The organism is Streptomyces sp. NPDC058086, assembly GCF_042885015.1.
Classification (GTDB): Bacteria; Actinomycetota; Actinomycetes; order Streptomycetales; family Streptomycetaceae; genus Streptomyces.
In genome coordinates this window covers 56,655-108,384 of the sequence record NZ_JBHVST010000031.1, presented here as the reverse complement: position 1 = coordinate 108,384, position 51,730 = coordinate 56,655, and the positions used below count along the sequence as shown (strand labels likewise).

Annotated in this window: 39 protein-coding genes and 5 pseudogenes (1 of these 44 running past the window's edge); 23 read left to right on the top strand and 21 right to left on the bottom strand. The window is 70.6% G+C overall.

Annotation, left to right across the window (positions count from 1 at the left end; genetic code table 11):
- Window positions 1-985: 985 nt before the first annotated feature.
- The 8 genes and pseudogenes from ACFVWD_RS24580 to ACFVWD_RS24545 all read left to right on the top strand — a co-directional run bounded on the left by ACFVWD_RS24580 (window position 986) and on the right by ACFVWD_RS24545 (window position 11,793).
- Window positions 986-3,484 carry a DUF4132 domain-containing protein gene (locus tag ACFVWD_RS24580; RefSeq protein ID WP_389598979.1) on the top strand — a complete coding sequence of 833 codons (2,499 nt, stop codon included), beginning with the start codon at window positions 986-988 and terminating at the stop codon, window positions 3,482-3,484.
- A complete protein-coding gene (locus tag ACFVWD_RS24575) occupies window positions 3,484-5,829 on the top strand; it encodes a DUF4132 domain-containing protein (protein WP_389598977.1) in 2,346 nt (781 codons plus the stop codon). The genes ACFVWD_RS24580 and ACFVWD_RS24575 overlap by 1 nt, the downstream gene beginning before the upstream one ends.
- Window positions 5,829-6,221, top strand: coding sequence for a hypothetical protein (locus ACFVWD_RS24570; protein ID WP_097286612.1), 393 nt, complete (start codon window positions 5,829-5,831; stop codon window positions 6,219-6,221). The genes ACFVWD_RS24575 and ACFVWD_RS24570 overlap by 1 nt, the downstream gene beginning before the upstream one ends.
- Before the next feature lie 330 nt (window positions 6,222-6,551).
- Window positions 6,552-7,033, top strand: a pseudogene (locus tag ACFVWD_RS24565) (IS630 family transposase); the annotation flags it as partial.
- A 63-nt stretch (window positions 7,034-7,096) separates the two neighbouring features.
- A pseudogene (locus ACFVWD_RS24560) lies at window positions 7,097-7,306 on the top strand (peptide-methionine (R)-S-oxide reductase); the annotation flags it as partial.
- A gap of 1,126 nt (window positions 7,307-8,432) precedes the next feature.
- Window positions 8,433-8,675, top strand: a complete 243-nt coding sequence (locus ACFVWD_RS24555) for a hypothetical protein (protein WP_389598975.1) — start codon at window positions 8,433-8,435, stop codon at window positions 8,673-8,675.
- Window positions 8,672-9,169: a SpoIIE family protein phosphatase gene (locus ACFVWD_RS24550; protein ID WP_389598973.1), complete on the top strand. Its 498-nt coding sequence runs from the start codon at window positions 8,672-8,674 to the stop codon at window positions 9,167-9,169. The genes ACFVWD_RS24555 and ACFVWD_RS24550 overlap by 4 nt, the downstream gene beginning before the upstream one ends.
- Window positions 9,166-11,793 (top strand): SpoIIE family protein phosphatase, encoded by a 2,628-nt coding sequence (locus ACFVWD_RS24545; protein WP_389598972.1) that lies wholly within the window; start codon window positions 9,166-9,168, stop codon window positions 11,791-11,793. Before ACFVWD_RS24550 ends, ACFVWD_RS24545 begins: the two co-directional genes overlap by 4 nt.
- A 477-nt stretch (window positions 11,794-12,270) precedes the next feature.
- On the opposite strand, the gene ACFVWD_RS24540 is transcribed toward ACFVWD_RS24545, so the two are convergent.
- Window positions 12,271-14,151 (bottom strand): SpoIIE family protein phosphatase, encoded by a 1,881-nt coding sequence (locus ACFVWD_RS24540; protein ID WP_389598971.1) that lies wholly within the window; start codon window positions 14,149-14,151, stop codon window positions 12,271-12,273.
- An 87-nt stretch (window positions 14,152-14,238) separates the two neighbouring features.
- On the opposite strand from ACFVWD_RS24540, the gene ACFVWD_RS24535 reads away from it, so the two are divergent.
- The 3 genes and pseudogenes from ACFVWD_RS24535 to ACFVWD_RS24525 form a co-directional block, all read left to right on the top strand.
- Window positions 14,239-18,216 (top strand): HAMP domain-containing protein, encoded by a 3,978-nt coding sequence (locus tag ACFVWD_RS24535; protein ID WP_389598969.1) that lies wholly within the window; start codon window positions 14,239-14,241, stop codon window positions 18,214-18,216.
- On the top strand, window positions 18,213-18,929 hold the full coding sequence (locus ACFVWD_RS24530) for a two-component system response regulator (protein ID WP_097286616.1): 717 nt from the start codon (window positions 18,213-18,215) through the stop codon (window positions 18,927-18,929). Before ACFVWD_RS24535 ends, ACFVWD_RS24530 begins: the two co-directional genes overlap by 4 nt.
- Before the next feature lie 182 nt (window positions 18,930-19,111).
- A pseudogene (locus tag ACFVWD_RS24525) lies at window positions 19,112-19,321 on the top strand (peptide-methionine (R)-S-oxide reductase); the annotation flags it as partial.
- A gap of 341 nt (window positions 19,322-19,662) precedes the next feature.
- Here ACFVWD_RS24525 and ACFVWD_RS24520 read toward each other — a convergent pair.
- Window positions 19,663-19,995, bottom strand: coding sequence for a hypothetical protein (locus ACFVWD_RS24520; RefSeq protein WP_389598968.1), 333 nt, complete (start codon window positions 19,993-19,995; stop codon window positions 19,663-19,665).
- Here ACFVWD_RS24520 and ACFVWD_RS24515 point away from each other — a divergent pair.
- Window positions 19,988-20,311, top strand: coding sequence for a hypothetical protein (locus ACFVWD_RS24515; protein ID WP_389598966.1), 324 nt, complete (start codon window positions 19,988-19,990; stop codon window positions 20,309-20,311). The genes ACFVWD_RS24520 and ACFVWD_RS24515 overlap by 8 nt on opposite strands.
- A gap of 57 nt (window positions 20,312-20,368) precedes the next feature.
- Entirely contained in the window at window positions 20,369-20,584 is a 216-nt protein-coding gene (locus ACFVWD_RS24510; RefSeq protein ID WP_389598965.1) for a hypothetical protein, read from the top strand.
- A 57-nt stretch (window positions 20,585-20,641) separates the two neighbouring features.
- On the opposite strand, the gene ACFVWD_RS24505 is transcribed toward ACFVWD_RS24510, so the two are convergent.
- Window positions 20,642-21,661 (bottom strand): YbhN family protein, encoded by a 1,020-nt coding sequence (locus ACFVWD_RS24505; protein WP_389598964.1) that lies wholly within the window; start codon window positions 21,659-21,661, stop codon window positions 20,642-20,644.
- Window positions 21,662-21,994: 333 nt separating this feature from the next.
- Here ACFVWD_RS24505 and ACFVWD_RS24500 point away from each other — a divergent pair, with 333 nt between their 5' ends.
- Window positions 21,995-22,561, top strand: coding sequence for a cysteine hydrolase family protein (locus tag ACFVWD_RS24500; RefSeq protein WP_389598962.1), 567 nt, complete (start codon window positions 21,995-21,997; stop codon window positions 22,559-22,561).
- A gap of 180 nt (window positions 22,562-22,741) precedes the next feature.
- Here ACFVWD_RS24500 and ACFVWD_RS24495 read toward each other — a convergent pair whose 3' ends face one another.
- Together ACFVWD_RS24495 and ACFVWD_RS24490 are read right to left on the bottom strand one after the other, a co-directional pair.
- The gene (locus tag ACFVWD_RS24495; RefSeq protein ID WP_389598960.1) at window positions 22,742-24,016 is read right to left on the bottom strand and encodes an amidase; all 1,275 of its coding nucleotides are present in this window, start codon (window positions 24,014-24,016) and stop codon (window positions 22,742-22,744) included.
- Between the two features lie 14 nt (window positions 24,017-24,030).
- On the bottom strand, window positions 24,031-24,624 hold the full coding sequence (locus ACFVWD_RS24490; protein ID WP_389598958.1) for a TetR/AcrR family transcriptional regulator: 594 nt from the start codon (window positions 24,622-24,624) through the stop codon (window positions 24,031-24,033).
- A 144-nt stretch (window positions 24,625-24,768) separates the two neighbouring features.
- On the opposite strand from ACFVWD_RS24490, the gene ACFVWD_RS24485 reads away from it, so the two are divergent.
- On the top strand, window positions 24,769-25,521 hold the full coding sequence (locus tag ACFVWD_RS24485) for an NADPH-dependent F420 reductase (protein ID WP_389598956.1): 753 nt from the start codon (window positions 24,769-24,771) through the stop codon (window positions 25,519-25,521).
- A gap of 73 nt (window positions 25,522-25,594) precedes the next feature.
- Here the strand turns inward: ACFVWD_RS24485 and ACFVWD_RS24480 are convergent, their stop codons facing one another.
- The 8 genes from ACFVWD_RS24480 to ACFVWD_RS24445 all read right to left on the bottom strand — a co-directional run bounded on the left by ACFVWD_RS24480 (window position 25,595) and on the right by ACFVWD_RS24445 (window position 33,959).
- A complete protein-coding gene (locus ACFVWD_RS24480; protein ID WP_389598955.1) occupies window positions 25,595-27,733 on the bottom strand; it encodes an ArnT family glycosyltransferase in 2,139 nt (712 codons plus the stop codon).
- A gap of 58 nt (window positions 27,734-27,791) precedes the next feature.
- Window positions 27,792-27,938 (bottom strand): hypothetical protein, encoded by a 147-nt coding sequence (locus ACFVWD_RS24475; RefSeq protein ID WP_389598953.1) that lies wholly within the window; start codon window positions 27,936-27,938, stop codon window positions 27,792-27,794.
- Entirely contained in the window at window positions 27,935-28,873 is a 939-nt protein-coding gene (locus tag ACFVWD_RS24470; protein ID WP_389598952.1) for a dolichyl-phosphate beta-glucosyltransferase, read from the bottom strand. Before ACFVWD_RS24470 ends, ACFVWD_RS24475 begins: the two co-directional genes overlap by 4 nt.
- 140 nt (window positions 28,874-29,013) lie before the next feature.
- Window positions 29,014-29,616 carry an ATP/GTP-binding protein gene (locus ACFVWD_RS24465; RefSeq protein ID WP_389598950.1) on the bottom strand — a complete coding sequence of 201 codons (603 nt, stop codon included), beginning with the start codon at window positions 29,614-29,616 and terminating at the stop codon, window positions 29,014-29,016.
- Complete coding sequence (locus ACFVWD_RS24460) at window positions 29,603-29,959, bottom strand: DUF742 domain-containing protein (protein ID WP_389598949.1); 357 nt, start codon at window positions 29,957-29,959, stop codon at window positions 29,603-29,605. Before ACFVWD_RS24460 ends, ACFVWD_RS24465 begins: the two co-directional genes overlap by 14 nt.
- A gap of 1 nt (window position 29,960) precedes the next feature.
- Window positions 29,961-30,392 (bottom strand): roadblock/LC7 domain-containing protein, encoded by a 432-nt coding sequence (locus ACFVWD_RS24455; protein ID WP_054236774.1) that lies wholly within the window; start codon window positions 30,390-30,392, stop codon window positions 29,961-29,963.
- 11 nt (window positions 30,393-30,403) lie between these two features.
- Window positions 30,404-32,824: a nitrate- and nitrite sensing domain-containing protein gene (locus ACFVWD_RS24450; RefSeq protein ID WP_389598947.1), complete on the bottom strand. Its 2,421-nt coding sequence runs from the start codon at window positions 32,822-32,824 to the stop codon at window positions 30,404-30,406.
- 115 nt (window positions 32,825-32,939) lie between these two features.
- The gene (locus ACFVWD_RS24445) at window positions 32,940-33,959 is read right to left on the bottom strand and encodes a substrate-binding domain-containing protein (RefSeq protein WP_389598945.1); all 1,020 of its coding nucleotides are present in this window, start codon (window positions 33,957-33,959) and stop codon (window positions 32,940-32,942) included.
- A 312-nt stretch (window positions 33,960-34,271) separates the two neighbouring features.
- Here ACFVWD_RS24445 and ACFVWD_RS24440 point away from each other — a divergent pair, with 312 nt between their 5' ends.
- Window positions 34,272-34,736 (top strand): cupin domain-containing protein, encoded by a 465-nt coding sequence (locus ACFVWD_RS24440; protein WP_168496700.1) that lies wholly within the window; start codon window positions 34,272-34,274, stop codon window positions 34,734-34,736.
- 209 nt (window positions 34,737-34,945) lie between these two features.
- Here the strand turns inward: ACFVWD_RS24440 and ACFVWD_RS24435 are convergent, their stop codons facing one another.
- The 4 genes and pseudogenes from ACFVWD_RS24435 to ACFVWD_RS24420 all read right to left on the bottom strand — a co-directional run bounded on the left by ACFVWD_RS24435 (window position 34,946) and on the right by ACFVWD_RS24420 (window position 40,537).
- A complete protein-coding gene (locus tag ACFVWD_RS24435; RefSeq protein ID WP_389598943.1) occupies window positions 34,946-37,336 on the bottom strand; it encodes a SpoIIE family protein phosphatase in 2,391 nt (796 codons plus the stop codon).
- 76 nt (window positions 37,337-37,412) lie between these two features.
- A pseudogene (locus tag ACFVWD_RS24430) lies at window positions 37,413-37,610 on the bottom strand (response regulator transcription factor); the annotation flags it as partial.
- Window positions 37,606-39,486: pseudogene (locus ACFVWD_RS24425) on the bottom strand (MMPL family transporter); the annotation flags it as partial. The pseudogenes ACFVWD_RS24425 and ACFVWD_RS24430, both read right to left, overlap by 5 nt.
- Window positions 39,487-39,595: 109 nt before the next feature.
- The gene (locus tag ACFVWD_RS24420) at window positions 39,596-40,537 is read right to left on the bottom strand and encodes an AraC family transcriptional regulator (protein ID WP_389598942.1); all 942 of its coding nucleotides are present in this window, start codon (window positions 40,535-40,537) and stop codon (window positions 39,596-39,598) included.
- Between the two features lie 188 nt (window positions 40,538-40,725).
- Here ACFVWD_RS24420 and ACFVWD_RS24415 point away from each other — a divergent pair, with 188 nt between their 5' ends.
- The 5 genes from ACFVWD_RS24415 (at window position 40,726) to ACFVWD_RS24395 (ending at window position 45,151) form a co-directional block, all read left to right on the top strand.
- Window positions 40,726-42,390: an ATP-binding protein gene (locus ACFVWD_RS24415; protein WP_389598941.1), complete on the top strand. Its 1,665-nt coding sequence runs from the start codon at window positions 40,726-40,728 to the stop codon at window positions 42,388-42,390.
- Entirely contained in the window at window positions 42,387-42,800 is a 414-nt protein-coding gene (locus tag ACFVWD_RS24410; protein WP_389598939.1) for a roadblock/LC7 domain-containing protein, read from the top strand. The genes ACFVWD_RS24415 and ACFVWD_RS24410 overlap by 4 nt, the downstream gene beginning before the upstream one ends.
- Window positions 42,797-43,156, top strand: coding sequence for a DUF742 domain-containing protein (locus tag ACFVWD_RS24405; RefSeq protein ID WP_101401548.1), 360 nt, complete (start codon window positions 42,797-42,799; stop codon window positions 43,154-43,156). Before ACFVWD_RS24410 ends, ACFVWD_RS24405 begins: the two co-directional genes overlap by 4 nt.
- Entirely contained in the window at window positions 43,134-43,739 is a 606-nt protein-coding gene (locus ACFVWD_RS24400; RefSeq protein WP_384910026.1) for an ATP/GTP-binding protein, read from the top strand. The genes ACFVWD_RS24405 and ACFVWD_RS24400 overlap by 23 nt, the downstream gene beginning before the upstream one ends.
- A 65-nt stretch (window positions 43,740-43,804) precedes the next feature.
- The gene (locus ACFVWD_RS24395) at window positions 43,805-45,151 is read left to right on the top strand and encodes a cytochrome P450 (RefSeq protein WP_389598982.1); all 1,347 of its coding nucleotides are present in this window, start codon (window positions 43,805-43,807) and stop codon (window positions 45,149-45,151) included.
- A 10-nt stretch (window positions 45,152-45,161) separates the two neighbouring features.
- Here the strand turns inward: ACFVWD_RS24395 and ACFVWD_RS24390 are convergent, their stop codons facing one another.
- From ACFVWD_RS24390 to ACFVWD_RS24380, 3 genes are all read right to left on the bottom strand, one after another.
- Entirely contained in the window at window positions 45,162-46,424 is a 1,263-nt protein-coding gene (locus ACFVWD_RS24390) for a cytochrome P450 (protein ID WP_389598938.1), read from the bottom strand.
- A 227-nt stretch (window positions 46,425-46,651) separates the two neighbouring features.
- Complete coding sequence (locus ACFVWD_RS24385) at window positions 46,652-47,071, bottom strand: DUF6114 domain-containing protein (RefSeq protein ID WP_075030989.1); 420 nt, start codon at window positions 47,069-47,071, stop codon at window positions 46,652-46,654.
- On the bottom strand, window positions 47,071-47,727 hold the full coding sequence (locus tag ACFVWD_RS24380; protein ID WP_143657170.1) for a DUF6230 family protein: 657 nt from the start codon (window positions 47,725-47,727) through the stop codon (window positions 47,071-47,073). The genes ACFVWD_RS24385 and ACFVWD_RS24380 overlap by 1 nt, the downstream gene beginning before the upstream one ends.
- 662 nt (window positions 47,728-48,389) lie before the next feature.
- Between ACFVWD_RS24380 and ACFVWD_RS24375 the strand changes: the two genes are divergently transcribed.
- Window positions 48,390-49,040 carry a Tat pathway signal sequence domain protein gene (locus tag ACFVWD_RS24375; RefSeq protein ID WP_389598936.1) on the top strand — a complete coding sequence of 217 codons (651 nt, stop codon included), beginning with the start codon at window positions 48,390-48,392 and terminating at the stop codon, window positions 49,038-49,040.
- A gap of 18 nt (window positions 49,041-49,058) precedes the next feature.
- Here the strand turns inward: ACFVWD_RS24375 and ACFVWD_RS24370 are convergent, their stop codons facing one another.
- Window positions 49,059-50,000: a lytic polysaccharide monooxygenase gene (locus tag ACFVWD_RS24370; RefSeq protein ID WP_389598934.1), complete on the bottom strand. Its 942-nt coding sequence runs from the start codon at window positions 49,998-50,000 to the stop codon at window positions 49,059-49,061.
- A 466-nt stretch (window positions 50,001-50,466) separates the two neighbouring features.
- Between ACFVWD_RS24370 and ACFVWD_RS24365 the strand changes: the two genes are divergently transcribed.
- Window positions 50,467-51,730 carry the 5' portion of a S8 family serine peptidase gene (locus tag ACFVWD_RS24365; RefSeq protein ID WP_389598932.1) on the top strand. 476 nt of this gene lie beyond the right edge of the window, so the window shows 1,264 of its 1,740 coding nt (coding positions 1-1,264); its start codon is at window positions 50,467-50,469; the stop codon falls past the right edge of the window.

Genomic DNA, 51,730 nt, shown 5'->3' with positions numbered 1-51,730 from the left:
GCCCTAGGGCCTGTCCGGCGGATCAGGTCGCAGACGCGGGGCTTGGCACGCCCATCTGCCGCGTTGTCGTCGGTCGCCGACGCTCCGCGTCGACTCCCTCCTCCGCCTTGCAGCTGCACGCACCAAGCCCCGCTCACCGGCGTCGATATTGCACCGCCCGTTTCCTGCGACCTGATCCGCCGGACAGGCCCTAGCCAGGGTCGACCCCGTCGCTGTTTCCGGTGCTGGATCCGAGCGGGATGTCCTGACGTCTCGGCACCTGTTGTCATACCTGGTTGTCCGTACCACTGCCGGATTGTCGCTGGATTCGCCTGACGGAGCGTTAACTGGATTGCAGGGCATCTGGCCGTGAAATCCGTAGCCAGCGGGTCGGTACGGGGCGGTTGGGAACGGCGGGGGTGTGGCGCTGTTTCCCGGAACATGGCTCCCGGACCGCTGTATGGCCTGCTGTGGTGGGGGCTGGCGGACGGGGGATAGGCCAGCCACTCCGAGCCGGTGTTGGCCGCAGGTTCGAGTCCTGGGCGGGAGCCACAAAACATGGCTGGTCGTGTGCGGGGCGCTGATCTGCGGATTTGTGCAACGGTGAGGGTGGAGGGGCGGTCCGGCTGGTGCCGGTCGCCCCGGGGACGGGTCGGTGAAGTGCAGCCGAGCCTTCGTTGGTGCCCTTGTGCAGGTTCGAAACTCTCGGCGCGGAACACGGGACGTGGGAATGAGGGAAGTCACCGGTCGGGGGCGGGCAGTTGGTGATCAAGACGGTCGTCCGGCTGAATCGGTAGCCCGTGATCACGGTCGTGCCAGTGGAGGCTCGTGTCCGGCTTCAGAAATGTGGACGTTGGGCGCCGCGGGACGAGACACGGCTCGGTTCCCGGACGCTGTGCATGGACCGCCTCCGGGCCGCCGGTAGTTGGACCCGGAGATCACATGAACAGACGGGAGGATCCTTTGAGTTGATCTCATTGTCAGTCCCCTCTGTCATCATCCCGCCATGCTGTACGACGCCTTGGTGGCCGAATCCCGTAGGAACGACTCACTCGACGACGTGAGGTCCGCCGCGCTCGACCGCGTCCGCTGGCTCGTCGCCCTCTTGGAACGTCAGCGGACCGAGTTCCGGCGGTCCATGGGGCACGAGCACCGGCGATCCAGGGCGGCGGGCGCGGCGACCCAGGCCGAGATCGACGCGCGGCTCGCGGCCTGCGCGGACGAGGAAGGCAGGGCCGCGGTCCTGTGCCTCATGCTGGCCGCCTGCTTCGACGACACGAGCTTGTGGCAGTACGACGTCGAGATCGGGCCCCTGATCTCGCGGGTGCGCGGCTGGACGCCCGACGAGATCGCGGTGATGTTGCTCCGCGCCACCGAGTACGACATGGGCTTCTGGTTCGCCAATTCGCTGGGGCTGGTGTTGAACGCCGCCGACCAGCTCGACGCCGACGGCCGCCGTGCGGTCATGCCCTGGCTGCGGCACGCACACACGGAGCTCATGGACACCTCTGTCGAGGCGCGCCTGCGCGCGTCGCTCGCCCAGCGCCTCCGCGCGCTGCTCGCGAGCGTGGACGAGGCGTACGTCCCCGAGGGACTGATCCCCGCCGACGCTCCCTGGGCCTCCCCGCTGAGCGACCGTGCGAAGACCTCTCCGACGCCGGAACTGGCGGGCTTTGTACGGCACTTGGCGAGCCTGTCGGGGCCGCGTCCCACGCAGAGGTGGCGGCGGACGTGCCTCGAACTCGCGGACGCGGCGTCGGCGCGGGACCTCGTGGCCGACGTCCTGCGGGCGCTGGCCGAGGACGATCCGCTGTGCAGCAGGGGAAGCGGTGCGCACACGGGCTGGCTTCACGACGGTTACCACTACCACTACGTCGTCCAGCAGAACGACGGTGACCTGGCGCGCGGCATAGTCTGGGCGGCCGCGCTGGCCGACGGCCCGGCCGCGGTGCGGCACCTCGGCGCCCTCGCTCTGCGGACCGGCGGACCCGGAACCGACGTGATAGAGGACCTCAAGCTCGCGGGCGCGGCGATCAACGCACTGGCCGAGACCGGCGATCCGACCTCTCTGGAGGCCCTGTGGCGGCTGCAGTCCCGGATCAGGCACCGGGCTCTGCGCAAGCAGCTCGACACCGCGCTGGTGACGGCAGCCGGGAAGCAGGGCATCACAGCCGAGCAGCTCATCGAGCGCAGCGTGCCGGACCATGGCCTGGCGCCGGACGGTTCGCTGGAACGGGAGTTGGGCGGACACCGGGTACGGGTGGCGATCGAGGAAGCGGCGACCGTGCGGATCACCTTCACGCGCCCCGACGGGGGGACGTCCCGCACGGCTCCGGCGGCGGTGAAGGACGGCTTCCCGGACGATCTACAGGAGTTGAAGGCACTGGCCAAGGAGGTGCGGGGGACACTGTCGGGTGAGCGGGCCCGCGTCGAGGCGCTGATGTCGGCCGGGCGCGAGTGGCCGTACGACGAGTGGTGCCGCCACTACCGCGACCATCCGGTCACCGGGGCTCTCGTCCGCGGCCTGATCTGGGAGTTCCTGGGCGCGGACGGCACGTGGCGTGCGGTGGCACCGATGGCCGAGTCGCCCGGCCGGCCCGAGCGTGTTCGGTTGTGGCATCCGATCCGGGCGTCGACGGACGACATCAGGGCGTGGCGGGAGCGGCTCGTCGCCGAACGGCTGCGGCAGCCGTTCAAACAGGCCTTCCGGGAGATCTACCTGCTCACCCCGGCGGAGGAGGAGACCGGCGTCTACTCCAACCGGTTCGCCGCCCACATCGTCCACTACCGGCAGCTCTACGCGCTGTTCAAGGAACGCGGCTGGCAGGCCAACTTCCTCGGCCGGCACGACGGCGGCTACGACGGGAAGGCGCGGGCCGAGTTCGGCGACGGCGAGTGGCGGGCCTGCTTCCACCACGAGCCCGCCGCGGACGACGACGGCAGCGGCTACGCGCCCGAGCACGCCGCGACGGACCAGGTCCGCTTCGAGCGGCGGGACGGCCGGCGCTGGCGGGAGGTTCCGCTGGCGGAGGTGCCCCCGCCGGTGTTCAGCGAGGCGATGCGGGACGTCGATCTGTTCGTGGGCGTGACCTCGATCGCCGCCGATCCCGACTGGACCGACCGGGGTGGGGACCGCTATGCCGGGTACTGGCGGACGGCCACGTTCGGTGCGCTGACGGCGAGCGCCGAGGTCCGCCGCGACGTGCTGGAGCGGATCCTGCCGCGCCTGAAGATAGCCGGCCGGTGCACGCTCGCCGGCCGCTTCCTGATCGTCCGCGGCGAGCTGCGCACGTACAAGATCCACCTGGGCTCGGCCAACATCCTGATGGAACCGGACGACAGCTACCTGTGCATCGTCCCGTCGCGCGGCAAGAGCGACGGCAAGGTGTTCCTGCCGTTCGAGGACGAACGGCTCACCCTGATCCTCAGCAAGGCGTTTCTGCTCGCCGCTGACACGAAGATCACCGACAACACGATCCTCCGCCAGATCAAGAGGGGTGCCTGATGGACCTCGCAGCCCGGCTGATGCGCGCGCTGACCGACCCGGATTTCATGCTCGAGGACAAGGACAGGCACCCGGATCTGTCGCAGGTCTCCGATGAGGAGCTCGGCAGCCTGCTCGTCGCGGCCTACCGGGTGGACGCCTCGGCCACGCACGCGATGACGATGGTCCGCTTCGCGGTCGAGGACGCGGCCGGGGAACGGCAGCCGCGTTATACGCCCGACGCGTGCCGCCGGATGTTCGAGGCGCTCGTCGAAAAGTGTGAGGAGCGCGGCTGGGTGGACCTCACCCTGGGCCTGGGCGCGCTGGAGCGCTGCACGGGGCCGCTGCCCGACGTGTCCGAACCGGCCCGCACCCTGGTCGGATTCTGGCTGGAGAAGGACACCGTGCGTCAGCCGTACGCGCTGCTCGCGGTCGCGGGGATCGCCGGCGACGGGACACTGCGCGCGGCCGTGGAGCGCCTCTCCCGTGATGTGGGCCCCATCGTCGCGGACGAGATCGCCGTCAGTGCCGGCCTCGCCCCGGCCGAACGGGCGCTGCTGTCCGAGATCGACCGGGACCACAGGTTCGTCTCGCCGCTCGCGCACGCGTGGCGCAGGTCGGCCGAGAACCCCGCTTACGTGACGTTCGCCCGCCGCGCGCTGGACGCGGCGGCCGACCGCACCGACGCGATCCGGGCGGGCGAGATCCCCTACCGGGCGGACAAGGCGTTCACGGACCGTGAGATCACCTCGCTCGGACAGGCCCTGCGGGTGGCGCTGCTGCGCGACGAGCCCTGGCTGCCGGAGCTGTTCGAGCGGCTGCTGCCCGGCGTCGCCCTCGCCCCGACGGCGGCAAAGACGCTTCCGTCGCAGGCCCTGCTGTACGAGGTGGTCCGCGCCGCGCAGGACTTCCCGACGCCCGAGCTGGTGACCGCGATCCGCACCGTGCGCCGGACTGTCCGGCACGCCGGGGTGCCCAAGCAACTCGACAAGATGCTCAAGAAGGTCGACGCGGCCCTGGCCGAGCGGACCGACGTGGCGCTGCGGCTGCCGAGGCTGGAGTTCGACACCGCGTCCATCAGCGGCTCCGCCGTGGGTGGCGTCCTGCGCCGGACGGCCGGCGACTACCAGGCCGTCGTCATGGTCGCCGAGACCGCCACGCTGACCTGGGAGAAGGACGGCCGCCCGCTGCGCAGCGTCCCGGCGCCGGTCCGCCGCGACCACGCCGCCCTGGTCAAGGAGCTGCGCGACCTGGTGAAGCGGGTGAACGCCCAACTCGTCACCCTCGTACGCGCGTTGGAGGGGGGCTTCACCGTCGAGGCCGTCCACCCGTACGGCTGGTGGCGCACCGAGCTGGCCGGGCACCCCCTCGCCCGGACCCTCGTACGCCGGCTGATCTGGGAGATCGAGGTCGCACCCGGCGAATGGCGGGCCGTACTGCCCGAGACGGACGAGCACCTTCCCGACGCGCCCGACGACGCCTCCGTACGGCTCTGGCACCCGCTCCGCTCCGACCCCCACGCCGTGCGGGCCTGGCGGGATCTGCTCACCGAGAGGTGCATACGGCAGCCCTTCAAGCAGGCGTTCCGCGAGATCTACCTCCTCACCCCGGCCGAGGAGCAGACCCGCGTCTACTCCAACCGCTTCGCCGCGCACATCGTCCACTACCTCAGGATGTTCGCCCTGTTCCGGGCCCGGGGATGGAAGAGCGACCGGCTCGGCCCCTGGGATGGCGGGGACGGCGACGAGGCCGAGCGCACCCTGGCGGCGGGGGAGTGGCGGGTCCGCTTCTTCCACAGCTGGGCCGACTGGGCGGGCGACGACGAACTGGCCGCGACCGACCAGGTGCGCTTCGACCGCCGGGTGGCGGGCGCCTGGCGCGAGGCACCGCTCGCCGACGTGCCCCCGCTGGTGTTCAGCGAGGCGATGCGCGACGTGGACCTCTTCGTGGGCGTGACCTCGATCGCCGCCGATCCCGACTGGACCGACGGCGGCCCCGAGCGCACCTACTGGGAGCGGACCGGGTTCGCCGAGCTGACCGAGAGTGCCGAGGCGCGCCGCGACGTGCTGGCGCGGATCCTGCCGCGCCTGAAGATCGCCGACCGGTGCACGCTCGCCGGCCGTTTCCTGATCGTCCGCGGCGAGCTGCGCACGTACAAGATCCACCTGGGCTCGGCCAACATCCTGATGGAACCGGACGACAGCTACCTGTGCATCGTCCCGGCACGGCGCTCGGGGGACGGCAAGGTGTTCCTGCCGTTCGAGGACGAACGGCTCACCCTGATCCTCAGCAAGGCATTCCTGCTGGCCGCCGACACCGAGATCACCGACGAGTCCATCCTCACGCAGATCAAGCGAGGTGCCTGATGGCCACCGTGACGTTCCGGGACGAGACCGCGACGGGCAAGCCGCTCACCGAGTGGGAGGTCGCCGGGTTGCCCGAACGGATGACCGTACGGGAGCTGATCAGGCTCCGGGTCCGCGAGGAGGTCGCCCGGCACAACGCCCGCCCGAGCGATCGCTTCAACGGACTCGTCCGCCCGGACGACGCCGAGATGGAGCTGAACGGCTACCGACTTCGCGAGCCCCGCCGCATCGACTGGGAGCGCCAGGCCGAGATCGCCGAGCGAGCCTTCCTTGCCAACGGGTTCTTCGTGCTGGCCGGCGATCGCCAGGTCGAGGACCTCGACGAAGTCGTGGATCTCATCGCCGATCCCGACCTGGTCTTCATCAAGCTCGTCGCCCTCGTCGGCGGTTGAGAGACCGGCATTTCTCAGCCGACGAGGCCAAGCCTGTCCGCGTCCATCAGACCGGGGGCAACTCTTCCGTCCTGATCGGCAGGCCACCGTCGCCGTCAGCCGCCCGCCCGGGCGGCGGTACGGATCTCGGCCGCTGTCGACCAGTGCTGTCCGCACAGGGCATGCCCGTGGGGCTGTTGCGGCTCAGCGCGTTTCCAGTGGTTCTGTGCGTAACGGGAGTTGAGGCCGTCTGGGGCGGGGCGTTGACACGGCCCTCGCCGGGCGTTCGATCGAGGTGTCAGCACCGTCCGCCCGCCCGGCGAGGTCGTGGTCAGTGTGGGCCCGTCCACCATGTTCGCCAATGCGTCCGTCACCGGGTGCGAGAGGTTACGCGGTCTGCTGCGTGGCCGATGGCGGCGCGAGCGGTGATGGTACTGCTGTCGCTGCACGGCCTGTCACCGGCGCAGATCGCCGTGCTGCTGGAGTATGACGCGGCCACGGAGCGCCGTTCGATCGGCCGCTTCACCATCTGCGGGGCGGCCGGCCTGGACGACTGGCCCCGCTGCGGACGTCCCAGGCTGGGCGGCAGCCGGTTGGGCGCGAGGATCAGCGCCCTGCTCAAACAGCCCGGACTGTGGACGGTGCCGCGACTGTATCGGTACCTGGGACGGCCGAAGATGAGTCGCCGCACGCTGTATCGGCGCCTGCGGAAGGTGGCCGTCCGGCAGCGGCCCAAGGTGATCGCCCGCGGCGATCCGGCGCGTCCCGCGGTGGTGGCGATCGCCAAACGGCTGCGCCCGCTGCCGGTCGGGACGTTGGTGTGGGCGGCCGACGGTGATCTGCCGTGGTCGTGCCGCGTTGTTCGGCTGGAGAAGTGTGCATGCGCGAAGCTCGACGGCTGGCCGAGCTTCTTTGATGCACATAACGCGGATGCGGTGGAACTTGTGTCCGACCATTCACACGGGATGGTGCGGACCGAGGTGCGGTGCGCCAGGTGTGGCTCCCATCTGGGGCATGTCTTCGAGGGCGAGGGGTATCAGACGCCCACGGACCAGCGGTATTGCATCAACTCGATCTCGATGCGGTTGATCCCTGACGAGGAATAGGTGCTCCGTGCGCCGGGGGCTCTGCCAGAACATCGGGGGAGGGTGGCGCGTCGCGAACGCCGATCCGCCGGCGGGAGCCCGTCACGAGGGAGCCGCGGGGGCGCGGGCTGACGTCACTGAGTTCGTCAGATTCGATGACTGGTTGCGCAGGCTCGAACCCTCGGCGGGCTTACCACCAGATGGGAAGGGCGTGACCAGCGGTTTCGTGGTGGGAGAGTCGCGGTGGTGGCGACGTATGTCTTGCCGTAGAGGCCTGACCGCAGGACGTGCCGGTTACGGACAGACCCGCGCCGACGCCCTCCTCCTGGGTGACCGTGTCGTGAAGGCGCTTGCAGCAGTTGCTGGGCACGGCGCTGCACAGGCGCACCCGAAGCCGTGCTGTCCGCCCCGCGATGGACGGGCTGGATGGTCGGCACCGTACTGGCGGCCGTCCTCGTCAAGGTTGGCGCCCTCGAGACCTTGGGCAGCCACGTGCACCGCCGAAGCCGACGGCACCCCGGATAGTCCGACCCTCGGTACCCGCACGCACGCCATGGATGATTGAGTACGCAGCGCCCCACCGGGCACGCTGCGCAGCGCGACCCCTGCCCGGCGCAACAAGGACCACACGCTCCGACCGGGCGTGCCTCCGGCCATGCCGTGCCCCAAGCGTGCCCTTCAGAACGGACAATGACGGTCGACAGAGATATGCCGGGGCAGCGGGACAGGCGCAGCAGACGATGACCAGGACAACGGCGCCGATCCCGACCGCGGCCGTGCCGGTGCAGGCACGGTCCGGGGTGCGGCGTGGGGGCCGGTGAACGGCAGGCATCGCGGATCTCTCCTCGCGGATCAGCTCATAGAGCCGGGACTACGGGTGCAGCACGTCAGGTGGAGTGGGCGGGCGCCAGGAACAGCGCCGGCAACGCGCCGGCGATCAGTACGCGGCGACCGGCCGGAGCGCCGCCACCTCCGTCCGCGCGTCGCGTTTCTCATGTCTCGTCGACAACGGTCACTTGCTCTGCCAGTCGCCTGGGGCCTATTGCTGTCCAGACCTTTCGGTCGAGGCACGTACGCGGAGTGACGGTCGCGCGCCGAGACAGGCGCCGTACCCCGCGCTCGTCAGCCGCCCCCCGGACGGTGCACTGTGGAAGATGTGGGTTTTCGGCAGCGCCTTGCCGATCTGAGGCAGCCGTGGCAATCGGGCCATGCGCTGCTCGTGATCCCGGTTGTGCTCATCGTGGTGATCACGGTGGTGGACATCCTGGTCCCGGCGGACCGGCCGGGCCTACTTCAGGTTGCCTGCCTGTACCTGGCGGCCGAGGACGAGGACCAGATCGGTGGCGACCTGTATGCCGCCACCCGCACCGAGGACGGGCAGGCGCGATGATCGGCGACGCGAGGGGCAAGGGCCTGGCCGCCATCGCAGAGGCCGCCCTCCTGCTCGGCGCCTTCCGTGAGGCCGCCCACCAGAACACGACTCTGCCCGCGCCGGCCGGCGCGCTGGAGAAGAGCATCAGCCGCTACCTGGCCGACTTCGAACCGGAGGAGGCCGGGGAGCGCTTCGTCACCGCCCTGCTCATGGAGTTCCCCGAGGGGGACCCCGCCACCCGGATGACCGACTGCGGCCACCTGGCACCCCTGCTACTCAGCCCTGGGCACGGCACCTTCTGCTCGTTCGCCGAACGCGCCGCCGGGTGGACCGACAACACTCCCGAGAGCCTTCTCCACCACCTGCGGCGCGATCTGCTTGCCCGCACCGGAGGACGCCTCGACGATGCCGCCCTCATCGCCATCCGCCGCATGCCCACCAGGCACGCGGGCCGCCACCACGGAAAGCCCGTGTTGCGCGCGAGCGAGCCGCGGAGTTGGAATCAGATGTGAAGCTCTTCGGTGGTCCCGCAGAGTCCGTCGCGCCGCTTGCGCCTGGCTCGGCCGCCGGTAAGAAGGGGCTGAAAACCGACGCCCTGGGGCTGTTCTCCTCCGTAGTCATCGGACTGGCTTCCGCCGCCCCGGCGTACAGCCTGGCGGCCACACTCGGCCTCATTGTGGCGGGGGTCGGGCTGCAGGCCCCGATCATCACGATGCTGGCCTTCATCCCCATGCTGCTGATCGCCTACGCCTACAAGGAGCTCAACACGAGCGACGCCGACTGCGGGACGGCCTTCACCTGGGCCACCCGCGCCTTCGGTCCGCGCACGGGCTGGATGGGCGGCTGGGGCATCATCGTCGCCGACGTCATCGTCATGGCGAACCTCGCAGAGATCGCCGGCATCTACGGCTTCCGGCTCCTGGGCTTCGACTCACTCGCGGACAGCAGGATGTGGACCACCGTCGCGGGCGTCATCTGGATCATCGTGACGACCGCGGTCTGCTACGTCGGCATCGAGGTCTCGGCCACCCTTCAGCGCTGGCTGCTGTGCACCGAGGTGGCGATGCTGGTCCTGTTCGCCGTCACGGCCCTGGTCAAGGTCTACGTCAGCCCGCCTCCGACCGCGATCCACGTCTCCGCTTCCTGGTTCAACCCCCTCCACGTGGACTCGGCCAGAGCACTGACCGCCGGCGTCCTCGCCGCCGTCTTCATCTACTGGGGCTGGGACACCGCTGTCACCGTCAACGAGGAGACCGCCGACAGTACGCGCACCCCCGGGCGTGCGGCGGTCATCTCCACCGTGCTGCTGCTGATCGTCTACGGCCTGGTCTCCACCTCGGCGCAAGCGTTCGCCGGAGTCGGCACCGAGGGCATCGGGCTGGGCAACACGAACAACTCCGGGGATGTGCTCTCGGGCCTGGGCAACGCCGTCTTCGGCAGCCAGGGCCCGGGCTGGTTCTTCAGCAAGCTACTGATCTTCATGGTGCTGACCTCCGCGGTCGCCTCCACCCAGACCACGATCCTGCCCCTGGCCCGGACCGTCTTCTCCATGGCCGCACACAAGGCCATCCCCTCCCGCCTCGCCCGGGTCCACCGCAGATTCCTCACCCCGACCTGGTCGACGGTCGGCGTGGGCCTGGTCTCCATCGGCTTCCTCATCCTGTTGACGACGATCAGCCGCAACGTCCTGGCCGACTCCATCGAATCGGTCGGCCTCGCGATCGCGTTCTACTACGGCCTCACCGGTTTCGCCTGTGTCTGGTACTACCGCAAGGTGCTCACCCGCAGCTCCCGGGACTTCCTGTTCAAGGGCCTGCTGCCGGGTCTGGGCGGGTTGATGATGTTCTACTTCTTCTACTACGCCGCCTTCGTCGTCTATGCCGACCCCGACTACGGCGCCACCTCCATCGACCTGCCCTTCATCGGACGGACGGGCGGAGTGACCGTCGTGGGGCTCGGAGCCCTGCTGCTCGGCGTCGTGCTGATGCTGGTCACTACGCGTGGTTACGCCGCTTCCCTCAGGCTCCAACGAAGCCTGCTGCCCCGTAGCCTGCCGCCGCAGACGGCTGTCGAGCCGACGAGCCGCTACGTGCCCGCCGACAGCCGGTCCGGGGTCGGCGGTGACTGGTTCGATCTCATTCCGTTGTCGGGTTCCCGTGTCGGCCTGGTCGTCGGCGAGGTGCTCGGCCACGGATTGCACGCTGCCGTCACCATGGGACGTCTCCGTACGAGCGTCCGCGTCCTCGCCCGGCTGGACTTTCCTCCGGACGAGCTTCTCGCGCACCTGGACGACGTGGTCGGGCAGAACGCCAAGGAACAAGCGAGTGTGCACGGCGGGGACAGCACCGGCTCCGAGGGTGCCGAGGCCCTCGGGGTGACCTGTCTGTACGCGGTGTACGACCCGGTGTCCGGGCTGTGCAGCATGGCGCGTGCGGGCCACTTGCCACCCGCTGTCGTGAGCCCGGACAACGGCGCCGTCACCTATCCGGAACTCCCGCCGGGCCCACCCCTGGGGCTGGGTGGCCGGCCCTTCCAGAGCGCAGAATTCCAGCTACCCGCGGGCAGCCTCATCGCCCTCTTCACCGACGGCCTTGTCCAAGCCCCCGACAATGGCACCGACGTGGGGCTCGGCCTGCTCGCCGGCATTCTCGCCCAGCACCGGCTTCCCCTGGAGGAGCTCTGCGACCGTGCGGTGGCGACGTTGCTGCCCGGGCCCGTGGGCGATGACGCCGCCCTGCTCCTCGTACGCACGCAGATGCTCGATGAGCACCGGACGGCGGTGTGGGAGCTGGACGCCGACCCGGCGACGGTCGGCGACGCCCGTGCGGCGACCACGGGCCAACTGGCCGAGTGGGGACTCGAAGACCTGTCGTTCACCACCGAACTGATCGTCAGCGAGCTGGTCACCAATGCCATCCGTCACGCAGCCGGACCGATCCATGTCCGGCTCATCCGCGACCAGAGCCTCATCTGCGAGGTCTCCGACACCGGGCACACCTCACCCCACCTCCGCCACGCCGCCAACGACGACGAGGGCGGCCGCGGCCTTTTCATCGTCGCCCAGATCACCGAGCAGTGGGGAACTCGCTACATGCCCTCCGGCAAGATCATCTGGGCAGAGCAGGCTCTGTCGTGAACGTTTGTTCAGCTGTTCAGCAAGCGGGGACCGAGTCCGTCGGAGCGGTCCTTCACGCCCGGGAGGGCGAAGAAGTAGCCGCCGCCGGTGGAGCGTGCATCAAGGGCCCAGCAGGCCGAGGAGTTCCTTGGTGCCGTTGATGTTGGCCTCGGTGGGGGCCGGCCAGGTTCCGCCGCCGTAGTCGGCGGCGCCGGTGAGTTCTTGCTGCAGGGTGTTCTCGAGGATCTCGTGGGTGCGCAGCGGGAGGTCGTTCGGGTCGAAGTCCTGGCGGCAGAAGTCCTTCTTCAGCGCGGCGACGTCGTCGACCAGCTGCTGGGCGTGCGGGGCAAGCGAGGCGGCGTCCGTCCGTTGATCTTCGCGTCGAAGTCGCCGAACGTGAAACGGTGTGCACTTTTCGGGGGAACCCCCATCTGTCCGAGCGGGACAGGGCTGGCGTCCGGCCTTGGCCGAGTGTCCGGCAGTGGTCCGGTGGCGGCCTCATCCCCGGCGCCGCACCCGAGCGGCCCCCGGCACCGGTGCGGGCATCGGGAGCGCCTCGAGTACCAGCACCGCGAGGTCGTCGTCGACCGGCCCGGTGTCGAAGTCGTGCGCCACCTGCCGTACGCGTTCCGCGACGGCCTTGGCGCTCAGCCCCACGCAGCCCCGCAGCAGCTCGGACAGGCCGTCGTCATCGTCCAACTGCCGGTTCCCGCTGCGGCGTTCGGTCACGCCGTCGGTCACACAGAGAAGCGTCTCGCCCGGCACGAGGTCGAAGGAGTTGGCGTGGAACTGGATGCCCTCGCCGATTCCGAGCAGCATCTGCGGGTCCGCTACGGGCGCCACCGAGCCGTCGACGGACAGCCGCAGCGGCAGCGGGTGCCCGGCGCTGGCGAGCGTGCAGTGCGCGCCGCCCGCGACCGGGTCGGGCTCCAGCTCACCGTAGAGCAGGCTCAGGAAGCGGGGCCGGGCCTGCTCGCCGCTGAGCGCCACGGCCTCAGCGCTCTCCTCCGCCATCGCGACGTTCAGCCTGCCGAGCACTGATGCGACGCCGTGGCCCTCGCGGGCCAGCAGCCGCACCAGGTGCCGGGCCAGGCCGGTGACGGACATCGCCTCCGGGTCGTGGCCGCACACGTCGCCGAGCAGGAAGCCCCAGCGGCCGTCTCCCATCGGGAACAGGTCGTAGAAGTCGCCGCCGACGGTCTGGCCCTGGCCGTGCGGCTCGTAGATGATCGCCGTGTCGACACCCGGGATGCTGGCGAGGAAGGCGGGCAGCTGCCTGCGCTGGAGCGCCCGGCTGATGGTGGTCTGCCGGGTGTACCGGCGGGCCGTGACCACCGCCTGGGCGACACGCCGCGCCACGTCCTCCGCGAGCCGCACGACACCGTCGGTCATCTGCAGCAGTCCCGCCCGGCCGAGCAATAGCACGCCGTGGCAGCGGCTACCCGTGACCAGAGGGAAGGCGATCGCGGAGCCGCCCGCGCCGCCCGTGTCCGGGCCCTTTGGCCAGGGCCAGGGGATACCGGTCGTGCCGAGCCTGGCGGGCGGCGGGTCCTTCTCCAGCACGAGGCGTAGCGCCTCGATGCACCGTTCGTCCGCGTGCCAGACGCAGGAGAGCCGCATCCCGCCGTTCTCGGTGGACAGCCACACGCCGCACCAGTCGGCGAGCCTGGGCACCAGCAGCTGCCCGGCCAGAGCGGCGACCATGTCCTGGTCGAGCTGGCCGGCGAGGAGCTCGCTGACCTCGGCGAGGAACGACGGCCCTCCGCGGTCGACCCACTCGGCGGTGCCGTCGCGGCGGTCGTGCGGCGGGGCGGTCGCGAGGATCTCTTCGGCGTACGGCTCGCGGTGGGACGCCCCGTCGAAGGGGCCGCCGGCAGTCTCGGGCTCCTCGGCCGTGGTCTCCAGCCGGAACCACACGGTCTTCTGGGCGCGCCGGTACGTCACGCCCCACGATTCGGCCCGTGCGCCGACGACCTGGAGTCCGCGGCCGTACCGCTCGCGCCATGCGTCCTTCCCGCCGCGCACCACGCGGGAGGGGTGGCGGTCCGCCACCTCGATGACGACCCCGACAGGCTCGTCCACGTCGAGGGGGGACGAGGCGGGCGGGCCGTGCCCCGCCTCCAGGCGGCAGACGACCTCGATCGTGGTACCGGCGTGCACGACCGCGTTGGTGACGAGCTCGCTGACCAGCAGGAGGGCGTCGTCGACGAGCCGGCCGGTGATCTTCGGTGAGGCGGGAATCGCCGGGTCGGTCCATTCGGCGAGCACGGCGCGTACGAACCCGCGTGCCGCGGAGGCCGCGGAGTCGTCGGCGGGCAGGGTCGTCCGCGAGACGAACTCACGCGGATGGGAGGGCAATGACCCCACGGGCGACTCCATGACGTTTCCAGTGACGATAAACTCCACCTATGTGACGTATTTTACGATAAACCACCCATATGATCCGATTGCTGAGAGTGGGCTGCCATGACACTCGACTCGGCCCCGCCTCCCGCTTCCCCCGCCCCACACTCCCCGGAATCCGTCGACCGGCCGGGCTCCGCCCCGGACGGGCAGTGGGTGCGCACCGCCGAGCTGTGGCCGTTGCTCGGGGCGATGAATTCGTTGCGTGACGGCGATTTCACCGTCCGTGTGGAGGGTGTGCATGAAGGCGTCCTGGCCGAGATGGCGGGGGTGCTCAACCAGATCGGCGCGCGGAACGCGCATCTGGCTGCGGAGCTCCAGCGGGTGCGCCGCGAGGTCGTGCGGCAGGGCAGACTGGACGAGCGGATCGCAGCGAGCCCCGGGCAGGGGGCATGGGCGACGAGCGTGGACGCGACGAACCAGCTCGTGGAGGCGTTGGTGGCTCCGGTCGCGAACGCGACGCGGGTGCTGGTCGCGGTCGCGGCCGGTGATCTGACGCAGCGGGTGGATCTGCGCGACGGCAACCGCCAACTCCGCGGTGACCTGCGGCGCCTGGGGCGCGTGGTGAACCGGATGGTCGACCAGCTGTCCCTGTTCACGGGCGAGGTGACCCGGGTCGCACGTGAGGTCGGGACCGAGGGGCGGCTCGGCGGACGGGCCACGGCGCAGGGCCTGTCGGGCGACTGGCGTTACGTCACCGAGGCCGTCAATACCATGGCCGCGCGGTTGACGGCACAGGTGCGCGACATCGCGGTAGTGACGACGGCGGTGGCGCGCGGCGACCTGACCCAGCAGGTGACGGTCGAGGCGACCGGCGAACTGCTGGAGCTGAAGCTCACCGTGAACACGATGGTGGACCAGCTTCGGGCGTTCGCGGACGAGGTCACGCGCGTCGCCCGCGAGGTCGGCACGGAAGGGCAACTGGGCGGACGTGCTCAGGTGCCCGGCGTATCCGGGGTGTGGAAGGACCTCACCGACAACGTCAACTTCATGGCCTCGAACCTCACCTCGCAGGTCCGCAACATCGCCCAGGTGACCACCGCCGTCGCCAACGGCGATCTCAGCCAGAAGATCACCGTGGACGCAAGGGGCGAGATCCTGCAGCTCAAGAGCACCGTGAACACCATGGTCGACCAGCTGTTGGCGTTCGCGGACGAAGTCACGCGCGTCGCCCGCGAGGTCGGCACCGAGGGGCGGCTCGGCGGACGCGCGCAGGTCCGCGGTGTCTCCGGGGTGTGGAAGGACCTCACCGACAACGTCAACTTCATGGCCGACAACCTGACCTCCCAGGTCCGCAACATTGCCCAGGTCGCCACCGCCGTCGCACAGGGCGACCTCGGCAAGACGATCACGGTGGAGGCGAAGGGCGAGATCCTGGAGCTTAAATCGACGATCAACACGATGGTCGACCAGCTCTCGGCGTTCGCGGACGAGGTCACGCGCGTCGCCCGCGAGGTCGGCACCGAGGGGAACCTGGGCGGCCAGGCGCAGGTCCGTGGTGTCTCCGGGGTGTGGAAGGACCTCACCGACAACGTCAACTTCATGGCGCTGAACCTCACTTCGCAGGTCCGCAACATCGCGCAGGTGACCACGGCCGTCGCGAACGGCGACCTGTCGAAGAAGATCGATGTCGACGCCCGCGGCGAGATCCTGGAGCTGAAGACCACCATCAACACGATGGTCGACACGCTCTCCTCGTTCTCCTCCGAGGTCACCCGTGTCGCCCGCGAGGTCGGCAGCGAGGGGCAACTGGGCGGCCAGGCCCGCGTCGAGGGCGTCTACGGAACGTGGAAGCGGCTGACCACCAACGTCAACGAACTTGCCTCCAACCTCACCACCCAGGTCCGCGCGATCGCCGAGGTCGCCAGCGCTGTCACCCAGGGCGACATGTCCCGAGCCATCTCGGTCGAGGCACAGGGCGAGGTCGCCGAGCTGAAGAACAACGTCAACCTCATGGTGGCCAACCTCCGCGAGACCACCCGCGCCAAGGACTGGCTGGAGTCCAACCTCGCCCGCATCGCCGGCCTCATGCAGGGCCACCGCGATCTCGTCGAGGTCGCCGACCTGATCCTGCGCGAGCTGACACCCCTGGTGAACGCGCAGTTCGGGGCGTTCTTCCTGACCGAGGCGGCCGCCAGGCCGGGCGAGGGGCTTCAGTTCATCGCCGGCTACGGTACCGACGCGGCCAGCGGGAGCGGCCCGCTGCTCGACTCCGGGACCCCGGGCCGCGGGCTGATCACCCAGGCCGCCCTGGAGAAGAAGCGCATCCTCATCGCGGACGTCCCCGCGGACTACATCACCATCAACTCCGGGCTCGGCGCCGCACTCCCGGCCAACGTCGTCATCCTGCCGATCCTCTTCGAGGACCAGGTACTCGGAGTGATCGAGCTGGCCTCGTTCAGTAAATTCAGCGACGTACACCTCGCCTTCATCGACCAGTTCGTCACCACCATCGGCGTCTCCATCAACACCATCATCGCCAACTCCCGCACTGAGTCCCTGCTCTCGGAGTCCCAACGCCTCACCACCGAGCTGCGTAAGCGCTCGGACGAGCTTCAGCGGTCCAATGCCGCGCTGGAGGAGAAGGCCGCCCTGCTCGCCACCTCCTCGCAGTACAAGTCCGAGTTTCTGGCCAACATGTCGCACGAGCTGCGCACCCCCCTCAACTCGCTGCTGATCCTGGCGCAGTTGCTCGCCGACAACCCGGACGACAGGCTGTCCGACCAGGAGGTGCAGTTCGCGGCCACCATCCACCGTGCAGGCTCCGACCTGCTCCAGCTGATCAACGACATCCTCGACCTGTCGAAGATCGAGGCGGGCCGGATGGATGTGCGCCCGAAGGCCTTGCCGCTGGTCAAGCTGCTGGAATACGTGCAGGCCACGTTCCGCCCGCTGACCCTCGACAAAGGCCTGACCTTCGAGGTCACGGTCGGCGAGAACGTGCCGAGTGAGCTGCTCTCGGACGAGCAGCGTCTCCAGCAGATCCTGCGCAACCTGCTGTCCAACGCGGTGAAGTTCACCTCGTCCGGCGGCGTGGAACTGCGCGTCGAGCGCGTGCCGGGAAGGAAGTTCGAGGACCAGGTGCTGCGGAACGCCGAGACCGTCATCGCGTTCTCGGTCAAGGACACCGGCATCGGCATCCCGCCCGAGAAACTATCGGTGATCTTCGACGCGTTCCAACAGACCGACGGCACTACCAGCCGCAAGTACGGGGGCACCGGGCTCGGGCTGTCCATCAGCCGCGAGATCGCCGGGCTGCTCGGCGGCCGGATCGTCGCCGAGAGCGAACTGGGCGTCGGATCCCTCTTCACCCTCTACGTTCCCTCACGCCACCCCGGCGTCCCTCCCGAGCCCGACCCGGCGGCGCCGCGGACCACGGGCGCCACCACCCCCGCTGCGCTCCTCGGACAGGCCGGACCGTCGCCGTCCGCTGCCGACTACGCGCCGAGCGGCGTCTTCGGCAGCGCGGACAGTCTGATCGGCAGGGGAACTCCGGAGGGCGCCGACGGCCGCGACGACGCCTGGCCGGAGACGACACGGCTCAAGGAGTGGCTGAGCGGGCGCCCCGGCCGCGTGCTGGCAGGGCGCCACATCCTCATCGTCGACGACGACATCCGGAACGTCTTCGCGCTCACCCATGTGCTGGGCCGCGTCGGCATCACCGTGAAGTACGCCGAGAACGGCCGCGAAGGCATCGAGGTCCTCGACCGGTGTCCCGACATGTCGCTGGTCCTGATGGACATCATGATGCCGGAAATGGACGGATACGAGGCGATCCAGGTCATCCGGCACACGCCCCACCTCGCCGACTTGCCGATCATCGCGCTCACCGCCAAGGCCATGCCGGGCGACCGCGAGAAGGCGATCGACAGCGGCGCCTCCGACTACGTCCCCAAGCCCGTGGACGTGGACCGCCTGCTGACGGTCATCTGCGACCTCCTCGACCCGCAGGACGCCCTCCCGGCACCGGAGCCAAGAACCGCGGAAGAACCACACACCGTCGAGCAGGACGAAAAAATCCCGCCGAGGCGGAAGCCATGAGCCCGACCACACCCGAGAAGGCCAACATCCTCATCGTCGACGACATGGAGGAGAACCTGGTAGCGCTGGAGGCCGTACTCGGCTCACTCGACCAGCGGCTGGTACGCGCCCGCTCTGGAGAGGAGGCCCTCAAGGCGATGCTGCGCCAGGAGTTCGCGGTCGTGCTGCTCGATGTTCTGATGCCCGGCATGGACGGCTTCGAGACCGCCGCCAGCATCAAGCGCCTGGACCAGACCAAGGACGTTCCCATCATCCTGCTGACCGGAACCGACGCTGACACGGACTACATCTACCGGGGATACGCGATCGGAGCCGCCGACTTCCTGACCAAACCCTTCGACCCGTGGCTGCTGCGCACGAAGGTCAACGTCTTCCTGGACCTGCACCGCAAGAACCGCCAGCTCGCCGCACAAGCGGAGCAGCTGCGGCGGCTGCTGGTCGGCGAGAGGACGCCCGCGGAATCGACGGGACCAGTGGGATCCTCAGAGTCGGCGGAATCCACGGGAGATGCCCTTGACAAGCCGAGAGGAGGGACCACGGGCACCGGTGCGGTGGCGGACGGCGGCGAGCGGCTGGCGGAGATCACCGAGCGGCTCGCCCAGATCGAGCTGCAACTGCGCGACGCCGAAGGAACCCAGTCGGCCGAGCTCGCCGACCGCATCGCCGAACTGGAACGTGCCGTCGGCAGCCTGAGGGTGGGCCGGGACACCTAACCCGCGTATGCACGTACCTGACGGGGCCTCGCCGGCGATCACGGTCCCACCCCGGCCGGCTGCCGCGCAGGTCGGGCGCGTCGGCTTTGCGGGCGGGTCCCGCACGATCCGTGGGCGGAGGGGCATGCCCGTTCCGCCTGGGGCTGCTGGGACCCATGAGGGTCTTGTTGTGAATGTGGCGCGGTTGGCCGTCCTTCCACGACCCGAAGGACTCCGACGCGGTCGAACTGATCGCGGACCGCTCCCACGGGATGGTCCGCACGGAAGTGCGGTGCGCTCGCTGTGGGTCGCACCTCGGCCATGTCTTCGAGGGCGAGGGCTACTCGACGCCGACCGACCAGCGGTACTGCATCAACAGCATCTCGCTGCGGTTGGCTCCGGACGAGGGCTGAGCCGGAGGCCGGAATCCGTGTCTTGCCTGCCAACGAGCCCAGGACTCCGGCAAGTTGCTCGCCGACCGCACAAGCCGTGTCGTACAACATGAACGCGGATGTCGTTTCGTCTCGCCATGCGTCGAGGCGGCGGTGCGCAGAGTCCTGGGGTCCGAAGTGGACGTGCGCAACGGTGGGGTCGGGCTCACACCGGGCTGGGATTCGCCGGGGCAGGTCCGGATCGTGCTCGCCGTGGAGGAGGAGTTCGGCGTCCGGCTGCCCTCGGAGAGTCTCACGAGCACGGGCCGTTTCGAGCAACTGTGCCGTGTGGTGGCCGAGCAGGCCGGAGAGTGGACGTGCGGTCAGTTCCAGCAGTCGCAGGACGCCGGGCGGGCGGCGAACGCCTTGTCCGCGTCCGGCTCGGCGGCGACCTGCCCCACGGGCGGGGTGAGGCTGAAGTCGGCGGCGGGGTCGATCTCGTCGAAGGAGCCGTACAGGTGCGTGTGCGGGAACCAGGCGCCGAAGGGCGCCGTGGACCCACCGATCCCGATGAACTGACTGCCGGTGGCCACCGCCGCTCGTACGTCCCACGGCCCGTCGCCCACGGAGACGACTCGGTCGAACCCGTCGCCCGCCTGGTGGATGGCCTCACGGACCACGTGCTCGCGCAAGGTGTGGTCGCTGGCGGTGGACACCGGAACCGGCCGCGTCCAGCGGCGCCGGCTTGGCGGCGGTGACCTCGCGCATCCCGCCGGTCGCGAACGCCACGGTGTACTCGTCGGACGCGGCCAGTGCCCGCAGGAAGGCGGCCGCGCAGGGGATCTGCTCGACGCCGTCGCCATCGGTGACGGCCAGGAAGCGTTCGTGCAGCCGGTCGGCGAACCGCTGGGTCTCGGCCTCGTCGGGGACCCGACCCGTGGTGTGCCGGAAGACCTCACGGAAGATCCACGAGTCCGTGTGGTGGGTGTAGCCGCCCCAGGCGGAGTCGATCTCGGCAAGCCCTGTTTATAGGCTGCTCTCCAGATCGAACGTGATGACGATTGTCGATCGTAAAAGAGGGCGGAATACGTGTCCGGGCATGTGAGCGGGCTCATCGCCCGCACGATCCGGCTGGACGTGGAAGTGGTCGCCGCTGCGGCGGACTTCGCCTCCTTCGAGGGGCGGACGGTCGAGCACGGATGGACCCCGTCGGAGGTCATCGATGAGGCGCAGGCCCTTGCCGACGTCGCCGAGTTCATTGACGAGCTGGCCGCCAATGGCGTCCCGACGGCCCAAGGTTCGTGAAGGTCGGTCACCATACGGAACGGGCCTTTGCCCGGAGGGCCGGACGAGGGCTGAGGCTCACAGCACCTTGCGATGGACGAGCGCCGAGAGGACGAGGGCGCCGGGGAGCAGGGGGATCCAGACGGTCAGGACGCGGTAGCCGATGACGGTCGCGGTGGACAGGGACACGGGGGCGCCGAACGCGGCCATGGTGAAGACCATGGCCGCGTCGACCGGACCGATGCCGCCCGGGGCGGGCACCGCGCCGACGGCGGTACTGGCGAGCAGCAGCGCGAGGACCACCTGAGCCCAGGACAGCGGCAGCCCGAGCGAGAACCCGACCGAGGCGATCACGCTCCCCTGGAGCACCGGGGCGGCAGCCGACCCGCCCCACAGGGCGAGGACGCGGCTGGGCCGGGTGTGCAGGGTCCGCGCCTCGGTCAGGGCGGTGCGTACGAAGCCGAGCGCCGGGCGGCGCAGCGGGCGTACGACCGTCAGGAGCAGGGCGGCGGTGGCGAGACCGAGCACCGCGGCCCCGGCGGCCATGAGCAACGTCCAGGTGTCCGGGGCGAGGTCGCCGAGCCGTAGTGCGTCCGGGAAGGCCACGAGGAAGACGACGAGCACCACTGTCTTCGCCAGCGGCTTGACCAGTGAGTACAGGGCGAGCGAGGCAGTGGCTCGGGCCAGGGGTATGCCGCGGCGTTGGAGGAAGCGCAGGGTGACGGCGTGGGCGCCGATGCTCGCCGGAAGGATGTGGTTCGCGGCGCCCGCGGCGAACTGAGAGGCGAGCAGCGGCCCGGGCGGCAGCCGCTCCGGCAAGGCGCCCTGCCGGACGCACGCGGCGGCCACCCAGCCCAGGCAGGTGAAGAAGACCCCGGCCAGCAGCCACCGGGGATCGGCGGCGGCCAGCCGGGCGGCGCCCTCGCTCACCGCGCGCCAGTCGACCGCCGCCCACGCTCCGATCGCCAGGAGCGGCAGCAGGGTCAGTGTGAGACGGGTGAGATAGGTGAGATGGGTGAGACGGGTCAGGCGTGCGGCGGGGGACCGGACCGGGGCGGGGCGCGCTACGGGGAGATCGTCGAGCGGGAGCGGGGACACGGCGCACATCGTCCTTCCACGTCACGCCCGCGGTACCGGCGGACGGACACAAGGAGAGGCAGAGCGGAGGGGGACGGGGGGAACGTGCCCGCCCGGTGTGACGGCCCGGTGTCCGGGAGGGGAAGGGGCACCAGCGGCTGGGCGACACGGCCGGAGCTCCCGCGCGGTGGAACTCCTTCGGGCGAGCGCTCAAAGGGGGTGAGGGGCTCCTTGCCCCGCGGACTGGGCAGTTGGCGCTTTGGCCGTCGAAAGGCAGAAAGAAAAGGTAGAAAGAGGGGTGCGCTCGGCCTGCCGAGTGAGATGGATGGGACGGACGAGACACCGGAGGCCCTCATGACGACTCTGCCCGATCGGCCGAACACCGCGCTGCTCGTCATCGACGTCCAGAACGGGGTGGTGGCGGGCGCGCACCGGCGCGACGAGGTGGTCGCGAACATCGACACCCTGGTCGGCAAGGCTCGCGCGCAGGACGTGCCGGTGGTGTGGGTGCAGCACTCGGACGAGCAGTTGGAGCGGGACAGCGAGCGCTGGCAGTACGTGCCGGAACTGGTCCGCCGCGACGCCGAGCCCCTCGTCCACAAGAACTACGGCGACTCGTTCGAGGACACCGACCTCGAGGCGTTGCTCGCCGAGCGCGGGGTGGGCCGGCTCGTCGTCACGGGCGCCCAGACCGACGCGTGCATCCGCGCCACCCTGCACGGGGCCTTCGTACGTGGGTACGACGTGACGTTGGTCGGTGACGCACACACGACGGAGGACCTCAGCGCGTACGGCGCGCCGCCGCCGGAGCAGGTGATCGCGCACACCAACCTCTACTGGAAGTGGGAGAGCGCACCCGGGCGGCGCGGGGGCACCGTCGGCACGGCGGACGTGTCCTTCGCGGCGGTCGTCGAGGACTGAGCCGTTCTGATCGGCGGCCGTCGGCGGTCGCCGCGCGCCAGGTGCTGTCGTCACATTCCCGTCGTCCGCCCGGAGGGCGGGCCCTGCGGCGTCATGGGGGTCCCCTCTGCTCGAGCGAAGCCGAGAACTTGGGGGCGCGTGCATGGCGTCGCGGGGCAGACGGGAATGTGACGACAGGGCCTAGCCCTTCGCCCGCGCGGCCCGTTCGACGGCGTGGCCGAGGGAGAACAGGCCTTCCAGGCGGTCCGGGTGGCCCACGAGTTGGAGGCCCAGGGGCATGCCCTGGGCGTCCCGGTGGCCCGGTACGGTCAGGGCCGGGAGGCCGAGGAGCTGCCAAGGGCGGCTCAGGACGGGAGACCCGGTGGCCGTCAGGCCCTTCGGGGCGGCACCCGGGGCGGCCGGGCCGAGCACGGCGTCCACGTCGCCGAGCAGAGCCAGCACCGTGGAGCGCTCCCGCCGCGCGACGGACCGCGCGTGCTCGTAGTCCCCGGCGGTGAGGGAGCGGCCGTGCGCCAGGAGTTCGTTGAGCGGTGCGCTCAACCGGTCCGGGTGGGTGCTCTCCTCGGCCAGCATCCGCGCGGCCTCGTACGCCATCACCGTGACGTGTGCCGCGACGAGGCGGGGGGTGAGGGCGGGCCAGTCGACGTCCACGAGCACGGCGCCGTTCGCGACGGCGTTCTCGACGCTGCGGACCAGAGCCGCCCGCATGTCCTGTGAGATCTCGGCCAGTTCGCCGCCCGACCACACAGCCAGCCGCGGGCGCGTCGGCGCTCCCGGAGGGCGGGAGAGCCGGTCCGAGCCGGTCAACGCCCCGTACACGAGCCGGAGATCGGCCACCGTCGGAGTCAACAGTCCGACCGCGTCGAGGCTGTGCGACAGGCCCACGAACCCCGTCGTGTCGAGGGAACACCCGGCCGGCACCACGAAGCCCGCGACCCCGCAGTACGACGCAGGCCGGGTGAGCGAGCCCGCGGTCTGGCTGCCGAGAGCCAGCGGGACCACGCCGGTGGCGACGGCGGCCGCGGAGCCGCTGGAGGAACCACCGGGCGTGTGGGCGAGGTTGTGCGGGTTCCTCGTGGGGCCGGGGGCGAAGTACGCGAACTCGGTGGTGACCGTCTTGCCGAGGGGAACGGCGCCGAGCCGCCGCAGGCGCGCGACCAGCGGGGCGTCGGCCTCGGCGATCCGGCCCCGGCGCAGCGGCGATCCGCACTCGGTGGGCAGACCGGCGACGTCGATGATGTCCTTGACCCCGACCGGGACGCCGCGCAGCGGGCCGCCCGACGGCACGGCATCCAGCTCCCGGGCAGCGCCCAGCGCTCCGTCCCGGTCCACCCGTACCCATGCCCGTACGTCGGACTCCGTACGGTCGAGGCGCTCCAGCGCACCCGCGATCGCCTCGGCCGCGCTCAGCTCGCCCCCGGCCACGGCCGCCGTCAGGGCCGACAGAGTCCTCATCCCGCGCACCTGACCTACCGCGGTGCGAGTGCGGCGAAGGCCTCGTCGATCAGATCGTCGAGGTCGAGGGTGCCGTCGGAGGCGGTCCAGTGGTTGACGGCGATGTTGAGACAGTCGACCGCGGCGGCGGCTCGCACCAGCGGGCCAAGGGTCGAGGACCGCGCGGGGGCCGCGCGCCCGGCGAGTGCCTCGGCGATGACCGGGCGCCAGCCGTTCTGCTTCTCCATGCTGCGCGCGCACAGCGCGGGGGTCTTCATGATCAGACGGGACAGGGCGAGCGCGCCGGCCGGGTCCTGTTGGTGGTGCTCGACGACCGTGCCCAGGGCGTGTCGGAGCGCCGTCCAGTCGTCCTCGCCGGCCGGGCGGGCGCGCAGCGCGTCGGCGATCCGCCCGCCCTGGGCGTCCACCGCGTCGAGGACGGCGTCCTCCTTGGTGCCGAAGTAGCGCAGGAAGGTGCTGCGGGACACCCCGGCCGCCGCGGCCAGGTCGTTGACGGTGACGTTCTCGAAGCCCTCGCGACGGAACAGCTCGAAGGCCACCTGGGCCAACTCGGCCCGGATGGCGGCCCGTGCGATGTCCCTCGTGCTCGTACGCGTTGCTCCGTTCACCCCGGGATCGTACCGCTCGCTCCCCGCTCGCAATTGTGAACCGCGGACGCTAGTGTGACACTGAGTTTCATGATTGATGTATAGATTCACTATTGGCTCTACTGTTCATCTGCTTCACACCGCATCACCGGGAGACCCCACACCGTGACGAAGACCCTTGGACTCATCGGCAGCGGCATGATCGGCGGCGGGCTGGCCCGCCTCGCCGTGGCGGCCGGACTGGACGTCGTACTCAGCAACTCGCGCGGACCGGAGACACTCGCCGGCCTCGTCGCCGAACTCGGCGGGCACGCGCGCGCGGCCACCCCCGAGGAGGCCGCCCGAGCCGGTGACCTGGTGGTGGCGACCGTGCCGCTGAAAGCCTACGACCGGCTGCCCGCGGCGGCTCTCGCGGGCAGGACCGTGATCGACACCATGAACTACTACCCGGACCGCGACGGCCACATCGCCGAGCTGGACGCGGGCGGGCCGACCACCAGCGCCCTGGTCCAGCGCCACCTGGCCGACTCCCAGGTGGTCAAGGCGTTCAACAGCATCGACTTCCGGCGCCTGTTCCTCTCCGCCCGGCCCTCCGGCGCCCCCGACCGCAGCGCCCTGCCCCTCGCCGGTGACGACGCGGCCGCGAAGGCGCGGGTGGCGGAGCTGCTGGACGTCCTCGGGTACGACGCGGTGGACATCGGCACGCTCGCCGACAGCTGGCGCAGCGAGCCGGGCACCCCGGTCTACGTGCAGCCCTACCTCGCGGCACGGCCCGAGGGGCTGAGCCAGGAGGAGGCGCAGCGCTGGTTCTTCGAGACCCCGGGTGTTCCGGTGCCCGCCGACCGGGTCAAGGAGCTGAGCGACGCGGCCGTACGGCGCCCGGCGGGCGAAGCCCGGGCCACCCTCGCCCGGGACTGAGTCACGGAAAAGAGGGGCGGGCCACCGGTGGGGGATGTCCGGTGGGCCGCCCCTGCCGGGGTGGATGGCTGGATCAGTCGATGTCGGAGGCGTCCAGGCGGTACAGGCCGCTGGTGCTTGTGGACGTGGCGGACGAGGAACCGGAGCTGTACGCCGAGGACTTGACGGCCGTGCCGTGCGCCTTGACCCAGGTGGCGATCTCGGAGTTCGTGCCCTGTCCGTTGTCGCTGCTGACGATGATGTAGTGCAGCTTGCCGGACTTCACCAGGCTCTTGAGCTTGGCGAGGGTCATGGCGTTGTCACTGCCGGACCAGCCGCCCATGGAGATGACGGGCTGCCCGGACTCCAGGATGATCGAGGACGCGGTCTGGTCGGTGGCCACGGCCAGCAGCCAGGTGGCCCCGTCCTGGTGCTTCTTCAGGTACGTGATCATCTCGGACGACACCTGGGTGCCGCCTCCGCCCATCTGGCCACCGCCTGTCTGCCCGCTGCCTGTCTGGCCACCGTCCGTCTCGCTGCTGCCTGTCCCGCTGCCGCTCGGCCGGGTGCCGGAGCCCGAGGGCGCGGAGCCGCCGCCCGACGGGGGCTCACCCATGGACCGGCCGCCGGTACCACTCGTACGACTCGAACCGCTCGCGCCGCCCGGACCCCCGCCCATGCCCCCCATGCCGCCACCGGTGCTGGGACCGGCCGTCGGGTTGGTGCCGTTCGTGGCGGAGGTGGCCGCCGAGACCGAGTACGCGGCGGGGCCTGCCAGCAGGGCGACGACCGCGGCCAGCGCGGCGAAGCCGATGAGCCTGCCCCGTCGCATGAAGCGTCCGGCGAGCAGCCCGAGCACCGCGACCGTGCCCGCGACGCCGACCACGATCTCCGCGACGGTGTACAGCGTGCCGGAGCCCGAGACCCGCTGGAGCAGCACGATCGCCCACGCCGCGCTCGCCGCGACAGCGGCCGGCAGGACCCAGCTCCACCTGGCCGCCGAGCCCTCACGGAACGCCCGGTACAGGGTCACGCCGCCCGCACCCGCCAGGGCCGCGATGCCGGGGGCCATGGCGGTGACGTAGTACGGATGGAACGTGCCCTCGGCGAGGGCGAAGGTCAGGTAGTGCAGGACGAACCAGCCGCCCCAGAGCATGAGCGCCGCACGCTTGGCGTCGGTGCGCGGGGCCCGGCCGCGCAGGATCAGACCCGCGATCAGGGCGATGGCCGCGAAGGGGATGAGCCAGGAGATCTGGCCGCCCATGATCTCGTTGAACAGCCGGTAGACGCCCGCGCTGCCGCCGAAACTCGCACCGTTGCCCGCCGAGCCGACCGAGGAACTGGCGCCGAAGATACGGCCGAAGCCGTTGTAGCCGATGACCAGGTCCCAGACCGTGTTGTCGGTCGAACCGCCGATGTAGGGGCGGGAGGAGGCGGGGATCAGGTCGACGACCACCATCCACCAGGCGCTGGAGACGACCAGGGCCACCGTGGCGACGGCGAGGTGGCGGATCCGGCGGCCCAGGGAGCCGTGCGCGGCCCACAGAAAGACGAGGAAGAAGGCCGGCAGGACGACGTACGCCTGCATCATCTTGGTGTTGAACGCGAAGCCGATCGCGACCGCCGACCAGACAAGCGGCATCAGCCGGCCGGTGCGCACGGCCTTCATCAGCGCGGCGGCGCCGAGCAGCATCAGGAAGACCAGGATCGGGTCCGGGTTGGTGTCCCGGTTGATGGCGACGGTGATCGGGGTCAGCGCCAGTGCCAGCGCGGCGACGGTCGCCGCCACCGGGCCGAAATCGCGCTTGACCATGCGGTGGAGCAGGGCCACGGAGCCCGTGCCCACCGCGACCATCGGCAGCGCCAACTGCCAGGTGCCGAAGCCGAAGGCGCGGGCGGACAGCCCCATCACCCACAGGGCGAACGGCGGTTTGTCGACCGTGATGAAGCTGCCGGAGTCCAGCGCGCCGAAGAAGAACGCCTTCCAGCTCTTGGTGCCGCTGTAGACGGCCGCGTTGTAGAAGCTGTTGCCGCTGATGGAGGTGATGTTCCAGGCGTACAGGGCCGTCGCCGCGAGCAGGACCGCCCACAGGGCGGGGCGCGTCCAGCGGGGGTCCTCGGCGGGGCCGGTGAAGAGCCTTCGGCCACGGGCGACGAAGCCGCCGTGGGCGGGCGGCGCCGCCCGGTGCTTGCTGCTCGGTGAGGATGTGGGCGGTGGGGCGAGAGTCGTCATGACGCGGGCTCCAAGCGGGGAGAGGGAGTGCGACACGGGCGGAAGGCCCGGAGCCGCATCAGGGCGAAGCGGGTGCGGTGGCGCCGGGGTCGGCGCCGACCGTGGTGATCAGGGGAGTGAGGCCGACGAGGGCGCTGCCCACCGCGGCGACGGCGACGGGGAGGCGCGGCAGCTCTCGCTTGCCGCGGCCGCGCGGCCCGCTCAAGCCGCTCTCGTCCGGGCGGGCGGGGCGGCGGCTCCCGCGGGGGGTGACGTACGCTCGGCTCCCGCGGAGGGCGACGTACGCTCGGCGCCCGCGCGATCCCCGCCCCCGCCGGGGCCGGGCGCCACGGAGGTGGCCCCGTGGGCGGCGGCCGTCACGTGCGCCGTACCGGCCCGGGGCGGCAGCGTGACGCGGGTGCGGCCGGTCAGGATCCGGCGTTGCATCCGGCCCATGCCCTTGAGGTCGTCGACGGCGGTGGCGACGATGTCGACCCGGCTGTCGGGGTCGTCGACCCAGTCCACCGGCACCTCGTGGATACGTAGCCGGTTGCGCTCGGCCAGCACCAGCAACTCGGTGTCGAAGAACCAGGTGTTGTCCTCTATGTGCGGGGCGAGCGCCCTGAAGACCTCGGTGCGCACCGCCTTGAAGCCGCACTGCGCGTCCGAGAAGCGGGCCGCGAGCCCCAGCTTCAGCAGCAGGTTGTAGGAGCGGGAGATGAACTCGCGCTTCGGTCCGCGCACCACCGCCGCCTGGGGGTGCAGCCGGCTGCCGATGGCCAGATCACTGTGACCGGACAGCAGGGGCGCGACCAGCGGGAGGAAGCCGTCGAGTCGGGTCGACAGGTCTACGTCCATGTACGCGACCACATCCGCCTCGGACCGGCTCCACACGTACTTCAGCGCGCGGCCCCGGCCCTTGGCCTCCAGGCGGACGGCGTGGACGTGCGGAAGGCGGGCCGTCAGCTCGGTCGCTGTCTGCCAGGTGGCGTCCGTGCTCGCGTTGTCCGCGACGGTGATCCGGAACGGGAACGGGAATGAGGCTTCGAGGTAGGCGTGGAGGCGGCCGATGCTGTCGCCGAGGACGTGTGCCTCGTTGTGGACCGGCACCACGATCTCGACCGACCGCTGCCGGACGCCTCCCGCGTTCGTTTCGTTCATGGCCCCGACGATCCGGGCCGGATCTGGGCCGTCGCTGAGCCCGCGCTGAGGGAAGGATGAGAATCAGGGAACTCACAGCTTCCGCACAGCCGGGCCCTGGCGGGTCACAGGAAGACCGGTGAACAGCCGTTTTCCGTAGGTCAGTTGTGGCTGGACGAAGCGATCAACTCGTCGATCAGAGTGATCAGTACGTCCCGGCACGACCCGCGCTCCCGGGCGTCGCAGAGCAGCACGGGGGTCCGTTCCGGCAGGGCCAGGGCGTCGCGGATCTCCTCTGGGGTGTACGGGTGCTGTCCGTGGAAGCCGTTGACACCGACGACGAAGGGGATGCCGCGCCGCTCGAAGAAGTCGATGGCGGCGAAGCTGGACTCCGGCCTGCGGACGTCGATGAGGACCACGGCGCCCAGGGCGCCGATGGCGAGGTCGTTCCACATGAACCAGAACCGCTGCTGGCCCGGGGTGCCGAAGAGGTACAGGACCAGTTCGGGGCTGAGGGTGATCCGCCCGAAGTCCAGGGCCACGGTGGTGGCCCGCTTCTCCTCGATGCCGTCGAGGTCGTCGACGTTCAGACCGGCGGAGGTGAGGGGTTCCTCGGTGCGCAGCGGGACGATCTCGCTGACCGCCCCGACCATGGTCGTCTTGCCGACGCCGAACCCTCCGGCGATCAGAATCTTGACCGCGTCGGGAGCGGAGAGTGCGTCGGGTGCCGAAGTCCCGCTCGCGGCGGGGTCAGAGCCGGCCAAGGCCGTCCCTCACTTTCTGCAGCAGGTCCAGGTCCGGGGTACGGGAGACGAGACGCGGAGCCCTGAGGGTGATCCGGCCCGCCTCCAGCAGATCGCAGAGCAGGATCACGACCACGCTCACCGGCAGGTCGAGTTCGGCGGCGAGTTCCGCCACCACGATCGTCTTCGCGCACAGCCGCAGGATCCGGGCGTGCTCGGGCTGCGGCCGGGTGGCGCCCTCGGGCGGCGGATCCACCGCGGTCACCGACGTGATGAGGGTGAAGTCGGCGCGGCTGGGCCGGGTGCGTCCTCCGGTCAGCGTGAACGGCCGTACCAGCCGGCCGGCCGCGTCGCCTTCGCTCACCTCACTCGCCGTTGTCGGCCGCGGCGGCGACGCCCGCACGAGGTGCTGCCCTGAGGTGCTCGCCGATCTTCTTCACCAGCATGTTCATCTGGTACGCCACCACGCCGACGTCCGCGCCCTGGTTGGTGAGCACGGCGAGATGGGCGCCGGGGCCCGCGGCGGTGAGGATCAGATAGCTGTCGCGCATCTCGATCAGCGCCTGGCGCACCGGGCCGCCGCGGAAGTCCATGCTGACGCCCTTGCTGAGGCTCATCAGGCCGGACGCGGTCGCCGCCAGCCGTTCGGCGTCGTCGCGGACGAACGCCGTGGACTTGCTGACGACCAGTCCGTCCTCGGAGAGCACGACGGCGTGGTTCACATCGGCGACCCGTTCCACCAGTCCGGTGAGCAGCTGGTCGAGCTGGCTGTGTGTGGCGGTGCTGGGGCGTGTCATTTCTCTGTCCTTCACGAGCGGTCGGCGGGCGGAGTCCACGAGCGGTCTGCGGGCTGGGTGGGGGCCGGGTCCTCCCCGTGGTCGTACGACGGTTCCTGGCCCACGTGGTCGTACGGCATCTCCTCGTCGTCGCGGGCCCGGAGCGTTCCGCGCTGGAAGCCCGCGAGTGAGGAGGCGGCGCGTTCCGCGGTGAAGTCGGCGAGGTCGGCGGCGTCCTTGTCATCGGCCTCGGAGGGCGCCGCCTCCTCCCGCAGCTCCGTGGCCAGGCTGGTCTGCGGTACCCGGCGCGGCAGCGGAGTGAGTCCGTCGCGGCGGGTGGTGCCCGGAGCGGGGGCGGAGCGGGGCGCGGCGGAGTCGGCCGTGTGGGCCCGGGCGGCGGGGTGCGCCTCCTCCGTACGTTCATGGGGCCGGCGCTCCGGGACCGCGGCGTCGTCGGAGCCCTTCGCCGCCACGACCTCCGCCGGTATCGCGGTGTCCCCGTCCGTGGCGGGGGAGTCGGGGGTCTCGCGGACCACGATGTCGTGCGGGATCAGCACGATCGCGGTGGTACCGCCGTACGGCGAGGAGCGCAGGGTGACGGCGATGCCGTGCCGGGTGGCGAGCCGCGCGATCACGAACATGCCGAGCCGCAGGTCGTCGGCGAGTGCCACCACGTCGAACTGCGGGGCCACGGCCAACTGGGCGTTGAACGCGGTGTAGTCCTCCTCGGACAGGCCCAGCCCCCGGTCCTCGATCTCGACGGCCAGGCCCTTGGCCACCATCGCGGCCCGCACCCCCACCGGACTGGGCGCGGGGGAGTAGGAGGTCGCGTTGTCGATGAGCTCGGCCAGCAGATGGATGACGTCGGCCACCGCGGGCGGGCTCAGGTACACCTCGTCGTCGGTGTGCACCTCCACCCGCTGGTACTGGGCGACCTCACCGACGGCGCTGCGCAGGATGTCGATCAGCGCGACCGGTTCGGTCCAGCTGCGCCGGGGCTGCTCGCCGCTGATGATGACGAGGTTCTCCTCGTAGCGGCGGAGCTGGCTGGCGGTGGAGTCGAGTTCGTACAGGCCCTTGAGGATCCCCGGGTCCTGGTGCTCGCGTTCCAGCGCGTCGAGCTTGCTGAGCTGAAGGTTGACCAGGTTCTGGCTCTGCCGGGCGATGCCCAGGATCACCTTCTGGAAGCCGCGTCTGGTGTCGGCGAGTTCCACCGCGGTGTGCACGGCCGTGCGCTGCGCGGTGTTGAACGCCTTGGCCACCTGGCCGAGTTCGTCCTCGCCGTAGTCCAGGGGCGGGGTGGCGGACTCCACGTCGACCTTCTCGCCCCGGTTCAGCCGGGCGACCACGTCGGGCAGCCGTTCCTCGGCGAGGCTGAGCGTGGCCATCCTGAGACCGCGCAGCCGCCGGGAGAGGGAGCGGGTGATGCGCCAGGACATCACGACGCACACCAGCAGGGCGACGAGTCCGCCGGCGCTCAGCGCGGCCGCCTTGATCAGCAGGCTGTGCGCCTTGTCGGCGCTGCGGTCGAGCAGTTGCGTGGTCTGCTGCTGGATCAGGTTCGTGTACTGGTCGGAGATCCTGCCGAGCGCGGTCTTCCAGCGGGCGTGCGCGTCAGGCAGTTCGACCGTCTTCGCCACCTGACCGTGCACCGTCCGGGCCGCGACGATCTGGTCCTCGACGGTCTCCAGGGTCTTCCAGTCCTGGCTCTGGAGGACCCGTTCGACCTGGTCCTTCACGGTGCCGTGCAGCGAGTTGAGGACCTGGCTCTGGAAGACCCAGCGGCGGACGTCGACCTGCTGGGCGAACTGCTGCCACGACTGCTGGTCGAGCTTGCCCGAGGGCCAGGCCAGCGCGAGCTGGGCGTCCTCCTGGGCGACCAGCTCCGCCGCGTTCCCCAGCGTGATCAGCGGCCCTGCCTGCGAGGTGAGGTCGCCGTCGTCGACCTGGGACAGTTCCTGGAAGGCGTGGATCTGGTCGCCGATGATCGAGGTGTACTGGTCCAGGGCCTGCTGGGCGGTGATGTCGGTGGGGTGGTCCACCTGCCCCCGGTAGTACTCCAGGCTTCCCACCGAGGCGATGACCGAGTACATCCGGTCGCCGATCCGGGCGGGCGCGTTCTTGAAGTCCTCGGACCGGCGGACCAGTTTCGCGACCTCGACGTCCGTGCGCCCGCGCTGCCGGTCCAGGGCGGCCCGGGAACCGTACGGCGAGGCCAGCCAGGCGGCCGACAGACTGCGCTCCTGTTGCAGCGCGAGAGTCGCCTCGGTGCCCATGGCACCCGTCGACCGGCTCAGCCCCGTCTGTTCGCGCAGTCGCAGCCCCTCCGAGAAGATCTGCGTCGTCGTCACACCCCACATGGCGGCGAGGGTGACGCTGGGGACCAGCGCCAGCATGATCAGGGAGAGACGTATGGAGCCGAGACGGCGCCGGGCACCGGTCCGTGGAGACATCGTCGTCCTAGAGCGATCAGCGATGAGAGGGTGCGCAGGATGCTATCCGTACAAGTGACCGTACGCACCGTGAGGGACGGAAATCCTTGGTGCCACCTGTGTGGGTGGCAGCGGTTCAGCGGGTTCCGTTCCCTGCGAACTTCGCGACCGAGGAGACGTTCTCCTTGGTGACGAACGCGGGTCCGGTGAGCACGGGAGCGGTTCCGCCGCCGCTGAAGTTGCCGTTGGAGTGGTAGAGCCAGAGCGAGTCCACGGCCAGATAGCCCTGGAGATAGGGCTGTTGATCCACCGCGAACTGCACGTCCCCGCTCTGCACGGACTTCACCAGACCGCTGTTGACGTCGAAGGTGGCGACCTGGGCCTTGCTGCCCGCCGCCTTCACCGACTTCACCGCCGCGAGCGCGAACTGCGCGCCCAGCATGACGACTTCGTCGACACTCGGGTCCGCGCGCAGTCTGGCCGTGACGGCGGCGCCCACCGCGTCCATGTCGGTGCCGTTCACATAGAGCAGGTCGGTCTCGCCGCCGAAGGTCTTCTTCACCCCGGCACAACGGGCCTCCAGGGCGATGTTGCCCTGTTCGTGGATGACGCAGAGGGCGTGCTTGGCCTTGAGCTCGTCCAGTTTGTCGCCGGTGGCCCGGCCCGCGACGCTCTCGTCCTGGCCGAAGTACTCCAGCAGGCCCTCGGACTTCCAGGCGTCGATCCCGGAGTTGAGACCGACCACGGGTATCCCCGCCGCCTTGGCCGCGCTGACCGCGCTCTGCATCGCCTCCGGCTTGGCCAGCGTCAGCGCGATGCCGTCCACCCGGTCGCGGATCGCGTCCCGCACCAGGCTCGCCTGGGCGGTGGCCTCGGAGTTGCTCGCGTACGTCAGGTCGATGTTGTCCTTGGTGGCCGCCGCCTGTGCGCCCTTGCGCACCAGCTCCCAGAACGCGTCTCCGCGGGCGCCGTGGGTGATCAGGGCGACCTTGATCCGGCCGGTGCCCGCCTTCCCCGCCGAGGCGTCGTTCGTGTCGTCCGATCCGCCGGAGCCGGAGCATCCGGCGGCGAGCAGGCAGCCCGCGGCGATGACGGCGATGACGGCGGCGCGGGGCGGAGTTCTTGGGGATTGGTGAGGTGTGGGGGACATGTTCATGGGTGCGGCACCTCGCTGTGCGGCCCAGCGGCGGGTCGGGGAGAGTGAGATCGGTGCGATGTCGGGATGTTGTGTACCGACTGTCGTACTTTTGTTGGGCCGGAGCCAACCGTGTGTCACACTCGGCCGTCAAGTGAGCGGGCATATGCCGGAGATGGCCGGCGCGAGGGTGTCGTCGCCGCATCGTCACTAGTTGGACGCGTGATGCGTGAGTTGGGTGGTATCGCACCTTCCGCATGGGGCTTGGATGTTCAATGATGGTGCGCGGGCCTGCTGTTGGCGGGCTGTTGCGTTCATACGGGGGAGGACGAGATGACGCGTGAGGTTTCCGCTGTCCGTGCCGTGCTGCGTACGGGAGTGACAGGCGCCGCGGTCGTCGGCCTGTCCGCGATGTCGCTGGTCGCCGGGACCGCGTACGCGACTCCCGCCGGCCCCGGTGTCACCGCGACGGTGCTCTATCGGACCACCGTGGGGAACACGGACTACACGCTCCGGGAGATCACCATCCCGCCCGGTCAGAGCACCGGCTGGCACTACCACGACGGTCCCTTGTACGGCCTCGTGAAGAAGGGCACCCTGAGCCACTTCGATGCCACCTGCGCGCAGGACGGCACCTACCCGGCCGGCCGTACGATCACCGAGCCCCCGGGCCCCGGCCATGTGCACATCGGCCGCAACGAGGGCTCGGTCCCCGTCGTCCTGGACGTGCTGTACGTCCTGCCCCACGGCTCGCCGTTCTCGGAGGACGCGCCCAACCCCGGCTGCGACTTCCAGTAGCGCCCGACAGGTCCTAGGCCCTGTCGTCACATTCCCGTCTGCCCCGCGACGCCATGCACGCACTCTCGCCGCACCGGGCACAGACCCAAGTACATCCAGTACGAGGGCCTGTGCCCGGCACGCCGAGAGCACGCACCTGACGCCGCGAGGCCCGCCCTCCGGGCGGACGACGGGAATTTGACGACTGGACCTAGGCCCTGTCGGCGCGATCACTCGAACGGCAGTGCCTGTTCGGCCCAGATCGTTTTTCCGGTGCCGGTGGTGCGGGAGCCCCAGCGGTCGGTGAGCTGGGCGACGAGGAGCAGCCCGCGGCCGCCCTCGTCGAAGGTGCGGGCCCGGCGCAGATGGGGAGAGGTGCTGCTGGCGTCGGAGACCTCGCAGATGAGGGTGCGGTCGCGGATGAGCCGGAGCTGGATGGGCGCGCCGCCGTAGCGGATGGCGTTGGTGACCAGTTCGCTGACGACGAGTTCGGTGACGAACGCGACCTCGTCGAGCCCCCAGCGGGTCAGCTGCTCGGTCGCGTACTGCCGGGCGGTGGCGACCTCCGCCGGATCGGCGGGCAGGTCCCACACCGCCACCTCGTCGCTGTCCAGGGTACGGGTGCGGGCCAGCAGCAGGGCCACGTCGTCCTTGGGATGCTGCGGCAGCAGCACCTGGAGCACGTTGTCGCACGCGTCGTCCAGATTCGCGGCGGGGACCGTCAGCGCGCTGCACAGCACGGCCGTACCCGCGTCGGCGTCCAGGTGGCGGGCCTCGAAGAGACCGTCGGTGTAGAGGGCGAGGACGGAGCCTTCCGGCAGGTGCAGCTCGGTGGCCTCGAAGGGGAGACCGCCCACCCCGAGCATCGGCCCCGCGCTCACCTCGACGACCTTCACGGTGCCGTCCGGGAACAGCACGGCGGGCGGCGGGTGCCCGGCCGTGGCGACCGCGCAGTGCCCGGAGACCGGGTCGTACACCGCGTACAGACAGGTGGCGCCGATCTCCGCGCCCGTCGGGCTCTCGTCGGCCGCCAGATGCCCGACCAGATCGTCGAGGTGGGTGAGCAGCTCGTCCGGGGGCAGGTCGACGTCGGCCAGCGTCCATACCGCCGTACGGAGCCGGCCCATCGTGACGGAGGCGTGGATGCCGTGCCCGACGACATCGCCGACGACGAGCGCCACCCGGGTCCCGGACAGCGGGATCACATCGAACCAGTCGCCGCCGACGCCCGCCCGCGACAGCGCCGGAAGGTAGCGGGAGGCGAACTCGACCGCCGCCTGTCCCGCCATCGCCTGGGGCAGCAGACTGCGCTGAAGGGCCACCGCTGTCGTGCGCTCCTTGGCGTACCGGCGGGCGTTGTCCACGCAGACGGCCGTGCGGCTGGCCAGCTCCTGCGCCAGCGACACGTCGTCCTGGTCGAAGGGGTCCGGACTCTCGACGGTCAGCAGCCTCACGAAGACCGCCACCCCCAGCGTCGTACCGCGCGCCACCAGCGGTACCGCCATCAGTGAGAAGTCCCGGCGGTCCACCTGGTGCGGCTTGGCGGCCTGGGCGCCGTGCCGGCTGAGCCATCCGTCGACGTCCGGGTCGCCGGTCCTGGTGAGCACCGCGTGTCCGGTGACCAGGGCGCGGACCGGTGGGGAGGAGGACGGGTAGACGTCCGCCGGGCCCAGGTCGATCGCCGCTTCCTGCGCCCCGGCGGTACGGGAGTGGTGCGCGACCCGGCGCAGCTCCACATCGGCTTCCACCGGGCCGCCGGTGGGCTCCTCACCCTCGACCACCGAGTCCAGCAGGTCCACGCTCACGAAGTCGGCCAGCTCGGGCACCGCCAGCCGGGCCAGCTCACGGGCGGTGTGGATCACGTCCAGTGTCGTACCGATGGCGGCGGCGGACTTGCTCAGCAGGGCGAGCCGCTGCCGGGCCCGGTACTGCTCGGTGCTGTCGTAACCGGCCAGCGAGACGCCGAGCAGCTGTCCGGAGGGGGCCCGCAGCGGCCACATCTCGATGTTCCAGGCGTGCATACGCGTTCCGGAGGGGGCCCGGGTCCAGCTCTCGTAATGGACGGGGCGGCCGGTCTCGACCACCTGGCGCAGATGGTTGAAGAAGCCGCGGCTGTGCTCCGCGTTCTCGACGGTGTCCGGGAAGTAGCGGTGCAGGACCTCGGCCTCCTGGACGCCCATGATCCGGCAGGCGGTGTCGTTCATCCGCAGATAGCGCTGTTCGGTGTCGAAGACCGACATCGACACCGACGCCTGCTTGAAGGCGAGCTCTCCCAGGTCACGGCCCCGCCCGTCCGGCGCCGCGGTGATCACGTATCCGGCCGGCTTCCCCTCCTCGCCCTGGAGCGGGTACGCCCGCAGGGCCAGCTCGGTCCGCCGCCCGTCCTCGCGCCGTACGGCCACCACACCGTGGCCGCCGTTCGCCCGCAGCGCCCGCCAGGCCTCGTCCGGGTCCCCGTCCAGCAGGTCCGACACCGGTCGGCCGGTGACCTCCGCCGCGGCGTACCCGGTCAGCAGCTGCGCGCCCTCGCTCCAGCCGGTCACGACTCCGTGCGCGTCGACCACCACCATGGCGTCACCGGCCGTGGTTACCCGCCCCGCATCGCCCGGGATTTTCACCATATGTACAAGGATGGAGTGATCCGGCAGCCACATCAACCCGGGAGTCGGCCGGAATCCGGTCCAGGAAGGGCCGCCCTCAGGGCGTCTCCCGGCCCGGGCGTACGAGCAGTCCGCGTTCCAGGGCCACGACCATCGCGTGGGTACGGTCGCTGACGTTCAGCTTGGCGAAGACGCGCAGGAGGTGGGTCTTCACCGTCGCCTCGCCGATCACCAGGCGTTTGCCGATGTCGGCGTTGGAGAGACCGTCGGCCACCGCGTTCAGGACGTCCGGCCGAGCTGCCGATGCCGTCGATCACGGCCTTGCGGGTCGCAACCCCGTTCAGGGCGGCCTCACGCACCCGGCTGATCAGGAACACCTGATAGTCCATGGACAAACCGAAGAGGATGACGAACAGGAACAGCGGCACCGGGAGCCGATCGAACGGGTGGAGTCGAAGTCGAGCAGCCCCTCGGCCCACGTGTCCTGGAAGACGAGGACCAGCACGCCGAGCGAGGCGGCGGCCGACAAGAGGTTGAGCAGTACGCCGACCAGTCCGAGGACCAGCGAGCGGAACGCCCATACCGTCACGACGAAGGTGACGAGCAGCAGGCCTGCGATGATCAGCGGCAGCTTCTGTTCCTGGTGCGTGGGGTAGTCGGTGTAGCGGGCGACGTCTCCGGTCACCGTACGGCACCTGGAGCTGGAGCAGGGTGATCCGTTTGTCCGGCGGGGTGAACAGCCGGGAGGTTCCGCTCAGCCGGGCATCGTCCTTGACGTCCGCCGCGAGCTCGCGCAGGGCGGCGCTCACCTCGGGCGAGCGGTCGGCGTCGGCTCGTACGAGGACCTGGTGCGTCGACTTCAGCTCGGGGAAGGACGCGTTGAGGCGGTCGTACACCTGCATGGCCGCGATGGAGCGTGAGTGTGTCTGACGGCCCATGTCGGTCAGTTTCAGGCCGAGCACCGGGGCGGCCAGGGCGAGCATGGCGATGACGGTGACGGTCAGTGCGGCGGCGGGACGCCTGCCGACGAGGCCCAGCACCGCCTTGGTGAGGCGGCCGGCACCGGTCTTGGACTGCTTCCGCGGCCGGAGGGTCCTACCGCGCTTCGCGGCCCGGGCCTCCATGCGCACGGCGCGGCGCTCGGCTCGCTCGCCGAGCTCGGCGAGCAGGGCCGGCAGGACGGTCAGTGAGCTGAGCACGGCGACCAGGGTGACGACGATCGCGCCGGTCGCGATCGAGGAGAAGATATCGAGGAGAAGATCACGTCGTCCGCGAGGAACAGCGTGGCGCTGGAGATGGCGACGGCGAGACCGGAGAGTACGACGGCCCGTCCCGACGTGGCCGCGGCGAGTGCGACGACGGCCCGCGAGCTGAGCCGGTCCGCCGGTCCGGGCCCACTCCTCCCGTTCGCGCTTGAGGTGGAAGAGCGTGTAGTCGACGCCGACGGCCGGCCCGATGAGCAGGATGACGTCGGTGCCGACGCCGGTGTCCGGGAAGACGTGCGAGGCCGGCACGGACAGGCCGATGGCCGCGGCGATCGAGGAGAGCGCGAGCAGCAGCGGTACGAGCGCCATCACGAGGGAGCTGAAGACCAGCAGCAGGGTGATCAGGGTGACCGGCAGGGCGATCACCTCGGTGCGGGAGAGGTCGTCGCCGCGCAGTTTGTCGACGCCCTTGCTGATGGAGGGAGATCCGGTCTCCTCCACCCCGCAGGTCCGGGTTGGCCTTCCGCACGGCGGCGGTCTGCGCGAGCAGCGGGTCGACGTGCTTCTTCCCGTCCAGCTCGGGGCCGTTCATGGTGATGTCGACGCGGACGGCGGTGCCGCTCGGCGCGTGCACGAGGTCGGCCACCGAGCGGACCTCGGCAAGCCCGCGCATCCGGTCGGCCACGTCCTTCGCGGCGGCGTCGGCGGCGGTCGGGTCCAGGCGGCCGGACCCGGGCTTCGCGGTGATCAGAACGCGTTCGACGGGGCGCTGCTGCAGCCCGCCCTCGGCGGCCAGGGCTTCCGCCCGCCCCGCCTCACCGATACGGAAGTCCTCCGTGGTGGCCGGGTCGCCGCCGACCGTGATGCCCACGCCCAAGCGGAGGACCACGAACAGCAGCCAGGAGACAATCGCGCGCAGGGATGTCCGGCGCTCCAACGAGCCATGTGAACGGGGAGATTCTTCATGCCATTCATGCTGGTCGCCGGGGGGGGGGGTCGTGCCGACAGCCTCGACAGCTTGAACTTCGGGTCCACCGAGTAGTGGACCCCTGCAGAAGGGATCTGGACTACGGCGTTACGGCCGCCGCCCCCCGGACCGCATCTCCCGCGGACTCACCCCGTACCGCTGCCGAAACGCCGTACTCAGCCCGCTCGCCGAGGAGAACCCCGAGGTGAAGGCCAGATCGGTGATGGTCAGGTGCTCGCAGTCGGCACACTGGAGGCGTTCACGAACCAGCCGCAGCCGCTCCTCGCGGATGAGGTCGCGCGGAGTGGTGCCGGCACGCTGCAGGGCCAGCTGGATCTGACGCAGGGACCAGCCGAGCGCGTGCGCCATGGACGTACCGGTGAGACCCGGGTCGGCGGCGTGTTCACGGACGTAGCGGCGGACCATCGTCTCCACGTCGCCGAGTTGGCCCGCCCCGTCGGGGCGGTCGTCGCCGAGGGTGAGCATGCACAGCAGCTCGACGACGCGGTCGGAGACGGCGTTGAAGTGCGGGTCGGTGAGGTGGTCCCGCTCCGCGTGCAGGTCGCCGATCATGGAGCTCACCACCCGGCCGAGCCCCCTGCTCAGATCGAGCCCGGTGGCCAGCGGCGACTTGCGGTTCAGCGGGCCGTCCATCTCGCGTGCGGGGATGGTGAGGACGAACGCGTGCGTCGAGGCGTCCTGGAGGCACTCGAAGGGCGCCCCGAAGCTGACGAGGGTGCCGGTGCCCGGTGTGAGCCGGGCCTCCTGGCCGTCCTGCCGCAGCACGATCTCCCCACTGAGCGGCAGCAGTAATCGGTAGTCCTCGTCGGGGTCCTGGCGGACCTGGCGGGCGGTCCTGCTGTACGCGACCTCGTCCGACCAGAACTTGACGAGCTGATAGCGCTCGGTGCGCTGGCGGACCGTCGCGCCACGGAAGTCGTCGGTGCGCGCGTACCGGTAGCCCATGGTGGACTGGCAGGACCCGACGTACTCGCTCCAGAAGTCGGCCCGCTCGCGCGGATCCACCTCCGCGGTCGTCCGTGTTTCCACGATGTAGCTCTCCGCGGGCAACGACACCCTCAACTCCAGTGCAGCGAGCGGTAGTTACTCCACGTCAGCCTAGTGCATACAGTCCGTGCGCCCCACGGCAACTTCCTTGCGCGCGAGGGCAAGCGTCTGTGCCGACGGGCGGCTACGGTCGTGCGACCCGTCAACTTGCATATGCCATCGAGGACTTCATGACCGAACGGATACCGGAGGCGGCGTTCTGGTGCCTGGCCGTCGGCCTGCTCGCCGTCACCCTGCTGCTGGTGCGCCAGCGCGGGATCACCGGACGGCAGCGCGGCCGGAGCGCCGAGCTCGCGGACGCGCTGCGGGCCCGGGACGAGGAGCTGCGCCACCTGGTCGCGGTCCGCCTGCCCGCGCTCGAAGGCGCCCCGCACCAGCCCGCCTCCCCGACGGGTCAGCCCCTCTCCGCGCCGGATCACCCCTCCTCCGCGACAGGTCAGCCCCTTCCTGCGGCGGGGCAGTCCTTCTCCGCGACGGGCGAGTCGCATTCCGCGGCGGGGCAGTCCATCCCCGCGACGGGCCGGCCACATTCCTCGGCGGGGCAGTCCAACCCCGCGACAGGTCAGCCCCTTCCTGCGGCGGGGCAGTCCATCCCCGCGGCGGGCCAGTCGCATTCCGCGCCGGGTCGCCCCTTCGCCACGACCGGCCAGCCCCTTCCCACGGCCGGCGAGTCTCTCCACGCACCGGCCCTCCCCGCCGTGGGCCTCCTCGACGCGCGGCTGGCCGACACCGACTTCGCGAAGTGTCTCGACGGTCTCCTGGAGCGGTTCTCCGACGCCGTGCGGCACGCACAGACCCGCGCCGACCAGTCCGCGAAGGCCGCCCTCAAGGCGTCGATGCGCTCGATCCAGGCTCTCGCCAACGAGCAGCAGGTGTCCATCTCGGAGATGCAGGACCGCCACGACCACCCCGACGTGCTGCGCGACCTGCTCGAGATCGACCACACCAACGCCCAGTTCGGCCGTCGCGCGCAGGCCATCGCCGTACTGTGCGGCTCCTGGCCCGGACGCCAACGGGCCACCTCCCCGCTCATCGAGGTGGTCCGCGGCGCGACCTCCCGCATCCGCGACTACCGGCGCATCCGCATCAACGGACAGGCCGACATCGCCGTCGAGAGCCGGGCCGTCGAACCGGTCGTCCTCGCCGTTGCCGAACTCCTGGACAACGCCGCACGCCACTCGCAGCCCAACACCACCGTCGAGGTCAGCGTCCAGGCGGTGCACAACGGCGCCGTCGTGGTCATCGACGACGCGGGCGTCGGCATGGACAGCCGCGGGTCCGAGCACGCCGCCGCGCTGCTGACCGGCCGCCGCGCGGTGGACGTCACCCGCCTCGACGATCCGCCCCAGTTCGGCTTCGCCGTCATCGGCGTCCTCGCCACCCGCTACGGGTTCAACGTCTCCGTGGACACCCGCTCCCCGTACGGCGGCGTCCGTGCCGTGGTCTTCCTACCGGCCGCGCTGCTCACCCACGCCGCCCCGGTCCAGGAGCCCCCACCGCGGCGGGAACCGGCGCGCACGCCCCGGCGTACGGCCCGGACGAGCGGGCCCTCGGAGGCGACCACGGCCGGCGGACTGCCCAAGCGGCGCCGTCGTGCACCCGTACCCTCGCCCGCCGCCGAACAGCCCCCGGCGGCACCGGGCGAACCGGCCGCACCGGTCGAGGAGAGCGTGGGCCGGTCCGCGGAGGAGTACGCCCGGCGCATGGGCGCCTTCGCGCGCGGCACCCGCTCCGCGCGGGCCGAGCAGGACACCGCACCCCCCACACGCACCGCGGCCGAAACAGCCGAGGAAGCCGAAGCCCCCCACGAATCCGAAGGGAACACACAGGGATGATCGCGCCCATGACCAACGAGCTGGGGTGGATGCTCGACGAGGTTCTGAAGGTGCCGGAGGCCCGGCACGCCATCCTGCTGTCCGCCGACGGCATGCTCCGGGCCCATTCGGCGGACATCGGCCGCGACGACGCCGAGCGGCTGGCCGCGGGTCTGTCCGGGGTGCAGTCGATCAGCCGCAGCACCGCCGAGTTCGTCGGCAGCGCGACCGCGCCGTGGCGGCAGACCCTGATCGAGTTCGCGCACGGATACGTCTTCCTCGTCGCCGCCGGTGAGGGCGCCCACCTCGCGGTGTCCACCGGCGAGGACGTGGACATGGAGGCGGTCACCTACCGCATGCACAAGCTGGTCGACCGGCTCGGCAAGGAGCTGACCAGCCCGGCCCGGCAGGACACCGGCAGCCCGGCATGACGCCCGGGCGTCGGCCGGGAGGGAGGCTGGTGCGGTCGTACGTCGTCACGGACGGCCGTGCCCACCCCTCCCGCAACACCCTCGACCTCGTCACCTTGCTGATCGCCGCCGACGACCTGCCGCTGACGGGGCTGAACCCGGAGAAGCGCCGGCTGATGGAGCTGTGCCGGCCCGGAGCGCTGTCGGTCGCCGAGGTGGCCGGTCATCTGGAACTCCCGGTCAGCGTCACCAAAATACTGATCGCCGACCTGATGGACAGCGGTCACCTCGTCACCCGGGCGCCGGTACCGGCCGCCCGCCTCTCCGACGCCCGCATCCTCCAGGAGGTACTGGATGGGCTCCGCGCCCGCCTCTGACGACGTCCACCTCGGCCCGGGTGTGCAGACCGCGGTCAAACTGCTGATCGTGGGCCACTTCGCGGTCGGCAAGACCACGTTCGTCGGCGCGCTCTCCGAGATCCGGCCGCTGCGTACCGAGGAGGTGATGACCGAGGCGGGCGCACGCGTCGACGACCTCGCCGGTTCGAGGGAGAAGACGACCACCACCGTCGCCCTCGACTTCGGCCGCCTCACCCTCAGCGACGCCCTGGTGCTCTACCTCTTCGGCACGCCCGGGCAGCACCGCTTCACCGAACTCTGGAAGGACATGACCAGCGGAGCGCTCGGCGCGCTGGTGCTGGCCGACACCCGGCGGCTGTCCGAGTCGTTCGACGTCATGGGCGTACTGGAGGAGCTGGGCCTGCCGTACGCCGTCGCCCTCAACGACTTCGACGACGCCTCCGCGTCGCACGACCTGGACGAGGTGCGCGAGGCCCTCGACCTGCTGCCCTCGACCCCGCTGGTGCGCTGCGACGCCCGCGACCGGGTCTCGTCCACCGAGGCGCTGATCGCCCTCGTCGAGTACCTCATGACCCGCAGCGGCGAACTGGAGCCCGTGTGACCCCCGAACCACCCCCGCCCGTACCACCCCCGCCCGTACCGCCACCGTCCCTGTCACCACCGTTCCTGTCACCACCGACCGGGCCACCGCCTGGCTGCCCCGCGCGCGAGCCCCTGTACGGGCCCGCGTTCGCGGCCGACCCCGCCGCCGTCTACCGGCGGCTGCGTACGGCAGGACCGACCGCACCGGTCGAGCTCGCACCCGGCGTCAGAGCCACCCTCGTCACCTCCTACGACGCCGCCCTGCACGTCCTGCGCAGCCCGGAGACCTTCTCCAAGGACCCCCGCCGCTGGCGCGACCTCGCCGACGGGACCGTCCCGCCGGACAGCCCGGTCGTGCCGATGATGATGTACCGGCCCAACGCGCTGTTCACCGACGGCGAGCAGCACGAGAGGCTGCGCGGCGCGATCACCGACAGCCTCGCGCTCGTCGATCCGAACACCCTGCGCGGCTATGTGGAGCGCAGCGCCGACACCCTCATCGACCGCTTCGCGCCGCTCGGCACGGCGGATCTGCTCGGCGAGTACGCGCAGGTCCTGCCGCTGTTGGTCTTCAACCACCTCTTCGGCTGCCCGGCCGAGTACGGGGTCCGGCTGGTCGAGGGCATGTCCGGGATCTTCGACGGGGTGGACGCGGAGAAGGCCGACGAGCTGCTGACCAGCACCCTGCTCGACCTGGTCGCGCTGAAGCGGGGCAACCCCGGTCAGGACATGACGTCCTGGCTGATGGCGCACCCCGCGGGCCTCACCGACGAGGAGATGATCCACACCCTCGTGGTACTGATGGGAGCCGGCACCGAGCCCCAGCAGAACCTGATCGCGAACAGCCTGCGGCTGCTGCTGTCCGACGACCGGTTCGCGGGCGATCTGTCCGGCGGCAGCCTCCCGGTGGAGGACGCCCTCGACGAGGTGCTGTGGACCGATCCGCCGATCGCCAACTACGCCGTGCACTATCCGCTGCACGACGTCCTGTACGAGGGAGCGGTGCTGCGCGCGGGCGATCCGCTGGTCGTCAGTCTCGCCGCGGCCAACACCGATCCCGCGCTGACGGCCGATCAACGGGCTGGCAACCGGGCCCACTTGGCGTGGAGCGCGGGCCCGCACAGCTGTCCGGCGCAGAGCCCGGCCCGGCTGATCGCGACGGCCGCGGTGGAGAAGCTCCTCGACCGCCTCCCCGATGTCGAACTGGGGTTGCCGGTGGGAGAGTTGACTTGGCGGCCCGGCCCGTTCCACCGCGCGCTGGCGGCGCTGCCCGTACGCTTCCCGCCCATCACGACGGCCCAACGGCCCGAAGGCGAGCGGCAGTCGTACGCGAGACCCCTGCCGGCTCTCGTGCCCGAGCCCCCCGTCCCGGAGCCCGACCGCCCGCGAAGCGGCTGGACCCGGCTCCTGTCCTGGTGGCGAGGGGAGTGAGCGTCGGCCGTCAGTGGATCCGGGCGGGCAGGGTGCGGTGGCCGTTGGAGATGAAGGAGTCCACCGGCTCCAACTCCGAAGCCGCTACGGCAAGTTGGAGGTCGGGGAAGCGGTCGAAGAGGGCAGGGAGGGCGATGCGGGCCTCCAGGCGGCCCAGTGGGGCGCCGAGGCAGCGGTGTACGCCGTGTCCGAAGGCGAGGTGCTCCTTGTCCGCGCGGGTGACGTCGAAGAGGTCGGCGTCCTTGCCGTAGCGCTCGGGATCGCGTCCGGCGGCGGCGTACGCGGCGAGGATCGCCTCGCCCCGGCCGATCACCGTGCCGTCCGGGCCGCCCAGCTCGGCGAGGTCGAGGTCCTGCACGGCGTAGCGCAGCGGGAGGCTCGCGACGGGCGCCTCGACCCGCAGGGTCTCCTCGATCAGGTCGTCCCAGGTGGCGCGTCCGGCGCGGAGGTGCCCGAGCTGCTCGGGGTGGGTCAGCAGGGCGTGCACGGCGTTGTCGATGAGGTTGACCGTGGTCTCGTGGCCGGCGCTGACCATCAGGACCAGCGTGTCGAGCAGCTCCTGCTCGCTCAGCCGGCCGTCGCCCTCGTCGCGGGACGCGATGAGGCCGGAGGTCAGGTCGTCGCCGGGCGACTCCCGCTTCTCGGCGACCAGTTCACCCAGTACGGCGTACAGCCTGGCGTAGTTGCCCGTCACCTCCTCGGGCTGCGCGGAGGTGTGGAAGATGCTGTCCACCAGGTCCCTGAGGTCCGCCCGCTTGTCCTCGGGCAGGCCGAAGAGCTCGCTGATCACCTGAATGGGGATCGGATAGCAGAACTCCTCGCGCAGATCGACGACTTCGCCGTGCTCGCCGGCCTTGGCGATGCGGTCGAGGAGGCCGGAGGTGATCTGCTCGATCCGGGGTTGCAGCGCGGCCGTGCGGCGGGCCGTGAACGCGGTGGAGACGAGGGTCCGCAGCCGCCTGTGGTCGCCGCCGTACGCGGTGAACATGTTCTGCACCGCGACCCAGGTGAACAGCGGCCACTCGGGGGATATCTCCCCGTTGATCCAGGCCGGCCAGTGCCGCCGCGGGTCCTTGGACACCCGTGGGTCCAAGAGCAGCCGTTTGAGCAGCTCGGGGCTGCTGACCGCCCAGGCCTCGACGCCACCGGGAAGGGCGACACGGGTCGCCGGTCCGCGCGCCCGGATGCGGGCGGCTTCCGCGTGGATGTCACGGCCCGTCGCGTCCACCACCAAGGGGCTCGGGTTTCCCGTCAAGGGACTTGGGGTTCCCATCGGGAGCCTCCCTGGCAATCGGACGTCAGTACGGCGTGTCACGCTACGCGAGGGTGGCGTTCCCCGATGCGACCGTCCGGTATCCACTGCGTGCGAGGGCAAATTCCCTGCGCGTACAAGCAAGTCGGAAGCTTGCCCGCCTCCTGGAGTCGCCCTGTCACAGCTCCCGCCCCGGCCGCCCATTGCCCTGAGCTCGGCCGGGGCGGGACCCCTTCCCTGCCCTCTCGCTACGCCTCGGTCGCCATCTGCTGCCGGCGGCGCCTGCGCAGCAGACGTCGCTTACGCGGCTCCTGGTGGGGAAGCCAGCCGAAGGCCAGGCAGCTGCCGGTCGCTCCGAGAAGGAGGCCGATGAAGAAGCCGCCGAGGTTGGAGGTGAGCCAGGTGCCGAGGGAGAGGAGGATGCCGAGCAGGGAGTAGAAGAGGCGCTGCGTCGGGTTGAAGAGGATCAGCAGACCGCACAGGATCATGACCGTCGGCAGCAGATAGCCCGCCATGCCCTGCATCCCGATGTGCATGACGACCTTCAGGGACGCCTTCTCGGTGAGGAGGATCTCCGCCCCGCCCAGGGTGAGCAGCAGCCCGCCCCAGAAGGGGCGGTCCGCACGCCACCGCCGGAAGCCGGACCGTAGATCCCGGACGGCCGACATCAGCAGCCCGAGTCGCTGAAGCGGAGCTTGAGACCGGGGAGCTTGAACACCGCCGCCGTGGTGGAGTAGTTCGTCTGCCGCAGGTTCCCGATGTGGACGGTGTCGGCCTGCTGGCTGAAGACGCCCTTGTTCCCCTGGACCCCGGCCTTGTCGAGCGTGCTCGCGTCGTTGCCGATCTCGATGTTGTTGAAGGCCGCGTCGCCCGACAGCTCGGTCGAGTCGGTCGTCAGATTGGTCGCCTGCACCTTGTCCGTGCCGCCGCCCGCGGTGATGACCAGGTTCGTACCGCCCAGGTCGACGCTCTGGCACAGCTTGGTGAGTGTCGCGTTCTTGATCGCGGAGGTGATGACGAGGACCTGGCCGCCCGTGTCGCCGGCGTTCGGGCTGCCGTCGGCCATGTTGTCGAGGTTGCCGAACTGCTCGAAGCCGGTGCCGTTGAGTTCGGTGGCCGTGACCGTGAACGGCATGCCGGAGATGGCGAACTGCACCCCCAGAGCGCCCTGGGCGGTGAGGATCATCAGTCCCGCGGCGACCGCGGTGGCAGGCACCGCCATCACCGCGGCGCGGCGCAGGCGGACCCGCCCACGTCTGCCGGAACCGCTTTCGTTCTCGGGGGTCGAATCGGTGGACGCCGTGGCGTCCGAGGACGAGGCCATGTTCTGCTCCCTGGACATAGTCATGCAGGTGGGGCTTCAACGGGCACGTTGTCCTGGCGCGGACAGCGGCTGCCGCGCACGCCTCCTCACAACTCCCGGCGGTCGTAAGGGCTTTCTCGTTACGCAGCAGTAGCCGACGTGGAAGTTACCGGGGGTTACATTCTGGGGTCAAGAGACTTGTGGCAAAGGGATGTTGATTGTGTGCCAACTGTGCAGACCCGGCCACGCTGACCTCGCACTCGGGCCCGCGACGACCTCGTGGCCGGGTCAGCGAACGCCTCACCTTGAGACCGTGTTGACCTTCAACTTCCTTACTGCGCCTTGACGTTGACCATCAATCAGGTCTAGAACTCTGCATTGATTCCCTTGGATCCGTGGCGCCGGATCCGATGCGCGGCACGTACGCCACCTCCTGGACCCCCCGCTCCTCGCGGGGCGGCCGTGGCACGTCTGAACGTGCGGTGCGCTCCAACGCTCAAACCACCCCCCCCGTGGCACCGGCACGGCACTTTCCCCCCTGAGCCGTGTCCGGTCGCCCGGCTTCCGCTGCCGGTCCGTGACGTAAGGAGAAGGCGTCACGGACCGGTAGCGGTCCGCCGTGACGGCATGTCCGCGCCGGCCCCGTACCCACCCGCACGCCCGTCTGAGAAAGAGGCACCCCCATGCGCACTCGATCCCTGCTCGCCCTCCTCGGTACCGCCGCCGCGCTCTCGGTCTCCGCGATCGCCCCCGCCTCCGCGGACGACACCCCCGTGCTCACCGCCGGTGGAGCCGCCGTCGCCACCGGTGACGTCCTCACCGCCTCACTGGCGAGCGGCACCGCCGCCACGCTCTACTCCAGCGCGACCGGCACAAGCGGTGTCTCCTGTGCCGCGTCGGCCTTCACCGCCTCTGTCACCGACAACCCGACGGCCCCCGGCGCGGCCACCGAGTCGCTCAGCGCCCACACCTTCGGCAGTTGCACCAGCAATGTCATCGGCGTGCTCGGCGTCACCAGTGTCACGGTCAACAACCTCCCGTACACCACCACGGTCGCCTCCGGCGGCACGGTCACCGTGACCCCGGCCGCGGGCTCCACCATCCAGACCACGGTCGTGCTGCGCACCCTGCTGGGCAGCATCAACTGCGTCTACCAGGCGCCCAGCCTGACCGGTACGGCGAGCAACACCGACAACAGCATCACCTTCACCAACCAGGCGTTCGCGAAGTCGTCGGGTTCGTCGCTCTGCTTCAGCAGCGGCTACTTCACCGCGAAGTACGCGCCCGTCTCCGACACCACCCAGTCGGGCAGCCCGGCGGTCACCGTCAACTGACCCAGCCCGGACGACCGGTCACCGGCGGCGGCGCAGCGTGATCGCGACGCCCGCGGTGAGCAGGAACGCGGCCGCTCCCCCCGCCCCGGCGACGAGGGGGAGCGTGTTGCTGCCGCCGGACGAGCTGTCCGCGGCCGGCGCGAGATGGTCGGGTGCGGTCACCTCCGTCGTCGCCGCGGTGGTCTCCGGCGCGGGCGACGGCGACTGGTCGGTGGGGGTGGGTGTGGTCGTGGTCGGCTCCTGACTCTGCTGAGCCTTCCGGCCGGCCGTGGGTGTCGTACGCGCGGGGGACGAGGTCGTCGGCGCGGCGGCCCCGCCGCCCCTGTTCGGGAAGACCACGTCCGAGCACGAGTAGTACGTGTCGGTCGTGCTCGTGTTCTGCCAGATCGTGTACAGCATCTGCCGGCCGGTCCGGTCGGCGGGCAGCGTGGCCTTGATCCGGTAGGCGCCGTTCACCAGCGCCGGATCGGTGGCCGTGGCGAACGGTTTCGTCGGCAGATCGGACCACTTGAGGGGCTTGGTCGGGTCGTACCCGGGCTTGGACAGATACAGCTTGAAGGTCCCCGTGTGCGGAATCGTCGAACTGTAGGAGAGCGTGAAGGTCGCGCCCGGCGTCATCCGCGTCGAGGGCCAGTCGGCGCGGGCCAGGTCCAGTCCCTTGTAGGCGGGCAGACCCCCGCTGCACAGCTGCCCGTCCGGGATCACCTGACGGTCCCTGCCGCCCACACCGGCGACCCGGAGGTTGTCCCAGGCGGTGAAGGGCGCGCCGTTCGCCGCGATCGCCGCCTTGCAGGCCGCCGTACCTGTGTTGCTGCCGCCTTCCGGTGAACAGGCCACCACCCGGCTGACCGGATCCGTCGGCGCGCCGTGCGCCTGGGCCGGACCCACGGCCCACGTCAGGAGAAGCAGTGGGGCCGCCACGGCGACAGCGGCCGCGGTGGCGGTGCGGTGAGCGGTCATCCGGTGGGTCTCCTTGCGGGGTGGGAGCGGCGGGTGCGGCCGTACGGCATCGCGCGCAGGCGTGGCCGCACCGTGAAGTACGGGGGCACGGGGCCGTGCGTTCAGATACGCGAGCCAGGTGAAACCGGGCACTCCCGGCCAACTGGGAGCCCTTGAGGGGCGGTTACCAGCCAGATCGAGGGTTTCCCCTGTATCCGTATTACCTGGGCTTTGCCTATCGTTCGGGCACAGCCGCCCCACAGGCAACCCCTGACAGGTCGCTCGCGACGTACGGCCGGCCACCGCGCCGCTTCTGGATTGCACCCCCCGCCGCTTCGACGACGAAGCGATTCGACCGCTGCTCCGCCGCGCCTTCCACCGCCCGGAGCCGGCCACGAAAGGCAAGCCCTTGCGTCCCGCCCCCTCACGAGAAGTCCGACGGAAGCTGATATCCGTCGCCGCGGTCTCCGCGGCTCTGCTGGCCGGAATGACCACCACGGTCGCCGCCGCCCAGCCGTCCACCGCGACCGCCACCGGCAAGGTGGCGGTCACCCCGGCGGCGCAGGCCACCGCACAGGCCGTCGCCGCTCCCGCCGAGCGCCTCATCGTCGGCTACAAGTCCGGCGCCGCCGAGGCCACCTCCAACTCCGCCGCCTCCGCCGATGCCGAGACCAAGGGCAAGGAGGCGGGCGAGAACCTCGACTTCACCCGCCGTCTCGGCACCGGCGCGGCCCTCGTCGACCTCGGCGACAGCCTCGGCACGAAGGACGTCGCCGACGTCATCGCCCGGTACCGGTCCGACCCGCAGGTCGCGTACGCCGTACCGGACCGCCTGAACACGCCCCAGGCCGACCCGAACGACACCGAGTACAGCAAGCAGTGGGACCTGTACGAGGCCAAGGCGGGCATGAACGTCCCCGGTGCCTGGCCCATCTCCACCGGCAGCGGCGTGACGGTCGCCGTCATCGACACCGGTTACGTGGCGCACACCGACGTCGCCGCGAACATCGTCGCCGGATACGACTTCATCTCCGACACGGCGGTCTCCGTCGACGGCGACGGACGCGACAGCAATCCGGCCGACCCGGGCGACCACTACGCGGCGAACGAGTGCGGTTCCGGCATCCCGGCGAGCGACTCCTCCTGGCACGGCACGCACGTGGCGGGCACCATCGCCGCGGTCGCCAACAACAGCAAGGGCATCGCGGGCATCGCCTACGGCGCGAAGATCTCCCCGCTGCGCGTCCTCGGCAAGTGCGGCGGCTACGACTCCGACATCATCGACGCCATCACCTGGGCCTCGGGCGGCACCGTCACCGGCGTCCCGGCCAACGCCAACGTCGCCAAGGTCATCAACATGAGCCTCGGCGGCAGCGGCGCCTGCACCTCGGCCACCCAGAGCGCCATCACCGCCGCCGTGAACCGCGGCACCACGGTCGTCGTCGCGGCGGGCAACGACAACGACAACGCCGCGGGCTACTCCCCGGCGAGCTGCAACAACGTCATCACCGTCGCCGCGACCGGCCGCAGCGGCTCCCGGGCCTCCTACTCCAACTACGGCTCGATCGTCGACATCTCGGCCCCCGGCGGCGACATGAGCACCGCCACCGCCAACGGCATCTACTCCACGCTGAACTCCGGTACGACGACCCCCTCCTCGGAGTCGTACGCGTACTACCAGGGCACGAGCATGGCCACCCCGCACATCGTGGGCCTGGTCGCGCTGATGAAGTCGGCGAACCCCTCGCTCA

What these genes read in the sequence shown, in the direction of transcription:
- ACFVWD_RS24580 (WP_389598979.1), top strand. Translation starts at nt 986, where the DNA reads ATGCTGTACGACGCCTTGGTGGCCGAATCCCGTAGGAACGACTCACTC.
- ACFVWD_RS24575 (WP_389598977.1), top strand. Translation starts at nt 3,484, where the DNA reads ATGGACCTCGCAGCCCGGCTGATGCGCGCGCTGACCGACCCGGATTTC.
- ACFVWD_RS24570 (WP_097286612.1), top strand. Translation starts at nt 5,829, where the DNA reads ATGGCCACCGTGACGTTCCGGGACGAGACCGCGACGGGCAAGCCGCTC.
- ACFVWD_RS24550 (WP_389598973.1), top strand. Translation starts at nt 8,672, where the DNA reads ATGATCGGCGACGCGAGGGGCAAGGGCCTGGCCGCCATCGCAGAGGCC.
- ACFVWD_RS24540 (WP_389598971.1), bottom strand. Translation starts at nt 14,151, where the DNA reads ATGGAGTCGCCCGTGGGGTCATTGCCCTCCCATCCGCGTGAGTTCGTC.
- ACFVWD_RS24535 (WP_389598969.1), top strand. Translation starts at nt 14,239, where the DNA reads ATGACACTCGACTCGGCCCCGCCTCCCGCTTCCCCCGCCCCACACTCC.
- ACFVWD_RS24530 (WP_097286616.1), top strand. Translation starts at nt 18,213, where the DNA reads ATGAGCCCGACCACACCCGAGAAGGCCAACATCCTCATCGTCGACGAC.
- ACFVWD_RS24500 (WP_389598962.1), top strand. Translation starts at nt 21,995, where the DNA reads ATGACGACTCTGCCCGATCGGCCGAACACCGCGCTGCTCGTCATCGAC.
- ACFVWD_RS24495 (WP_389598960.1), bottom strand. Translation starts at nt 24,016, where the DNA reads ATGAGGACTCTGTCGGCCCTGACGGCGGCCGTGGCCGGGGGCGAGCTG.
- ACFVWD_RS24480 (WP_389598955.1), bottom strand. Translation starts at nt 27,733, where the DNA reads ATGACGACTCTCGCCCCACCGCCCACATCCTCACCGAGCAGCAAGCAC.
- ACFVWD_RS24470 (WP_389598952.1), bottom strand. Translation starts at nt 28,873, where the DNA reads ATGAACGAAACGAACGCGGGAGGCGTCCGGCAGCGGTCGGTCGAGATC.
- ACFVWD_RS24455 (WP_054236774.1), bottom strand. Translation starts at nt 30,392, where the DNA reads ATGACACGCCCCAGCACCGCCACACACAGCCAGCTCGACCAGCTGCTC.
- ACFVWD_RS24450 (WP_389598947.1), bottom strand. Translation starts at nt 32,824, where the DNA reads ATGTCTCCACGGACCGGTGCCCGGCGCCGTCTCGGCTCCATACGTCTC.
- ACFVWD_RS24445 (WP_389598945.1), bottom strand. Translation starts at nt 33,959, where the DNA reads ATGAACATGTCCCCCACACCTCACCAATCCCCAAGAACTCCGCCCCGC.
- ACFVWD_RS24440 (WP_168496700.1), top strand. Translation starts at nt 34,272, where the DNA reads ATGACGCGTGAGGTTTCCGCTGTCCGTGCCGTGCTGCGTACGGGAGTG.
- ACFVWD_RS24435 (WP_389598943.1), bottom strand. Translation starts at nt 37,336, where the DNA reads ATGGTGAAAATCCCGGGCGATGCGGGGCGGGTAACCACGGCCGGTGAC.
- ACFVWD_RS24415 (WP_389598941.1), top strand. Translation starts at nt 40,726, where the DNA reads ATGACCGAACGGATACCGGAGGCGGCGTTCTGGTGCCTGGCCGTCGGC.
- ACFVWD_RS24410 (WP_389598939.1), top strand. Translation starts at nt 42,387, where the DNA reads ATGATCGCGCCCATGACCAACGAGCTGGGGTGGATGCTCGACGAGGTT.
- ACFVWD_RS24405 (WP_101401548.1), top strand. Translation starts at nt 42,797, where the DNA reads ATGACGCCCGGGCGTCGGCCGGGAGGGAGGCTGGTGCGGTCGTACGTC.
- ACFVWD_RS24400 (WP_384910026.1), top strand. Translation starts at nt 43,134, where the DNA reads ATGGGCTCCGCGCCCGCCTCTGACGACGTCCACCTCGGCCCGGGTGTG.
- ACFVWD_RS24390 (WP_389598938.1), bottom strand. Translation starts at nt 46,424, where the DNA reads ATGGGAACCCCAAGTCCCTTGACGGGAAACCCGAGCCCCTTGGTGGTG.
- ACFVWD_RS24385 (WP_075030989.1), bottom strand. Translation starts at nt 47,071, where the DNA reads ATGTCGGCCGTCCGGGATCTACGGTCCGGCTTCCGGCGGTGGCGTGCG.
- ACFVWD_RS24380 (WP_143657170.1), bottom strand. Translation starts at nt 47,727, where the DNA reads ATGGCCTCGTCCTCGGACGCCACGGCGTCCACCGATTCGACCCCCGAG.
- ACFVWD_RS24375 (WP_389598936.1), top strand. Translation starts at nt 48,390, where the DNA reads ATGCGCACTCGATCCCTGCTCGCCCTCCTCGGTACCGCCGCCGCGCTC.
- ACFVWD_RS24370 (WP_389598934.1), bottom strand. Translation starts at nt 50,000, where the DNA reads ATGACCGCTCACCGCACCGCCACCGCGGCCGCTGTCGCCGTGGCGGCC.